The 45,509-nt window shown below is 62.9% G+C and carries 50 protein-coding genes (1 of these 50 only partly in view); 40 read left to right on the top strand and 10 right to left on the bottom strand.

The genetic code is table 11. The annotated features are described in order from the left end of the window. A partial coding sequence (locus HY896_05880) for a nucleoside triphosphate pyrophosphohydrolase (GenBank protein MBI5575876.1) occupies positions 1–341 on the bottom strand: 341 nt, incomplete at its 3' end. Positions 342–350: 9 nt separating this feature from the next. Here HY896_05880 and HY896_05875 point away from each other — a divergent pair. The 31 genes from HY896_05875 (at position 351) to HY896_05725 (ending at position 31,958) form a co-directional block, all read left to right on the top strand. Continuing rightward, complete coding sequence (locus HY896_05875; protein ID MBI5575875.1) at positions 351–2,261, top strand: tetratricopeptide repeat protein; 1,911 nt, start codon at positions 351–353, stop codon at positions 2,259–2,261. A 6-nt stretch (positions 2,262–2,267) separates the two neighbouring features. Further along, positions 2,268–3,152 carry a DUF4388 domain-containing protein gene (locus tag HY896_05870; GenBank protein ID MBI5575874.1) on the top strand — a complete coding sequence of 295 codons (885 nt, stop codon included), beginning with the start codon at positions 2,268–2,270 and terminating at the stop codon, positions 3,150–3,152. Positions 3,153–3,173: 21 nt separating this feature from the next. After that, positions 3,174–4,142, top strand: a complete 969-nt coding sequence (locus HY896_05865; GenBank protein MBI5575873.1) for a PhoH family protein — start codon at positions 3,174–3,176, stop codon at positions 4,140–4,142. After that, on the top strand, positions 4,120–5,625 hold the full coding sequence (locus HY896_05860; protein MBI5575872.1) for an HDIG domain-containing protein: 1,506 nt from the start codon (positions 4,120–4,122) through the stop codon (positions 5,623–5,625). The genes HY896_05865 and HY896_05860 overlap by 23 nt, the downstream gene beginning before the upstream one ends. Beyond that, positions 5,622–6,062 carry an rRNA maturation RNase YbeY gene (gene ybeY, locus HY896_05855; protein ID MBI5575871.1) on the top strand — a complete coding sequence of 147 codons (441 nt, stop codon included), beginning with the start codon at positions 5,622–5,624 and terminating at the stop codon, positions 6,060–6,062. The genes HY896_05860 and ybeY overlap by 4 nt, the downstream gene beginning before the upstream one ends. After that, positions 6,059–7,627, top strand: coding sequence for an apolipoprotein N-acyltransferase (gene lnt / locus HY896_05850; GenBank protein MBI5575870.1), 1,569 nt, complete (start codon positions 6,059–6,061; stop codon positions 7,625–7,627). Before ybeY ends, lnt begins: the two co-directional genes overlap by 4 nt. Further along, positions 7,587–8,718, top strand: a protein-coding gene (gene prfB, locus HY896_05845) for a peptide chain release factor 2 (protein MBI5575869.1) whose coding sequence is annotated in 2 segments (ribosomal slippage) — positions 7,587–7,658 and positions 7,660–8,718 — 1,131 coding nt in all. Because the reading frame shifts where the segments join, the coding sequence is not laid out codon by codon here. The genes lnt and prfB overlap by 41 nt, the downstream gene beginning before the upstream one ends. Then, positions 8,715–10,202, top strand: coding sequence for a lysine--tRNA ligase (lysS, locus tag HY896_05840; GenBank protein MBI5575868.1), 1,488 nt, complete (start codon positions 8,715–8,717; stop codon positions 10,200–10,202). Before prfB ends, lysS begins: the two co-directional genes overlap by 4 nt. 7 nt (positions 10,203–10,209) lie before the next feature. Beyond that, on the top strand, positions 10,210–11,445 hold the full coding sequence (locus HY896_05835) for a lipoprotein-releasing ABC transporter permease subunit (protein ID MBI5575867.1): 1,236 nt from the start codon (positions 10,210–10,212) through the stop codon (positions 11,443–11,445). After that, a complete protein-coding gene (locus HY896_05830; GenBank protein ID MBI5575866.1) occupies positions 11,438–12,118 on the top strand; it encodes an ABC transporter ATP-binding protein in 681 nt (226 codons plus the stop codon). Before HY896_05835 ends, HY896_05830 begins: the two co-directional genes overlap by 8 nt. Then, a complete protein-coding gene (bamA, locus tag HY896_05825) occupies positions 12,115–14,388 on the top strand; it encodes an outer membrane protein assembly factor BamA (GenBank protein ID MBI5575865.1) in 2,274 nt (757 codons plus the stop codon). The genes HY896_05830 and bamA overlap by 4 nt, the downstream gene beginning before the upstream one ends. Before the next feature lie 15 nt (positions 14,389–14,403). Beyond that, on the top strand, positions 14,404–14,940 hold the full coding sequence (locus HY896_05820) for an OmpH family outer membrane protein (protein MBI5575864.1): 537 nt from the start codon (positions 14,404–14,406) through the stop codon (positions 14,938–14,940). Beyond that, entirely contained in the window at positions 14,930–15,961 is a 1,032-nt protein-coding gene (lpxD, locus tag HY896_05815) for a UDP-3-O-(3-hydroxymyristoyl)glucosamine N-acyltransferase (GenBank protein MBI5575863.1), read from the top strand. Before HY896_05820 ends, lpxD begins: the two co-directional genes overlap by 11 nt. Before the next feature lies 1 nt (position 15,962). Then, the gene (fabZ, locus tag HY896_05810; GenBank protein ID MBI5575862.1) at positions 15,963–16,424 is read left to right on the top strand and encodes a 3-hydroxyacyl-ACP dehydratase FabZ; all 462 of its coding nucleotides are present in this window, start codon (positions 15,963–15,965) and stop codon (positions 16,422–16,424) included. Continuing rightward, positions 16,421–17,203 carry an acyl-ACP--UDP-N-acetylglucosamine O-acyltransferase gene (gene lpxA, locus HY896_05805; GenBank protein ID MBI5575861.1) on the top strand — a complete coding sequence of 261 codons (783 nt, stop codon included), beginning with the start codon at positions 16,421–16,423 and terminating at the stop codon, positions 17,201–17,203. The genes fabZ and lpxA overlap by 4 nt, the downstream gene beginning before the upstream one ends. 14 nt (positions 17,204–17,217) lie before the next feature. After that, the gene (locus HY896_05800) at positions 17,218–18,162 is read left to right on the top strand and encodes a Gfo/Idh/MocA family oxidoreductase (protein ID MBI5575860.1); all 945 of its coding nucleotides are present in this window, start codon (positions 17,218–17,220) and stop codon (positions 18,160–18,162) included. Further along, positions 18,159–19,313, top strand: coding sequence for a lipid-A-disaccharide synthase (gene lpxB / locus HY896_05795; protein MBI5575859.1), 1,155 nt, complete (start codon positions 18,159–18,161; stop codon positions 19,311–19,313). Before HY896_05800 ends, lpxB begins: the two co-directional genes overlap by 4 nt. Continuing rightward, positions 19,304–21,070, top strand: coding sequence for a lipid A export permease/ATP-binding protein MsbA (gene msbA / locus HY896_05790; protein ID MBI5575858.1), 1,767 nt, complete (start codon positions 19,304–19,306; stop codon positions 21,068–21,070). The genes lpxB and msbA overlap by 10 nt, the downstream gene beginning before the upstream one ends. A gap of 7 nt (positions 21,071–21,077) precedes the next feature. Further along, positions 21,078–22,412 (top strand): 3-deoxy-D-manno-octulosonic acid transferase, encoded by a 1,335-nt coding sequence (locus HY896_05785; protein MBI5575857.1) that lies wholly within the window; start codon positions 21,078–21,080, stop codon positions 22,410–22,412. After that, a complete protein-coding gene (gene lpxK, locus HY896_05780) occupies positions 22,409–23,398 on the top strand; it encodes a tetraacyldisaccharide 4'-kinase (GenBank protein ID MBI5575856.1) in 990 nt (329 codons plus the stop codon). The genes HY896_05785 and lpxK overlap by 4 nt, the downstream gene beginning before the upstream one ends. Then, positions 23,395–24,300 (top strand): lysophospholipid acyltransferase family protein, encoded by a 906-nt coding sequence (locus HY896_05775; protein ID MBI5575855.1) that lies wholly within the window; start codon positions 23,395–23,397, stop codon positions 24,298–24,300. The genes lpxK and HY896_05775 overlap by 4 nt, the downstream gene beginning before the upstream one ends. After that, positions 24,297–24,872 (top strand): HAD-IIIA family hydrolase, encoded by a 576-nt coding sequence (locus HY896_05770; GenBank protein ID MBI5575854.1) that lies wholly within the window; start codon positions 24,297–24,299, stop codon positions 24,870–24,872. The genes HY896_05775 and HY896_05770 overlap by 4 nt, the downstream gene beginning before the upstream one ends. Then, on the top strand, positions 24,845–26,008 hold the full coding sequence (locus HY896_05765) for a DUF3108 domain-containing protein (protein ID MBI5575853.1): 1,164 nt from the start codon (positions 24,845–24,847) through the stop codon (positions 26,006–26,008). The genes HY896_05770 and HY896_05765 overlap by 28 nt, the downstream gene beginning before the upstream one ends. A gap of 4 nt (positions 26,009–26,012) precedes the next feature. After that, positions 26,013–26,177 (top strand): Trm112 family protein, encoded by a 165-nt coding sequence (locus tag HY896_05760; protein ID MBI5575852.1) that lies wholly within the window; start codon positions 26,013–26,015, stop codon positions 26,175–26,177. After that, on the top strand, positions 26,170–27,171 hold the full coding sequence (gene rfaE1, locus HY896_05755) for a D-glycero-beta-D-manno-heptose-7-phosphate kinase (protein MBI5575851.1): 1,002 nt from the start codon (positions 26,170–26,172) through the stop codon (positions 27,169–27,171). The genes HY896_05760 and rfaE1 overlap by 8 nt, the downstream gene beginning before the upstream one ends. Continuing rightward, positions 27,168–27,719 carry a DUF4416 family protein gene (locus HY896_05750; protein MBI5575850.1) on the top strand — a complete coding sequence of 184 codons (552 nt, stop codon included), beginning with the start codon at positions 27,168–27,170 and terminating at the stop codon, positions 27,717–27,719. Before rfaE1 ends, HY896_05750 begins: the two co-directional genes overlap by 4 nt. Beyond that, positions 27,707–28,594 carry a YicC family protein gene (locus tag HY896_05745; GenBank protein ID MBI5575849.1) on the top strand — a complete coding sequence of 296 codons (888 nt, stop codon included), beginning with the start codon at positions 27,707–27,709 and terminating at the stop codon, positions 28,592–28,594. The genes HY896_05750 and HY896_05745 overlap by 13 nt, the downstream gene beginning before the upstream one ends. 3 nt (positions 28,595–28,597) lie before the next feature. After that, positions 28,598–29,203, top strand: coding sequence for a guanylate kinase (gmk, locus tag HY896_05740; GenBank protein ID MBI5575848.1), 606 nt, complete (start codon positions 28,598–28,600; stop codon positions 29,201–29,203). Positions 29,204–29,215: 12 nt separating this feature from the next. After that, positions 29,216–29,410 (top strand): DNA-directed RNA polymerase subunit omega, encoded by a 195-nt coding sequence (locus tag HY896_05735; protein MBI5575847.1) that lies wholly within the window; start codon positions 29,216–29,218, stop codon positions 29,408–29,410. Positions 29,411–29,424: 14 nt separating this feature from the next. Beyond that, a complete protein-coding gene (locus tag HY896_05730; GenBank protein MBI5575846.1) occupies positions 29,425–31,569 on the top strand; it encodes a bifunctional (p)ppGpp synthetase/guanosine-3',5'-bis(diphosphate) 3'-pyrophosphohydrolase in 2,145 nt (714 codons plus the stop codon). A gap of 2 nt (positions 31,570–31,571) precedes the next feature. Further along, positions 31,572–31,958, top strand: coding sequence for a RidA family protein (locus tag HY896_05725; protein MBI5575845.1), 387 nt, complete (start codon positions 31,572–31,574; stop codon positions 31,956–31,958). Positions 31,959–31,962: 4 nt separating this feature from the next. On the opposite strand, the gene HY896_05720 is transcribed toward HY896_05725, so the two are convergent. Then, on the bottom strand, positions 31,963–32,151 hold the full coding sequence (locus tag HY896_05720) for a 50S ribosomal protein L28 (protein MBI5575844.1): 189 nt from the start codon (positions 32,149–32,151) through the stop codon (positions 31,963–31,965). Positions 32,152–32,193: 42 nt separating this feature from the next. On the opposite strand from HY896_05720, the gene HY896_05715 reads away from it, so the two are divergent. Then, positions 32,194–32,805, top strand: coding sequence for a YdcF family protein (locus HY896_05715; GenBank protein ID MBI5575843.1), 612 nt, complete (start codon positions 32,194–32,196; stop codon positions 32,803–32,805). Between the two features lie 60 nt (positions 32,806–32,865). On the opposite strand, the gene HY896_05710 is transcribed toward HY896_05715, so the two are convergent. After that, positions 32,866–33,522 (bottom strand): phosphoribosylglycinamide formyltransferase, encoded by a 657-nt coding sequence (locus tag HY896_05710; protein ID MBI5575842.1) that lies wholly within the window; start codon positions 33,520–33,522, stop codon positions 32,866–32,868. After that, positions 33,522–34,562, bottom strand: coding sequence for a phosphoribosylformylglycinamidine cyclo-ligase (locus HY896_05705; protein MBI5575841.1), 1,041 nt, complete (start codon positions 34,560–34,562; stop codon positions 33,522–33,524). Before HY896_05705 ends, HY896_05710 begins: the two co-directional genes overlap by 1 nt. Before the next feature lie 140 nt (positions 34,563–34,702). On the opposite strand from HY896_05705, the gene HY896_05700 reads away from it, so the two are divergent. Continuing rightward, positions 34,703–35,455 (top strand): competence/damage-inducible protein A, encoded by a 753-nt coding sequence (locus HY896_05700; protein ID MBI5575840.1) that lies wholly within the window; start codon positions 34,703–34,705, stop codon positions 35,453–35,455. Next, entirely contained in the window at positions 35,445–36,176 is a 732-nt protein-coding gene (locus HY896_05695; protein MBI5575839.1) for a DUF3047 domain-containing protein, read from the top strand. Before HY896_05700 ends, HY896_05695 begins: the two co-directional genes overlap by 11 nt. An 8-nt stretch (positions 36,177–36,184) precedes the next feature. On the opposite strand, the gene HY896_05690 is transcribed toward HY896_05695, so the two are convergent. Genes HY896_05690 through HY896_05675 form a run of 4 tightly spaced genes read right to left on the bottom strand, consistent with a single transcriptional unit; the run spans position 36,185 to position 40,883 of the window. Further along, complete coding sequence (locus HY896_05690) at positions 36,185–37,357, bottom strand: ABC transporter permease (GenBank protein ID MBI5575838.1); 1,173 nt, start codon at positions 37,355–37,357, stop codon at positions 36,185–36,187. Between the two features lie 50 nt (positions 37,358–37,407). Further along, positions 37,408–38,091 carry an ABC transporter ATP-binding protein gene (locus tag HY896_05685; GenBank protein ID MBI5575837.1) on the bottom strand — a complete coding sequence of 228 codons (684 nt, stop codon included), beginning with the start codon at positions 38,089–38,091 and terminating at the stop codon, positions 37,408–37,410. An 18-nt stretch (positions 38,092–38,109) separates the two neighbouring features. Then, positions 38,110–39,303 (bottom strand): efflux RND transporter periplasmic adaptor subunit, encoded by a 1,194-nt coding sequence (locus HY896_05680; GenBank protein MBI5575836.1) that lies wholly within the window; start codon positions 39,301–39,303, stop codon positions 38,110–38,112. Then, positions 39,300–40,883 carry a TolC family protein gene (locus HY896_05675; GenBank protein MBI5575835.1) on the bottom strand — a complete coding sequence of 528 codons (1,584 nt, stop codon included), beginning with the start codon at positions 40,881–40,883 and terminating at the stop codon, positions 39,300–39,302. The genes HY896_05680 and HY896_05675 overlap by 4 nt, the downstream gene beginning before the upstream one ends. A gap of 116 nt (positions 40,884–40,999) precedes the next feature. Between HY896_05675 and HY896_05670 the strand changes: the two genes are divergently transcribed. From HY896_05670 to HY896_05660, 3 genes are all read left to right on the top strand, one after another. Beyond that, entirely contained in the window at positions 41,000–41,509 is a 510-nt protein-coding gene (locus tag HY896_05670) for a peptidyl-prolyl cis-trans isomerase (GenBank protein MBI5575834.1), read from the top strand. A gap of 359 nt (positions 41,510–41,868) precedes the next feature. Further along, complete coding sequence (locus HY896_05665; protein MBI5575833.1) at positions 41,869–42,324, top strand: hypothetical protein; 456 nt, start codon at positions 41,869–41,871, stop codon at positions 42,322–42,324. A 27-nt stretch (positions 42,325–42,351) separates the two neighbouring features. Next, positions 42,352–42,732 (top strand): hypothetical protein, encoded by a 381-nt coding sequence (locus HY896_05660; GenBank protein MBI5575832.1) that lies wholly within the window; start codon positions 42,352–42,354, stop codon positions 42,730–42,732. A 118-nt stretch (positions 42,733–42,850) separates the two neighbouring features. On the opposite strand, the gene HY896_05655 is transcribed toward HY896_05660, so the two are convergent. Continuing rightward, positions 42,851–43,033: a universal stress protein gene (locus tag HY896_05655; protein MBI5575831.1), complete on the bottom strand. Its 183-nt coding sequence runs from the start codon at positions 43,031–43,033 to the stop codon at positions 42,851–42,853. A gap of 183 nt (positions 43,034–43,216) precedes the next feature. Between HY896_05655 and HY896_05650 the strand changes: the two genes are divergently transcribed. Further along, the gene (locus HY896_05650; protein ID MBI5575830.1) at positions 43,217–44,161 is read left to right on the top strand and encodes an RluA family pseudouridine synthase; all 945 of its coding nucleotides are present in this window, start codon (positions 43,217–43,219) and stop codon (positions 44,159–44,161) included. Here HY896_05650 and HY896_05645 read toward each other — a convergent pair. Continuing rightward, positions 44,154–44,657: a DUF4124 domain-containing protein gene (locus HY896_05645; protein ID MBI5575829.1), complete on the bottom strand. Its 504-nt coding sequence runs from the start codon at positions 44,655–44,657 to the stop codon at positions 44,154–44,156. The two genes, HY896_05650 and HY896_05645, sit on opposite strands and share 8 nt — an antisense overlap. 149 nt (positions 44,658–44,806) lie before the next feature. On the opposite strand from HY896_05645, the gene HY896_05640 reads away from it, so the two are divergent. Beyond that, entirely contained in the window at positions 44,807–44,995 is a 189-nt protein-coding gene (locus tag HY896_05640) for a hypothetical protein (GenBank protein MBI5575828.1), read from the top strand. Position 44,996: 1 nt separating this feature from the next. Then, positions 44,997–45,509, top strand: the start of a protein-coding gene (locus tag HY896_05635; GenBank protein MBI5575827.1) for a PAS domain S-box protein. 2,553 nt of this gene lie beyond the right edge of the window; 513 of the gene's 3,066 nt are visible here — the first part of the coding sequence; it begins with the start codon at positions 44,997–44,999; its stop codon lies beyond the right edge, outside the window.

Below are 45,509 nucleotides of genomic sequence, written 5' to 3'. Positions count from 1 at the left end.
GCCTTCGCATCGGAAAAAACGTGGGGGTGCCTCCGGATCATTTTCCGGGAAATGGAGGATATGACGTCCGAGATGTCGAACTCCCCGTGCTCCCTCGCGATCTGCGCGTGGAACAGTATCTGGATCAGCAGGTCGCCAAGTTCTTCGCATAAAAGTTCCGGTTTTTTCCTGGCGATGGCGTCCAGGACCTCGTGCGCTTCTTCCAGCAGGTACTGGCGAAGGGAGGAATGTGATTGGGCGCGGTCCCATTCGCACCCGCCTTCGGCGCGAAGGCGCTCCATTATTCCTGCGAGTTTGCCGAAATCGTCCATGGCGGATTTTTCCACGAGTAATGATAACATAAGGGATTAATGACCCGTCGGTTTCTCATCTCCTGCGGCTGTCTGAGCCTGGTCACGATCTTCCTTGCGTTTCCCCTTGCGATGCCCGGTTTGTCGGCGGCGTCCGTGGGGAAGGATTTCCTTTCGGGATATCCGGCCCCCGTCCGGTCCCAGGCTGAAAGGGTGGGGGCGGTCGCGCGCGCCGGCAGGGAGGCGGAACTCGCGAAGGAAGTCCGCCTGTTGCGGGTACGGATGCACGAAACCGGCATCCTCTCCATCAACGCTTTCCCCGACCTCGTCTTCGAGCGCGCCGTGCGGGAGGGGTGGAAGAAGGATGCCGCGCCGGTTCTCCGGATACTGCGGGAGGTTTCCCCGTTTTCCGTGCCGATGTGGGCCTGGCTTGCGAAGGAGGACATTATCTCCGGGCGGTTGCAGGAGTTCCTGCAGGACCTTGAGGGGATGGCGGGCGCCACGCGCCGGTTCGGGCCCGCGCTCCTCGGTTATGCTTCCTGGCTTTTCACTTTCATGACCGCCGCCGGTTGCTGGTTCGCCTTGTGGGGGTCGTCGATACTGTTCCTTCGCGCGCGGCCGTCGCTGGAAGGGGACCTGCTGCGCGCGCTCGATATCCCCTACCGTGAAAGCGTCGCCCCGGTCCTGCTCGCGTTGATTTTCCTGCTGCCCGTTGCGGCGGGATTCGGACTGGCGGTGGCGGCCTGCATCTGGCTCCTTCTCTCGGTCGCCTACCTGCGGAGAGGGGAACTCGTTCTTTTGACGGCGGTGGTGCTTGTCCTCGTCGGTCTTGTGCTGGCAGGAGGCATTCTCCATTCCCTTCGGACATTCGGAGACGAGGCCCGCGTCGGATGGCTCGGCGGGGAGGGGAATCTGTCATTTGCGCGCAGCAACAAGGGGAGCGCAGCGGGGATGGTTTTTCTTCCGGGAGGGACGTTCTCCTGGATGCAGAGGTTCGAAAGGGCCCGTTTGGAGATGCAGTCGGGGGATCCCGCGGCGGCGGAAAAACGGTGGAATTCGCTTATCGATGACGGAAGGGATCTGCAGGAGGTGGTGAACAACCGCGGAGTCGCGCGCGCGCAGATGGGTAAGGTCAGGGAGGCCCTGGACGATTTCGAATCCGCCGCCGTGAAGCACCCCGGGGACCCGTCCGCGCTGTGGAACGCCTACCAGGCGCACCTGCAACTCTTCAACCTCGACCGGGCCCGCCTAATACAGCCGGAAGCGTGGGACCGCATCCAGAGGCTGCCGCCGTTCTTCCACAGGCCCGCCGACATGGAACAGGGAGAATGGATCGCTTCGCCGCTTCCCGTCCGCGAAATCTGGAAAGTCGTATTCCGGCTCAGGGAAGACTGGATCCGCGATGCGGGGGAAAGCGATATGTTCCTCTCGTTCTTCCGCCCGTTGTCGGCGTCGGGCGCGGTGGTGTTCCTCGCGGCCGTCCTTCTTTTCTCGAGCGCATGGAATCTGCTGTCACGCAAGCTGTGGGTCCATTCGACCTGCCGTTCGTGCGGCAGCAGGTCGCTCGTGGTGCGAAGCCGCGAAGCATCCGATCTCTGCGGGCCCTGCAGGGTGAACCTGGGGGGAGGCATCAGGATGGGAAAAGAGCGGACCAGGAGGGTCCAGGGGATAGTGCTGCACAGGAGGTACGTGCGGCTGGCCTCCCTTGCAGTGCCGGGTGCGGGCGCGCTCTGGTCGGGGAAAGAGATCCGCGTGCTGGTTTTCGGAATGATGTTTTCCACGGCTCTCGCCGCCGTCACCTGCTCGCTGGGGGGATTGCGCGCGGGCGGACCGCTGGTCGCCGATCTGCAGCGGACCGTGTCGGTCTGGGGGGTGGTCGCAACCGCCGTTCTTTGGGCGGGGGGTGCGGTGTGGGGAATCCGATCCTTCACGATACTGCAGCAGAACCGAAACGTCGCGGGAGAGCGGTGACGGGCCATGCAGGGTAAACTCGGCGATTTCAGCATTCCGGACATCTTCCAGCTGATCTCCAACCAGGGGAAAAGCGGCTCGCTCACCATCAGGGGCGGCGAGCGGGATTCGGTCTTCCTCTTCTCCGAAGGCCTGATAGTCGATGTACAGCCCGACCGCCGCGTCCCCTCCGGGATGCTGGGGACGATGCTGGTCGATGCGGGGCTGATCACCGCCCAGCAGTTGCGCAAGATCCTGATGACGCAGGAAAAGGGGGGGAAGAAGCTGGGCGAGGCCCTGGTGGAGAGGGAAATTATCTCCGGCGAGACGCTCGCCCGGTACCTTTCGCTCCAGATCAAGGAGAGCCTGTTCGACGTCCTGCGGCTGAAAGACGGGGAATACAGGTTCGAGAGCTTCGCGGTGCGTCCTCCCGCGTGGATGTCCAGCCCGGTCCGCGCCGACGTGCTGATGCTCGAGGGGATGCAGTACCTCGACGAATACCCGATCTACAGGGAGAAGTTCCCGCCCGGCGATTTCCGGGCGGCGCGGAAGGAAGGTGAAAAAGTCGACACGTCAGCCCTGTCCGAGGAGGAGCGCCGCATATGGAAAGGGCTGGAATTTTCCGCGGAGCCCCAACGTATCTTCCGCAAGGCGTGCCTGACATGGTTCGAGGGGGTAAAGGCGTTGTGGTCGCTTCTGGACCGCGGCCTGGTCGAGGTCTCGGCGCCGGAGGAGAAGAGGGACGATCCCGAACAGCTCTTCCGCGAGGAGAGGGCCCGGATCCGGAACATCGGATACCTCAGGGCCGCCGCATGGTTCGGCGTCGCCGCTTACATGGGGGCATGGGTTTACCGGCTTCTCCTCGCACCGGGCTCCACGAGCTCGTTCGCGATGTGGGTGAGGTTCTTCTAAAGGAGGTCGCGCGGTAGGAAAATGGAAGCTGTGGAACGCAGGGAGGAAACGCTCCGTTTCGACGACACCGGCACGCTCCCCGAGCTGTTCGGGCGGCACGACGACCACCTGAAGATCGTGGAGCGCGCGCTGGGGGTCGCCATACGCCCCAAGGGCAACGAAGCTTTCGTGTCAGGGGATCCGCTCCAGGTAGAGTTGGCGGCCAAGGTGCTCGACGGGCTGTACCGCGTGCTGCGAAAGGGGATACCGATCACGTCGAACGACGTCGCCTCCGCGGTGAGGATCGTCTCGTCCGACAGGAACGCGGATGTCGCCACCGTGTTCCAGGACGTCGTGTTCATGTCTTCCCGCAGCAAGATCATCACTCCCAAGAGCGTCGCGCAGAAGATGTACCTCGACGCGATCCGGGAGTCCGACATCGTCTTCGGCGTCGGCCCGGCGGGGACGGGGAAAACGTTCCTGGCGATGGCGATGGCGGTCGGATACCTCGTCCGCAAGGAGGTGAAGCGGATCATCCTCGCGCGCCCGGCCGTCGAAGCGGGCGAGAAGCTGGGCTTCCTCCCCGGCGACATGGCCGAGAAGGTCAATCCGTACCTGCGCCCCCTGCACGACGCGCTTTACACGATGCTGGAGTACGAGCAGGCGGCGAAGATGATGGAGCGCGGAACGATAGAGGTTGCGCCCCTCGCCTTCATGCGCGGCCGGACGCTGAACGACTCGTTCGTCGTGCTCGACGAGGCGCAGAACACGACCTCGGAGCAAATGAAGATGTTCCTCACGAGGATCGGTTTCGGCTCCAAGGCGGTCATAACGGGAGACATCACGCAGACCGACCTTCCCTCGGGTCGGGTCTCCGGCCTGAACGAGGCGATCGATATACTCGCGGGAGTGGACGGTATCCGGTTCTGCCGGTTCACGGAGATCGACGTCGTGCGCCATCCCATCGTGCAGGAAATCATCAAGGCCTATGAACGATACGAAAAACGGTGACAGGAACAACAGGGACCGCGAGGCCGGCGAGGCGCGGCGGGGGATTCCGTTCAGGGAGAGCGTGATCGGCCTTCTCTCCGCGGCGGTGTTCGTGGCGCTCTTCTATCTCTGGGGATCGGAGATCTTCCCCCGGTCCGCCGGGCGAATGGGAGGCCTCTTCCCCCTCGCGGGCGCGGTGGCGCTGACGCTCGCGGTCGCCCTGTTCCTTTCCGAATGGTTCGGCTTCGCGGGCAGGGAAGTGCGCAAGGTCCGGCTGGCCGCGAGGGATTTCCTCTTCCTATGCTCCCTGTCGCTGATCCTGCTGTTTCTTGCGAAGGCCGTAGTCGAGGTGCTTCCGTCGATACCCTCGTGGAGCGGCGTGGTGCCCGCGCGCCTGTACGTCTACCTGATTCCCCTGCCCGCCTTCGCCATGATCGTGCGCGTCCTCCTGAACTCCGAAGTCGCCATACTGTTCACCGTCGCGGCTTCCGTCCTTTCCGCAGCCGCGGCATCCGGGCGATGGCCCGCGCTGCTTTTCCTGCTGCTGTCGGGCACGGCGTGCGCTGCACGGTCGGGACGGATACAGGACAGGTACCGGATGCTCCTGGCGGGCATCATGGCGGCGCCGATCTGCGCGCTGGGGGCGATCGCCCTGGAATTGGCGCTCCATGGGACGTCCGGAATCTGGTGGGCGGGATTGTTCGCCGCGGTCAACGTCCTGGCCGCCGGCCCGATAACGCTGGCCCTCCTGCCGCTGGCCGAATACGCATTTGGATACGCGAGCGACATCCGGCTGATGGAGCTGGCGGGCACGGGGCATCCGCTCCTCAGGCGCCTGATGCTCGAAGCTCCGGGAACGTTCCACCACAGCGTCGTCGTGGGCACGCTCGCAGAGGCGGGCGCGACGGCCATCCACGCCAACCCGCTGCTTTGCCGGGTCGCCGCCCTGTTCCACGACGTGGGGAAGGTGGCCAAGCCGCAGTACTACTCCGAAAACCAGGCGGGCGTCGAAAACGTCCACGATATCCTGTCTACGGGCATGAGCCGGGTCGTCATTCTGTCCCACGTCAAGGAAGGCTTGCGGCTCGCGAAGGAATACCGGCTGGGAGACCGTGTCGCGGAAATCATCGCCCAGCACCACGGGACCAGCTACCTGTACTACTTCCTCGACAAGGCGCAGGCCGATATCCAGGAACGCCGCTCCTCCGAAGAGATGTTCAGGTATCCGGGGCCACGCCCGCGGAGCCGCGAGGCGGCGATCATCATGCTGGCGGATTCCGTCGAGGCGACCGCACGGAGCCTGAAGGACCCCACGAAGGCGGAGCTCGACGAGATCGTCGACCGGATCGTCGACCGCGCCTACCTTGACGGCCAGCTCAACGATTGCGATATGACGCTTCGCGATCTCCATGCAGTATGCGAGGCCTTTAAAAATGTTCTCTCGGCCGTGCTGCATGCCCGGGTCGATTACCCGGAGAGCGGCAAGGGCCCTCCCGTCGGATGACGCGGTACGGCGTCAGTATCCGGCAGCATCCGAGACCCGCGCCCTTCGATGGAGCGAAGCTGCGCGCGCTGGTGCGCAATGCGCTCGCCCTTCTCGAACCCGATGCGGCGGACCTGAGGATTCTCGTTGTGGACGACGCCGAAATGACGGAATGGAACCGCCGGTTCCTCGGCCGCCCCCGTACCACCAACGTCATCTCCTTTCCGGACGGGGATGCCCCGGGCCTTGCGGGGGACATCCTGATCTCCGCGCCGACCTGTCTCCGGCAGACGTCCGGATGGCCGGGGTCGTCCGAGGAGAGGGTCCTGTTTTTCATCATCCACGGAATCCTGCACCTGTCGGGCCACGACCATGAACTTGGCGCGACCGAAGCGAGGCGGATGCGCTCGGCGGAGATGAAGCTGTATCGTTCGGCGTTGGGAAAGGTGCGCAGTTGAAAATCCCGGCCCGGGCGGTTCCATGGGCGCACGGCGCCCTGTTCGCGGTCCTCTATGCGTCGGGCACGCCGGGATACGACGTCCCGCTGCTTCCGTTCGTCTGCTGGCTTCCGTTCTTTACGTTGATGAAGTCGGCGCGGGATTCCCGGAATGCGGCGTGGCGGGGGTTTCTCGCGGGCATCGGTACGAACCTCCTGCTGTTCTACTGGATCGCATACACGGTAGCCGTCCCCGGAAGGATCGGATGGCCCGCCGGGTGCCTGGCGGCTTTGCTGGTCGCCGCCTACATGGGGAGCTATTTTTCCGCCGCCGGATTCATCGTCTTCCGCCTGGGCAAGAGATTCGGAAGCGCCGGCTTGTTCGCGTTCCCCTGCGCCTGGACCGGCCTGGAATACGCGCGGTCGGTCCTCTTCACGGGAAGCCCCTGGATGCTGTTCGGATACAGCCTGACGCAAAGCGCGGTCCTGATGCAGGCGGCCGACCTTGCAGGCGTATTCGGACTGGGATTCCTGCTGACGCTTGCCAACGTATGCCTGTTTCGGGCCGGAGAGATATTATCCGCGGGGGAGAGGCGCCGCGCGGCGATGCACGCGGCCGGCGCGATCGCCGTCCTGGTATTTTTCCTTGCGTATGGATCCTGGCGCATCTCGGAGTGGAGCAGGCGCCCCGACGGCCCGGGCCTGCGCATCGCGATCGCGCAGGGGGGCATCGACCAGTCGGTAAAGTGGGAGACCGCCTACCAAAACAAAACGTTGGAAATCTACGGGCGGCTGACGCGCGAGGCGGCTTCGAAAGGCGCCCGGATCACGGTGTGGCCGGAGACCGCCGCCCCCTTCTTCTACTGGTGGGAGGTAGAGATGAGCCGCGAAGTCGAAAGGTCGGCTTCGGAGAACGGCGTTCCGTTGATCTTCGGCGCCCCCTGGTTCAATCCTTCCGAAGGAGGGAAATATTACAACAGCGTGTTCCTCCTCGACCGGCAGGGAGTCCTGGAAGGCAGATACGACAAGCGTCACCTGGTACCCTTCGGTGAATATATCCCGCTGAAACAGGTGTTTTTCTTCGTGCGCAAGATGACGGAAGGGGGAGAGGATTTCTCCGCGGGCACGGGCCCCGCCCTTTTCAACGTCGAAGGCGGGCCGGCGGGCGCTTCCGTGTGCTACGAAGCCGTCTTCCCGGGGATCATACGGGAAAGCGTGCTCGCGGGGGCGCGATGGCTCGTAAACGTGACGAACGACGCCTGGTTCGGGGACACGGTGGCGCCTCGGCAGCACCTTGCGATGGCGCGCATGCGGGCGGTGGAGTTCCGCAGGCCGATGGTCCGCGCCGCCAATTCGGGGATCAGCGCGCTGATCGACGCCCGCGGGGAAGCTGTGGCGACCCTTGGCCTGTTCCGCTCGGAAGTGCTGGTCGGAGAGATCTTCCCGGGGAAAGGGGACACGATATACGCGAAAACAGGTGAAATCTTCGCAATTTGCTGTACTATAATAACTTTTTTCATTCTGTGTATCCTTTTGAGAGGCGTCGATGGGGTCAGGACTGCTGGAAGAAAAGTTCGCCGTGCTTGAATCGCGCTGCAGCGCGCTTCGGGGCTATCTTTGAAGTAGACAATAAGAAAAACAGGCTGGCGGAGCTGGAGACCGCCGTGTCGCGTGAAGGGTTCTGGGGTTCCCCGGAAAGCGCCGAGCCGATACTGAAGGAACGGAAGTCGCTCGAGAACTTCCTTTCTAGGTGGTCCGCGCTGGAGAAGTCCGTCGGGGACCTGCGCGCATTCATCGACCTGTACGACGAGTCCGGGGACGAGTCCCTTTCGCCCGAGATCGATCAGCACGCTGAAAAGATGGAGCGCGCCCTCGACGAGATCGAGCTGGACCGGATGCTTTCCGGGGACGACGACGAGAGGAACGCCATCCTGACGATTCACGCGGGGGCCGGGGGCACGGAGTCCCAGGATTGGGCGGAGATGCTCCTGCGGATGTACATGCGCTACGCCGACCGGACGGGGTTCGAGGTGGAGATCCTCGAGAGGCAGGAAGGCGAGGAGGCGGGGATAAAGAGCGCCACGATCCTCTTCTCCGGCGATCACCCGTACGGATACATGAAGGCCGAAATGGGCGTCCACCGGCTCGTGCGGATCTCCCCGTTCGACGCCAACAAGCGCAGGCATACCTCCTTCGCATCGGTCTTCGTCTCCCCCGAGGTCGACGACAACGTCGAGATCCTGATAAACGAGACGGACCTGAAGATAGACACGCTTCGGTCGGGAGGCGCGGGGGGCCAGCACGTGAACAAGGTGGAGTCCGCCGTCCGTATCAGCCACATGCCTACCGGGATCACCGTCCTGTGCCAGCAGGAGCGGTCGCAGCACAAGAACAAGGCGATGGCGATGAAGATCCTGCGCTCCAAGCTGTACGAGCTGGAGATGAGGCAGCGAGCCGAGAAGGCGACGGAAGCGCACAAGGCGAAGAAGGACATCGCCTGGGGATCGCAGATCCGCTCGTACGTCCTCGCCCCGTACCGGCTCGTCAAGGACCACAGGACCGGTTACGAGGCGGGAAACGTGGACGCCGTGCTCGACGGGGACCTGAAGGAATTCATAAGGCGGTTCCTGCTTGCCGGGGGGCAGGAAGAGGCAAGCGCTAAAAGGGGGGGGGCGTGAAAGAGGAGTGGAACGAACTGGTCCGCGACCGGATACGCAAGGGGGAGGAGATCCGCGCGGCCGGAGGAAACCCCTATCCGAACGACCAGAAGGTCGGCTGGACCGCCGCCGCCGCCCGGGCCGCCGCGGAGGGGTTGAGCGTCGAGGCGCTTGCGGAGAAAGGGATCCGCGTGGACATTGCAGGCAGGGTCCTCGCGTCGCGCAATTTCGGCAAGGCCGCGTTCATCTCGATCGCGGACCGCACAGGTAACCTTCAGGCCTACCTGCGGAAGGACAAGCTGGGAGAGGAAGCCTACGGCCATTTCCGTAATACCGTCGATGTCGGGGACATCGCGTGGTGCGATGGGACGCTTTTCATCACGAAGACCGGCGAGCTCACGATAGAGGCGTCCGGTTTCCGCCTTCTCTCCAAGGCGATAAGACCGCTGCCGGAGAAGTGGCACGGGCTCGTGGACGTGGAGACGAGGTACCGCCAGAGGTACGTGGACCTGATCGTAAACGCGAAGGTCAAGGAGGTTTTCCGCAGGAGGGCCGGGATAATCGCCTACGTCCGCTCCTTCCTGGCAGCGAGGGATTTCCTCGAGGTGGAGACTCCGATGATGCAGCCGGTCGCCGGGGGCGCGGCCGCGAAACCGTTCATCACGCGGCACAACGCGCTTGACATGGACCTTTACCTGAGGATCGCGCCGGAGCTGTATCTCAAGCGGCTGCTTGTCGGCGGGTTCGAGCGCGTCTTCGAGATCAACCGTAATTTCCGGAACGAGGGAATCTCGACGCAGCACAACCCGGAGTTCACGATGGTCGAGTTCTACCAGGCCTACGCCGACTACGAGGACCTGATGCGGCTTACCGAGGAACTGGTCTCCGGCCTCGCCGTATCGCTTTTCGGGACAGCATCCGTGACATACCAGGGGGAGACGCTCGATTTCACGCCGCCGTGGGAACGCCTGACGGTGGCCGCGGCGGTCGCACGGTACGGCAACGTGCCGGAGGAACGGCTTTCCGACGAGGAGTTCCTCCGGGAGATGGCGCGCTCGCTGGGCCTGGCCGTCAAGGGCGACTGGGGACCGGGAAAGCTGCTGATCGGGATCTTCGAGGAAGTGGCGGAACGGAAGATCCGCGGGCCCGCCTTCGTGACGGAATATCCGGTCGAGGTATCCCCCCTGTCCAGGAAGAACGACCGGCGGCCGTCGATCGTGGACCGCTTCGAGCTGATCGTCCTCGGCCGCGAGATCGCCAACGCCTTCTCCGAGCTTAACGATCCCCTGGACCAGCGTAAACGGTTCGAGGAGCAGTTGAGGCAGCGTGAAGGGGGGGACGAAGAGGCGCACGCGATGGACGAGGATTTCCTTCGCGCGCTTGAGCACGGCATGCCGCCCGCGGCGGGGGAAGGGATCGGGATCGACCGGCTGGTCATGCTTTTCACCGATTCCCCGTCCATACGGGACGTGATCCTGTTCCCCCAGCTGCGGAAGGAAGGGTAGCCGCGGTTTGAAGCTTCCGGTCGAACATTACATTGCGCTGAAGTACCTCCTGGCGAAGCGGAAGCAGACCTTCATCTCGATCATCACTATCATCTCCGTCGCCGGAGTGACGGTCGGCGTCACCGCGCTGATCATCGTTCTCTCCGTCATGAGCGGGTTCGAGAAGGAACTGAAGGACCGGATCCTCGGCGCCACGGCGCACGTGCACGTCACCAGCCTGGAAGGGAGCATCGCCGACCCGTTCGCGCTGGCCGCCCGGATCAAGCAGGTGCCCGGCGTCGCCGGAGCGAGCCCGTACGTGTTTACCCAGATGATGATTTCGTCCGGGGCCGCATCGTCGGGCGGGGTCCTGCGCGGGGTCGACGTCGCCACCGTCGGCGACGTCACGCGGCTTCCGCGGGACATCCGGCACGGAAGCATCGAGTCGCTGCGCCGCAAGGGCGACGCAGGCATGCCGGGAGCGATCCTCGGACGGGAGCTTGCGGGGAACCTCGGGGTGTCCGTGGGCGACGTCGTGGAAATCCTGGTGCCCGGGGGAAACGTGACCCCTCTCGGGACATTCCCGCGCGTGCTGCGGGTCCGCGTCGGCGGGATCTTCGAATCGGGGATGTACGAGTACGACGCGACCTTCGCCTACATATCCCTGGATCAGGCGGGGCGGCTTCTCGGACTGGAAGGCAGGAGCACGGGCATCGAAGTGAAGGTGAACGACATATACGCCGCGGGGGAAACGGCCGCGAAGATCCGCTCCGGCCTCGGTTACCCTTACTGGGCGAAGGACTGGATGCAGAGCAACCGCAACCTGTTCTCGGCGCTCAAGCTGGAGAAAGTGGTGATGTTCATCATCCTCGTGCTGATCGTCATGGTCGCGGCATTCAATATAATAAGCACGCTCATCATGGTGGTCATGGAGAAGACGCGGGACATCGCTATCCTCATGACGATGGGCGCGACCCGCAGGACGATACGGAGAGTGTTCGCCCTGGAAGGCCTTTTCATCGGCATAACGGGCACCGGCCTCGGGACGGCGCTCGGCCTCCTCCTGTGCGATCTTTTGCGGCGGTATCAATTCATCCGGCTGCCGAGCGACGTCTACTACATCTCGACGCTTCCCGTGCTTCTCGATCCCGCGAACATCCTTCTGGTAAGCGGAAGCTCCGTCCTGATATGCTTCCTTGCGACCCTCTATCCGTCCATACAGGCGGCGCGCGTCGATCCGGCCGAGGCGATCCGGTATGAATAGCGGCCCCCTGATCCGCGTCGAAGGCCTGAGGAAGCACTTCCCCAGGCGCGGCGGACCGCTGGAAGTCCTCAAGGGGGTCGACCTTTCCGTCGATCGCGGAGAAACGCTCGGCGTCGTGGGGGTTTCGGGAGCGGGAAAGACCACGCTCCTCCAGATCGTGGGAACGCTGGACCGGGCGACATCGGGGTCGGTCTTCTATGAAGGCCGCGATCTGACGGCCCTGCCCGAGGAAGAGCTGGCCGGGTTCCGGAACCGGACGATCGGGTTCGTATTCCAGTTCCATCACCTCCTGCCGGAATTCGACGCAAGGGAGAACGTGATGCTCCCCTGCATGATTTCCGGGATGGACCGGGAGGACGCCGGCAGGAGGGCGGAGGCGCTTCTTTCCGAAGTGGGGCTGTCGGAGCGTATCGACCATCGAATCGGAGAGCTGTCCGGGGGGGAACAGCAGCGCGTGGCGATCTGCCGCGCGCTTGCGATGGAGCCGTCCGTGCTCCTGGCCGACGAACCGACGGGCAACCTGGACAAGGATACGGCGAGGGGGGTATTCGACCTGCTGATGGATCTCAACCGGAAACGTGGACTCACGCTGATGATGGTCACCCATAACGAGGAACTGGCCGGGCGGTTGAACCGCGTCATACGCATCGACGACGGGAGGGTCGTGGCGTGAGGTTGCGGGCGATGGCGGCGGCTTGCGCCGTCGCGGCCTGGCTGATGGCCGCGCCTCCCGCCGTAAAGGCCGGGTCGGGGGAATTTCGCGTCGTGGCCGTCGACGTGCAGGGGGCGAAACGGGCCGGCGCCGACGCCATACGCCAGGCGATGAAGACGAAGGCGGGGGGGGAATTCGACCTTGCCAGGATACGGGAGGACGTGAAGGCGGTCTACCGGATGGGGTACTTCACGGACGTCAGGTTCGACGCCGAGGAAGTTCCCGGCGGCTACAGGATCACGATCATCGTGACGGAAAAGCCGATCGTTTCTTCCGTCCGGATCGAAGGGAACAAGGAGGTGGAAGCGGCGGACATCCGGGCCGCCCTCACCGTCAAGGAGCGGAACCTCTTCAAGGAAGACCAGGCCAAGGAGTCGGCCCGGAAGGTCCTGGAGCTGTACCAGAACAAGGGATTTTTCGACACCACGGTCAACTCGAAGGTGGAGGAGGAGGCCGACGGCTCGATGAGGGTGGGGTTCCGCATCGAGGAGGGAGAAAAGCTCAAGATCGTCAAGATGCGCGTAACGGGGAACCTCTATTTCCCGGGGAAAACCATACTGAAGCAGATGGACACGAGCGAAAAGGGGTTCTGGTCCTTCCTCACCGAGTCGGGCACGTTCAAGAAGGACGTCATCGAGAACGACATCCGAAAGATCGAGGCACTCTACCAGAACAACGGCTTTCTCGATTCAAAGATATCCGATCCGATGGTGAAGCGCGGCAAGAAGGGGCTGGAGATAACCATCCACGTGTTCGAAGGCCGCCAGTATCGCGTGGGGCAGATCCGGTTCACGGGGGAAAGCGATATCCCGGAGGCGGACCTTCGCAAGGCGGTAAAGCTCAAACGGGGAGAAGTCATGAACCGGGAGGTGCTCCTGGCAGACCTCCTCGAGCTGACGACGCTTCATAACGACAAGGGGTATGCGCAGGCGATCGTTTCCCCGATCGTCGAGAAGCGCAAGGAATATCCGGTGGCCGACCTGACGATCAAGACGGACCGCGGAGGGAAATTCCGGTTCGGCAGGGTCGAGATCACGGGAAATTCGAAGACGCTCGACCGGATCATCCGCAGGGAGCTCGAGGTCGAGGACGGGCTGATCTACACCGCAACCGGGCTGAAAGAGAGCAAGGAGAACCTCGGCAGAACTTCCTATTTCAAGGACGTCAAGATCACCACGGCGCCGTCGAAAACTCCCGGCCAGATGGACGTGAAGGTCGACGTGCAGGAAGGCCCGACGGGGACGCTGTCGGGCGGAGCGGGGTACAGCTCGCTCGACAAGATCTTCGGCGTAATCCAGTTGACCGAGAACAACCTTTTCGGCCGGGGCTGGAAGGCCTCCTTGAGCTCTCAGTTCGGCGCGAGGCGGACCGTCTACCAGCTCGATTTCCGCGATCCCCACATTTTCGACACGGACTACAGCCTTCTCCTCAGCGCCTACAAGACGGACGTGAAGTACCCTGACTTCCGCCGCCGTGCGAAGGGAGGAAAGATCGGGGTGGGCTACCAGTTCACGAAATACACCGTGGCCAGCGTATCCTTCCGCATGGACGAGACTCTGATAACGGACCCGGGCTCCGCGGCCTCGACCATCCTGAAGGAAGAGTTCAGCAAGGGTACGCAGAAGACCCGCAGCATCTCCCCGAGCATCACGCGCAACACGACGGACAAGATGTTCGACCCGTCGAAAGGCTCGGTCCAGTCGGCGACGCTCGAGTACGCGGGAGGCCCCTTGGGGGGGGACAGCGATTTCGTCAAATACTTCCTCAACGCGCGGAAATATTATTCGATATTCCCCCCGACGGTCTTGAGCGCGAACATCCTCTGGGGGCACACGATCACGACGGTGGGAGGAAGGGTGCCTATCTTCGAGCGGTTTTTCCTCGGGGGGCCTTACAGCATCAGGGGATTCAAGGCGCGCACCGTTTCTCCGAAGGACCCGAATACCGGCGAGCTGATCGGGGGCAACAAGGAGCTGTTCATGAACGTGGAGTACATCTTCCCCATAGTCGGGGAATACGGCTTCAAGGGAGTCGTGTTCTTCGACGCGGGGAACGCTTACCGCCAGGGAGATTGGCCCTGGAACGGACCGGGCCTGAAGTATGCGGCCGGCACGGGGATCCGCTGGTATTCGCCGATGGGGCCCCTCAGGTTCGAATTCGGATGGAATCTGAAACCGGCCCCCGGCGAATCGAAGCGGGTGGCCGAGTTTACGATAGGGACGGTATTTTAATCCGGGAGGACGACGATGGGAAAGGGAAGGGAGTTGTGGATGGCGGCGGTCGTCGCGGCGGCGCTTCTGTTCGCCGGCGGGGCGTTCGCCGAAGGCTTGAAGGTGGCGGTGATCGACGTGAACAAGATCCTGAACGAATCCGAAGCGGGCAAGACGGCGAAGAAGAAGATCGAAAGCAGGTACGAGGAGCTCAAGAAAAAGGTGGAGGAGAAGCAGGAAGAGGCGAAGAAGATCAAGGACGAGATCGACAAGCAGAAGATCATCCTCGGCAAGGAAAAACTGAAGGAGAAGGAAGACGCGCTGAACGGCAAGATAGCCGAACTGCGCCAGCTTACCCAGGAAGCGGAGAAGGAGATGCAGTCGCGTCAGGGCGAGCTTACGCAGGAAGTGCTCAAATCGGTCAAGGCGCAGCTCGACAAGTTCGTGGGGAAGGAGAAGATCGACCTTGTCCTGGACCAGACGCAGGGCGGCGTCGTGCATTTCAGCCCGTCCCTGGACATCACGGCGAAAGTACTGGAACTGGTCAACAAGGAGAAGCTTGGTGGAAAATAAGTTCCGCCTGTCCGAAATCGCGGCGCGCATCGGGGCGGCGCTGGACGGCGAGGACGCCGTCGTGGGCGGTGTAGCCCCAATAGAGGAAGCCGGCCCCGGCGAGGTGACGTTCCTTTCGAACCCGAAGTATGCGCGGTTCGCGCGCGAGACGAAAGCGGCTGCCATCGTGGCCAGGAGCCGCGTGGAAGGCTCGCGCGCCGCGTTCCTGATTTCAGGGAACCCGTACTTCGCCTTCGCCTGCCTGGTCGAGTTGTTCCATCCTCCCGTCCGCCCGCCGGCCGGGATCTCGCCTTCCGCATCCATCCACCCGGGAGCCATCCTGGGAAAGGAAGTGAGCGCGGCGCCGTTCGCCGTCGTCGAGGATGGGGCGTCCATAGGGGACCGGACCGTGCTTTTCCCGGGCGTATTCGTCGGAAGGGGCGCTTCCGTCGGCGAGGATTGCCTGCTTTATCCCAACGTCGTCCTGTACCATGACGTCCGCGTCGGGTCCCGCGTCATCCTGCATGCGGGGTGCGTGATAGGGAGCGACGGGTTCGGATTCGCTCCCTCCCCCGAAGGGTACCGGAATTTCCCGCAGGTGGGGACGGTCGAGATCGGGGACGACGTGGAAATAGGGGCGAACACAACGGTGGACAGGGCGGCGCTCGGCGTAACGAAGATCGGCAAGGGCACGAAGATCGACAACCTCGTGCAGGTCGCGCACAATGTCGCCATCGGGTCGGACACCGTGATCGCGGCGCAGGCGGGAATCTCCGGGAGTGTAAAGATAGGCAGCAGGGTGATGATCGGCGGGCAGGCGGGCTTCGCGGGGCACCTCGAGGTGGAGGACGGCGTCATGGTCGGGGCGCAGGCGGGGATCGCGGGCACGCTGAAGGCGAAGGATTCACGGGCCTGGTCGGGCACCCCTGCCATTCCGCACCAGGCGTGGCTGCGGCTTGCGACCCTGCTTCCGAATCTGCCCGAATTGTTCAAAAGGGTGAAACGGCTGGAAGAAGGGAAAAAACAGAAAGGGGAGGGATGAGATGATCACGATCCAGGAGATCATGAACCTCCTGCCGCACCGCTACCCGTTCCTGATGGTCGACCGGATAGTAGAGATGGTGCCGGGCAAGTCCATCGTGGGACTGAAGAACGTCACGATAAACGAGCCGTTTTTCACGGGACACTTCCCCGGAATTCCAATCATGCCCGGAGTCCTGATCGTGGAGGCGCTGGCGCAGACGGGGGGGATATTCGCCTTGCTGGCGCTGGGAGGCGAGAAGAAGCTCGCATACTTCGCGGCGATCGATAACTGCCGGTTCCGCCGGCCAGTGGTGCCGGGAGACCAGCTCATCCTGAACGTGACGATAACGGCCCACAAGGGGCCGGTATGGAAGATGCACGGCGAGGCGAGGGTCGGAGACGCGCTCGTGGCGGAGGCCGACCTGACAGCCACGATCCGGGACGCATTCGCGGAAAAGGCCCAGGAAGGAGCCGCGAAATGATCCATCCCACGGCCATCGTCGATCCTGACGCTAGGCTGGGCGACGGCGTCGAGGTCGGACCCTACGCCGTGATCGGGCCGAAGGTCGAGATCGGCGACCGGTGCCGGATCGGATCGCACGCGGTGATCGAATCCCACGTCCGGATGGGGAAGGAAAACCGCGTATCCCCCTTCGCTTCCATCGGGGCTCCCCCGCAGGACCTAAAGTTCAAGGGAGAGGAAACCTGGGTGGAAATGGGCGACGGGAACACGATACGGGAATACGTGACCGTGAACCGGGGCACATCCCACGGGACGGGTGTGACGAAAGTCGGGAACGGAACGCTCCTCATGGCGTATAGCCACGTGGCCCACGACTGCCGGGTCGGGAGCCGGGTGGTGATCGCCAACGCGGCGACGCTGGCGGGCCACGTCGAGGTGGGCGACTCAGCCATCATAGGCGGCCTGGTCGGAGTCCACCAGTTCGTCCGGATAGGTGAGTTCGCGATGGTGGGAGCGCTTTCCGGGGTGCCTCAGGACGTCCCGCCGTACGTGACCGCCGTGGTCGCGCGGCCGCAGAAGGGGCCTTCGCTCTACGGTCTGAACCTCATCGGCCTCAAGCGGAACCGGTTTTCCGATGAGGCCATCGCGGCGCTGAAAGCGGCGTACAGGATCCTTTTCAGGTCGGGGACGCCCATGGGGGAAGCAACGGCGAAGGTGGAATCGGAGGTGACGCAGCTTCCGGAGGTGATACGCCTGCTCGAATTCATACGCTCCAGCAAACGCGGGGTGCTGCGATAAGGAAGGGGATGCCGATGGTGAGCGGAGCGCTCAGGGCGGGGGTGATCGGTGTCGGGTACCTCGGACGGCTCCACGCCCAGAAGATCTCGTCGTTCCAGGACCTCCGGTTCGTCGGGGTGTGCGATCTGAACCCCGACCACGGGAAGAACGTCGCAAGGGAATGCGGGACGGCGTTTTTCAAGGACCACAGGAGCCTGCTCAATGAGGTGGACGCCGTGTCCATCGCGGTTCCGACGACGGCCCACTTCGCCGTTGCGATGGACGCGATGCGCGCCGGCGTACACGTGCTGCTGGAGAAGCCGATCACCGCGAACCTGCGTCAGGCGAGGACCCTGGTGCGGGAGGCTGCGGAGCGGAATCTCGTGTTCCAGATCGGGCACGTGGAGCGGTTCAACCCCGCGGTGCGGGATGCGGCCTCCATACTGACCGAGCCGAGGTTCATCGAATGCCACCGGTTGGGGCCGTTCGGAGGACGCGGGACGGACGTAGACGTGGTGCTCGACTTGATGATCCACGACATCGACCTGATCCTTTCTTTCGTCCGCTCCCCCGTGACTCGCATTCACGCGGTCGGGGTCCCGGTCGTGTCCTCCAACATAGACATCGCCAACGCGCGGCTGACATTCGCAAGCGGCTGCGTCGCCAATGTCACGGCCAGCAGGGTATCCGCGAAGAAGCAGCGGAAAATCCGCATCTTCCAGGAAGATGCGTACGTCTCGATGGATTTCGTCGAGCACTCGATCCAGATATTCCGCAGGACATATCCGCACGGAACGAAGGATTTGCCCGAAATATCCGGGGAGCTTCTCGAGACGGAGAAGGGGGATTCCCTTCGGGACGAGATCCGGTCGTTTTTCGATTGCGTCGGCGGGGGGAAATCGCCTCTTGTATCCGGTGTGGAAGGCCTTGCCGCGCTCGACCTGGCATTCCGCATCCTGCGGAAGATGAGGAGACGTTGAACACTGGACCGAAGACCCTTTTCATCGTCTGTGGCGAGCCGTCGGGGGAAACCTATGCCGCCAGCGTCGCCAGGGCGTTTCGCCGCCGATTCCCGCGCGTCCCGATGGAAGGGATCGGCAGCTCGCGCCTCGCGGCGGAAGGGGTGCGGCTCCTTCTGGACTACGGTACGATTTCCGTCGTGGGAATCACGGAGGTGGTCCGCCATCTGCCGGCGGTGGTCTCCGCGCTCCGGCAGGCGGTGCGGAGAGCTTCAAGGCCGGATGTCGGCGCGGTGCTTCTCGTGGATTTCCCGGATTTCAACTTCAGGGTCGGGCGGAAGGCGCATGCGAGGAACGTTCCGGTGATCTACTACATCCCTCCGCAGCTTTGGGCGTGGAGAAGAGGTCGGGCCAGGGAGCTTTCATCCTTCACGGACGGGGTGGTGGTTATTTTTCCGTTCGAGGAGCCGATGCTAAGGGGCGAGGGTGTCAATGCCAGGTTCGCGGGACATCCGCTTCTGGACGAACTCGCCCCGTGGCTCGACGCTTCGCCGGATCCGGCCCGATTCGGTATTCCGCCTGGGAAGCGGCTGGTCGGCCTGCTGCCGGGGAGCAGGCCCGGCGAAATCCATGCGCACTTCCCCGTCATGGTCGAGGCCGCCGGACGGATCGCGAAGGATCATCCCGAAGTCCATTTCGCGGTGCCCCTGGCTTCACCCAGGTTCCGGGGAATCGTGGAAGGCGTCCTTCGCGGAAGCGGGCTTCCGGTGACGGTTGTCGAGCGGGACCGCCACCTTCTGTTCCGGGGAATGGCCGCGGCGGCGGCCGCATCGGGAACAGTGACGCTGGAACTGGCGCTCCTGGGGGTCCCTGCCGTGATCGTGTATCGCACGTCGGAAGTGACTTACCAGTTGGGAAAGCGGCTGGCGAAGGTGTCCTCCATCGGATTGCCGAACATCGTGGACGGCCTTCCGTTTCTGCCGGAGCTGATCCAGGCGGAATGCCGCCCGGACCGGGTCGCCGGAGAGATCCTTGGCCTGTTGGAGGATGCCGGACGGAGGGAAACCCTGGCGGCCAGGTGCCGTTCCTTGAGGGAAAAACTGACGGGCCCGGGACCTTCCGGGGCGGTCGTGGACATGCTGGCGCAGGCTGCGGGGGAATCATGGGCATGACCGTCTATCGCCGGATGCTCGAATACGTCCGGCCTTACATGCCGCGGCTCCTCATCGCGATGGTCTTCATGGTCGCGGTGTCCGCATTCCACGGATCGATCGCATTCCTCGTGAAGCCGGCGCTCGACGACATATTCATCAAGAAGGACGTCTCGAAGCTGGCTCTCATCCCGCTCCTTGTACTCGGCGTCTACCTGTCGAAGGCCGTGCTCGAGTTCTCGCAGCAATATCTTATGAGCGGAGTGGGGCAGAAGGTGATCCGGGACATCCGCGAGCACCTGTACCGGCACCTGCAGTCGCTCTCGCTGTCCTTCTACATGAGGCACCCGACCGGCGTCCTGATGTCCCGCGTCATGAACGACGTAGGGCTCATGCAGGGAGCCGTCACCGACGCCGTCACCGGGCTCATCAAGGATTTCTTCACCGGGATCTTCCTCATCGGAGTGGTGTTTTACAGGGACTGGAGGCTGGCGCTCATCGCCCTGATCGCGTTCCCGCTGGCCTTCTGGCCGATCTACCGGTTCGGCCGCAAGCTGCGGCGGACCAGCATACAGACCCAGGAAGTCACAGGAGGCCTGACCACCCATCTGCAGGAAACGATCAGCGGCGCAAAGCTGGTCAAGTCTTTCGGGGCGGAAGAGTACGAGGTGGACCGTTTCGCGGCGAAGAACGCGGACCTGTACCGGCTGAACATGAAGATCGTCAAGGTACAGGCGCTCACATCCCCCCTGTCGGAGACGTTCGCGGGGATCGGGGCCGCCGCGGTGATCTTCTACGGCGGCTACAGCGTCGTCCAGGGATACAGCTCCCCGGGGAATTTCTTCTCCTTCATGACGGCGCTCTTCATGCTGTACGAGCCGGTCAAGCGGCTTTCCCGCGTCAACAACGTCATCCAGCAGGGGATCGCCGCCGCGGAGCGCGTGTTCGAAGTGCTCGACACCCTGCCGGAGGTGGAGGAAAAGCCCGGGGCCCCGGAACTTCCGCCGGTCACACGCGGGATCGAATTCGACCATGTCGATTTCCGGTATCACGGCGAGGGGGACTACGTCCTCAAGGATATCTCCCTGGCCGTACCCTCCGGGACCATGGTGGCGATCGTGGGCTCCAGCGGCGCCGGCAAGACGACTCTCGTCGACCTCCTGCCGCGCTTCTACGATCCGCAGAACGGCGTGATCCGTATCGACGGAACGGACATCCGGGACGTATCTCTTTCGTCGCTCCGCTCGCAGATCGGCATCGTGAGCCAGCACACGATCCTGTTCAACGACACGGTGCGGGCGAACATCTCATACGGGATGCCCGGCGCGCCCGCGGAGAAGATCGAGGAAGCGGCGAGGCGTGCGAACGCGCACGGTTTCATTTCCAGGCTGCGCAACGGGTACGGCACCGAGGTCGGGGAACAGGGGCTGATGCTGTCCGGCGGCGAGCGCCAGCGGCTGGCCATAGCGCGCGCCCTGCTCAAGGACGCGCCGATCCTGATCCTCGACGAGGCGACGTCGGCTCTCGACTCGGAATCCGAGTCGGTTGTGCAGGAGGCGCTCGATACGCTGATGAAAGGCAGGACCGTCTTCGTCATCGCTCACCGTCTTTCCACCGTGAGGAACGCCGACACGATCCTCGTGGTGGAGGAAGGGCGGATCGTGGAAATGGGGACCCACGAGGAGCTCCTTTCCTCCGATACGCGGTACCGCACTTTCTATCTGAAGCAGTTCGAGGAGCGGAGGACCGGCGCCGTGACCGGAGCCGATCCCGCGTGACGGTTTCATGAAGGACTTTCGTCCCCGAAGCGGGGTGCACCTTCTCTACAATTTCCTGCTGGGAGCCGCCCTGCTGGGGCTTTCCCCCGCCTGGATTCCCTGGGCCATGCTGTCTCCCAGGCGGCGGAAGAATTTCCCGGACCGATTGGGGCGGCGGATGGAGCGCGTTCCTCCCGCGACCGGCAGGGAACGGATCTGGATCCACGCCGTGTCGGTGGGTGAAACCCTCTCCGCGGCGCCGCTCGTCCGCAGGCTGCGCGGGCGTCTTTCCGGCGTCGAGATCCTGTTCTCGACGGTGACGGTAACCGGGCAGGAGACCGCGGAGAAGGCGCTGGGAGGGGAAACGGACGCGCGATTCTACTTTCCGTTCGATCTGCCCTGCACAGCCGCCAGGTTCCTGGACCGCCTGCGTCCCGATCTCGTGGTTATCCTCGAAACGGAGATCTGGCCGAATTTCCTCGCGGAATGTTCGAAGCGGGGGATTCCGGCGATGATCGTTAACGGGAGGATCTCGGAGCGTTCCTTCCGGGGGTACGCCCGGTTCCGGTTCCTGTTCTCCCGGGTGCTGTCCTGCTTCTCGGCGATCACGGCGCAGACGGAGGAGGACGCTCGCAGATTCCTGGCGCTCGGGGCCCCGTCCGCGGCGGTATCCGTGACCGGGAACATGAAGTTCGACGTGGCGCCTCCGGCGGCGGGAATGTCGCCGCTCCACGCCCTGCTCAAGGGGAAAATGGAGGAGGAAACGCGATGGTTCGTCGCGGGATCGACCCATGAGGGGGAGGAGGAGGCCGTCCTCCACGCCTTCGAAAAGGGGAGATCCGTGGACGGCTCGCTGAAACTCCTCCTGGCTCCCCGCCACCCCGAGCGGTTCGATTCCGTCGAAGATCTTTGCCGGCGGGAAGGTTTCGTAACGGTCCGGAGGACGCTGCTGCCCCGGGATGCGGCGGAAAATCTGCCCCCGGTGATCCTGCTGGACAGCGTGGGGGAACTTTCCTCGGCCTATGCGGCGGCGGACATCGCCTTCGTCGGCGGAAGCCTCGTGCCGAAGGGAGGGCATAATATCCTGGAGCCTGCCCTCTACGGCGTTCCCACCGTGGTCGGGCCGCACATGGGGAACTTCCGGGAGATCGCGGAGATATTCACCGATGCGGGTGCGATATGCAAGGTCGGGGATGCAACCGAACTTGCCGCGCTGCTTGCGCGTTTCGCCGCGGATCCGCTTGCCGGGTTCGAAACGGGCACGCGCGCAAGAGAACTCCTGGCCGCATTCAGGGGCGCGACGGAGAGGAACGCCGCGATCGTGGAACGGCTTCTTTCGCTCCGCCGGAGGAAGAACGGGTGATCGGTCCTTTCGCAACATTGAGAAGGTCACTTTACGGAGCCGGGATCCTGCGCCAGGAATCCCTTCCCCGCCCTGTGATAAGCGTAGGGAACCTTTCGGTCGGCGGAACCGGCAAGACGCCCCACGTGCAGTTCCTCGCTTCCTGGCTCACGGAGACGGGAGTGAAAGTGGCAGTCCTGTCCAGAGGATACGGACGGAAGAGCCGCGGCGTCGTCTGGGTCTCGCGGGGCGACGGACCCGCGGTGACTGCCGAATACGGCGGCGACGAACCGGTCCTGCTCGCCGCGCTTCTGCCCGGGGTGCCCGTGCTTGCGGGCGAGTCCCGCGCCGAGGCGGGAAGGGAATGCCTTCGGTCAAGGGATGTGGATGTCTTTCTGCTGGATGACGGTTTCCAGCATCTTTCTCTCGGACGGGACGCCGACATACTTCTGGTCGATGCGACATGCGTCCTGGGAAACATGCGCACGCTGCCTTTCGGTCCCCTTCGCGAGTCGCCGGAAACGGCGCGGCGCGCAGACGCCCTTGTGATAACCAAGTGCGCCGGCCTGTCGCAGGGAGAAAAGGCCGCCGCGGCCGTTCCGTTCGAAGCGGACCGTCCCCGTGCATACACACGCATGGTGGCACGGGCGGTCGTCGACCGGTTCGGCAGGGAAACATCCCTTCCCCGGGATGGCGAGGAAGTCGTGGCTTTTTCCGGGCTGGCGCACAACGGGCAGTTCGCCGATACCCTTCGCACGTCGGGATTTGCCGTCCGTAAGTTTTTCTCCTTTCGGGACCATTACCGCTATCGCCGCGCGGACCTCGAAAGGATCGCCTCGGCGGCCGGAGGAGCGCCGGTCCTTACGACGGAAAAAGACCTCGTCCGGCTTTCCGGCACGCTTCCTTTCGATCTCAAGGCGATTCGCATCGGCGTGGAGTTCCTTTCGGGGTGGGAAGATCTCTCCCGCCTCATACTGGAAAGGCTCGGGAAGGCCGTGGAATCGTGAAAGAGGCATTGCTTCGGGCCGCCCTGAAAGTTCTGGAGGCGATCCCGCTCCCCCTGCGGGCGGCGCTTTTCGAAGCGGTCATGTTCTGCGTATGGGCGCTTGCCGCAAGGCACCGCCGTGTCGGAAGGATCAACCTGCGGATAGCCTTCCCTGAAATGGGGGACCGGGAAGCGTCGCGGATCGTTCGGTTCTGCTATGTGCGTATGGGGACGGCCGCAGCGGAATTCATCCACCTTCCGAAGATGGACGACGCGTACGTCGCGGAGCATTTCCGGATCGAGGGGGCGGAGCACATCCGCAAGGCGACGGAGGAGCGCGGGCTCGGGCCGCTGGCCATGACCGGTCATTTCGGAAACTGGGAGCTGCTTTCCTTCGTTTACGGAGCGGTCATAGCGCCGGTGTCGTTCATAGTGCGTCCGCTGAAAAACCCGTTGGCGGACCGGATCGTCACGGAGCGGAGGGAGATGAATGGAAACCGCGTTATCCGCAAGGAGGACTCCGCCAAGCTGGTCGTGCGGGAGATCCGGAAAAAAACGCTTGTCGGCATCCTGATAGACCAGAACGTGGAGCCGAGAAAAGGAATTCCGGTCGATTTCTTCACCCGCAAGGCGTACACGCCTTCAGGCATCGCCCGGCTGGCGCTCGCCCTTGGAACGACGGTGCATCCGGCGTTCATCTTCAGGGACCCGCGCCGCAAGTTCCACCACACATTGCGGTTCGGCCCCCCGATCCCGATGGACCCGGCGGCGCCGCGCGAGGAGGAAGTCCTGCGCCTTACGAGGAGATGCAACGAAGAACTGGAAAAGGCGATCCGCCGGGACCCGACGCAATGGCTCTGGTTTACGCGCAGATGGAAGGACCGTCCCCCGGGAGAGCCGGATCTTTACGGAGGAACTCGTTGAAAGGCATCGTTTTCCTGGATCGGGACGGAACGCTGATCGAGGACGTGGGATATATATCGGACCCGGCGCTCCTGAAGGAGATACCGGGCGCTGCGGAGTCCTTGAGGCGTCTTGCGGAAAACGGCTACGCCATCGCGGTGGTGTCTAACCAGGCCGGGCTCGCAAAGGGGAAAATCCGGGAGGAGCAATGGGACGCGGTCCACCGGGCTTTCGTCGAGTATTTTCGCAGGCTCGGGGTGTCGTTCGACGCCGTGGAATACTGCCCCCATCATGCGGATGGCATAGTCGAAAAGTACCGGCAGGCCTGCGGCTGCAGAAAGCCCGCTGCCGGGCTCGCGCTGAAGGTCCTGCGAAACCTGGCGCTCCCTCCTTCGTGCAGGGTCTGGGTGGTAGGTGATAAAATGTCGGATATCTCGATGGGGAAGCGCCTGCGCGCGGAGACCATACTGGTCGCGACCGGCTACGGCGAGGAAGAGCGCGTGGAAGGGGAGCGCCGCGGAGAAATCCCGGACGCGTTTCTTCCCAGCATACGGGAGGCGGCCGAGTGGATTTTGTCCCGGGAGCGATTATGAGCGGCAGGAGCAGTCGAAGTGCGGCTTTGCGCCGGAAAGGATTCTTCCTGCCCGTCGCTTTTCTCGCGGTCGCCATGGCGGGATGCCATTGGGGGCAGCCCCCGTCGAAACCGGCGTACGTGCCGCCTCCTTCGATCGAAGAGCCGGCCGGCGAAGCGCCCGCGGGGGAAATTGTCGCGGAAATCGCACCGGAATCCTCCGCCGGACCTGATGAACCTCCGCAGGCGGATGCGCCGCGTCATCCCGTTGTGGAGCCTTCGCCTTCCTCTGCGGCGGAGCCTGCCACATCCGCCGAGATGGAGCTTGCGCCGCCTGCCGCACACGGCGCAGACGTTCCACCCGCGGCCGGGGACGTGCCGGCGCCTGCGGTGCGAAAAACCGCAAGGCCGGTGACCCCCGCAACGGCGCCGTCGACGCCGACAAGGCCCAACTCGCTTGCGTCCCTCGATGAACCTTCGTGGGCGAAGGGAAGGGAAGAGCTGGTCTACCGTGTGGAATTCCTCGGGATGACGATGGGATACGCGCGCTTCAACTTCCGCGGGAAAACCATGCTGGGCAGCCGGGAAACCTATCATTTGAGCGTCCGGGCATGGACCTCCGATTTTCTTTCGGTCATCTATCCGATAAACGAAACTATCGAATATTATATGGATGTGAAGACGCTGGAGCCCCTGCGGCAGGAATCCACCGGCAGGGCGAAAAAGAAGGACGACATAATGTTCTACGACCAGAAGAAGGGGAGAATCGTTTACCGCTACAAGCATTCGGGGGAGATCCGCAAGGAGGTCGATGTCGTCCCCGGAGTCTTCGACCCGGTGACCGTCGCGTATTACTTCCGTGCCCGGGACCTTGGCGACGAGGGCCGTTCCCGCAACGTCTACGGTGGGCGTAAGCTGTACCAGATCGCATCGCGACTGCTGGGGCGGGAGAAGATCGACACGGTCCGCGGAAAGATGGATACCGTCGTAATCCAGCCTGTCATCAAGCGGGAAGGCAAGCTTGAGGACAAGGGTGACCTGAAGATGTGGATGACCGACGACGCCCGCCGCATCCCCGTGAGGATTTACGCCAAGTTCAGGAAAATCAGGATGTGGACGCTGTTCGCGGAGCTTGTTCCGCCAAGGGAAGGAGGATGAGGATATGGACGAAGAGCTTCTCGATATCCTGGCATGCCCCAAGTGCAAAGGGAGCCTTCGCCTGACGACCGACGAAAGCGAGCTTCTTTGCGAGAAGTGCCGCCTGAGCTACCGGATAGATGACGGGATACCCATCCTGCTCGTCGAGGAGGCGTCTCCAATTGAATGACGCCGGGTTCACCTCGCGCGCTTTCGATTACCTTGAAAAATTTCCCTCCTGCCGTATTTTGGTGGTGGGAGACATCATGCTTGACGAATATATCTGGGGGAACGTGAAACGCATCTCCCCCGAAGCGCCCGTCCCGGTCGTGGCGGTAACCGGGGACACGAAGGCGCTCGGCGGCGCGGGGAACGTGGCCGTGAACGTATCGGGGCTTTCCGCCAGGACCGCGCTCGCCGGCCTGATAGGCGCGGATTCCGCGGGAAGGGAGATTCTGAGGATCCTCGGCAGGCACCGCATCGGCGCCGCCGCTGTCGTCGCCGACCGGGACCGGCCGACGACGACCAAGACGCGAGTGATCGCCCATCACCAGCAGGTGGTGCGCGTGGACCGGGAGATGAAGGAATCCCCGAACGGCAGGGCGCAGGATGCTCTCCGGGCCAAGGTTCGGAAGGCGGTCCGGGAGGTCGACGGTGTCGTCCTCTCCGACTATCGGAAGGGGGCATTGAGCCGGGAGCTCGTCGAGGAGGTGACGGTTGCCGCCGCGAGGAGCGGAGCTTTCGTTGCAGTCGACCCGAAGCGGACCGATTTCTCCTTCTACAAGGGATGCACGCTGATCACACCCAACAAGGCGGAAGCGGAAGCGGCGCTGGGAGGCCGTGAGCTGCCCGGAGACCGGGAGATCCATGAAGGCGGCAAGGCGCTGCTGCGGGCCAGCGGCGCGAAGGCGGTACTGATAACCCGCGGTGAGGATGGGATGAGCCTCGTCGAGCGGGGGAGGGACGTCTCCTTCCACATCCCCGCGAAGGCCCGGCAGGTGTTCGACGTCACCGGCGCGGGAGACACGGTGATCGGGACGATAGCTGTGGCGATGGGTTCGGGGGCATCCTTGCGCGATGCGGCGCTTCTGGCCAACCTCGCCGCGAGCATCGTAGTCGGAGAGGTGGGCACCGCGCCGATCACAAGGGAAAAGCTCGCGGCGGCCCTGCGCGCCAGGCAATGAGCCGGCGAGGCTCGCCGCCGCCCGCAAGGCTCGTGGTATCCGTGATCTACAGGGAAGAGGAACGCTTCCGGAAAGCCCTCGCGGCTATCTCCGACCGGTTCGGGCAGGTGGCGGAAACGAGCGGAATATTCCCCTTCGACCGGACCGAGTATTATGCGAAGGAAATGGGAGTTCCATTGTATCGAAGGTTCGTCGTGATGGAACGGCTCGTTCCGCGCGACTCGCTTGCATGGGCCAAGCTTGCGGCGGAAGAGATGGAGGCGGCATTTTCCGATGGCGGCAAGCGCACCGTAAACGTGGATCCGGGGCTGTTGACGGAGGAGAATTATTCCCTTGCCACAGGCAAGAATTACAGCCATCGCGTGTACCTTCGCGACGGAGTGTTCGCGGACCTCACGCTGATCTACGAGAGGGGGGGGTACCGGCCTCTTCCCTGGTCGTACCCGGACCTCGCTTCCGAAAGCATACGCTCATACCTTGGGGAAGTGCGGGGAAGGCTCAGGGAAGCCAGAAAACTCGCCGCGGAGGAGCCGACATGTCGTGGATGAGCATGACGGGGTACGGCAGGGGCGAGGCCCACGGTAAGGATATCGCAATCACCGCCGACGTCCGGTCGGTGAACCACCGGTTCCTCGACATCCACGTGAGATGCCCCTCGAAGTTCTTTTCCTGGGAACCGAGGATCCGCGGAGTTGTCCGGGAAGCGTTGCGGCGCGGAAAGGTCGATGTATTACTCGCAGTCCGGGAGTGGGGAAGCACGGGAACGACGGTCAGGGTGAATCGCGAAGCCCTGAATTCCTTTCTCGTCGAGGCCCACCGGATCCGCGACGAAGCCGGTCTGCCCATAGAGCTTTCTTTCAGGGATCTGCTTGGTGTCCCGGACCTGTTCGTGTTCGCCGCCGAAGGGGCGGATCCCGCCGAGGAGCACTGGGAACTTGCCGAAAAAGCCCTTCGGAGCGCGGTCGCGATGCTGCAGGAATCGAGACGCGATGAAGGAGAGCGCCTTCGGGAGGTCGTAGCCGCCGGGGTGTCGGAGCTTGCGGTTATTTCGGATAATATCGCCGCATTATCCGTTGAAAACAAGGAATTTGCCATAGTAAAGTTCAAGGAAAGGATACAATCACTCGCGGGGGAGGCAGGCATCGATCCCGGAAGGCTTCACCAGGAAGCGGCTTTCCTGCTGGACCGGCTGGACATCACCGAGGAGTGCGACCGCCTGCGGTCCCATCTTGCCGGGCTCGGGAAACTGCTGGAGAAGCCGGGCGAGGCCGTGGGCAAAAGGTTCGATTTCCTCGTCCAGGAAGTCTTCCGCGAATTGAACACCGCTTCCAACAAGTCCGCCCGCTCGGAGATATCGGCGCTGGCCGTGACCGCAAAGACCGAAATGGAAAAGATCCGGGAACAGATCCAGAACGTGGAGTAATCCATGGCAAACGGAGACGTATTCGTCATTTCGGCCCCGTCGGGGTCGGGAAAGACCACGATCTGCAGGCTGCTGATCGAGAGGGTGGAGGGGCTCGAGCTTTCCATCTCCTACACCACGCGGCGGCGCAAGAACGGCGAGGCCGAGGGTAAGGATTATTTTTTCATTACTGAAGATAATTTTGATAAAATGATAAGTTTGAAGGAGTTCCTGGAATTCGCGAATGTTTACGGGATGCGATACGGGACCTCCCGCGAAACCGTCAGGTCCATCGTTTCCCGCGGGGTGGACGCCGTTCTCGAGATAGACGTCCAGGGCGGACGGAAGATCAAGGAAGCGCTTCCGGAGTCCGTTCTGATCGGCATTTTCCCCCCGGACGGGGAAACGCTTTCCCGGAGGCTGGCGGACCGTGGGCGCGACAGCCGTGAGGAAATGGAGGCCCGGCTGGAGGTCGCGGGGAAGGAGATGCGGGATCTCCTTCACTACGATTACCTGGTGGTAAACGACAGCCTCGAGAAAGCGGTACGGCAAGTCGAGTGGATCGTCCGCGCGCAGCGGCTCCGCAGGGAGCGCGTACGCGAGCGGCTTGAAAGGATTCTTTCCGGGTAGGAGAGGGAGAATATGGCGCGAGTAACGGTAGAAGATTGTCTTCGTCGCGTGAACAGCCACTTCGAGCTTACGGTGGTGGCGGCGAAGCGGGCCAAGCAGCTTCTGGGCGGGCAGGGCGCTTCGATCGACACGTCCCAGCGAAGGGACAAGCCCACGGTGGTGGCGCTCAGGGAAATCGCGCAGGGGACGGTGCGGGTCAAAGCCTGAACGCGGAGCGCTCCATGCTCCGACTACATGACATCGTCGAACGGGTCCAGGCGTCACGGCCGAACGGCGACATCGAACTGATCCACAAGGCCTACGTCTTCACGGCGAAGGTGCATCACGGGCAGCTCCGGCAGTCGGGCGAGCCCTATCTCATCCATCCCCTGAACGTTGCGCACATCCTCGCGGACTGGAACCTCGACGAGGAGACGGTGGCCGTCGGCCTGCTCCACGACACCGTGGAGGACACGGTGGCGACGATCGAGGAGATCCGCGATCTCTTCGGCGATACCATAGCGGCGATGGTGGACGGCGTGTCGAAGATCAGCCGCGTCGTGATTTCCGACGTCGCCGACCAGAAGGCCGAGTCCCTCCGTAAAATGATCCTGGCCATGGGGAAGGACCTGCGGGTCGTCCTCGTCAAGCTGGCGGACCGCCTCCACAACATGAGGACGATCGCCCACCTCTCCCGCGACAAGCAGGTCGCCGTCTCCCGTGAAACCCAGGACATCTACAATCCCATCGCGAGTCGCCTCGGCATGTCCCGGGTGAAGATGGAGCTGGAGGACCGATGCTTCGAGATCCTCCACCCGGAGGATTACCGCGAGCTCGTGCGTCTTGCCGACGAACGGAAGCGGGACCGGGAAAGCCACGTGCACAGCGTCGTCGAGCTGCTGGAAAAGAAGCTTGTGGAAGCGGGTCTCGAGGCGGCGGTCAGCGGGCGTTCGAAGCACATCGCAGGGTTGTTCCAGAAGATGGCGCGGCAGGGGATAGACTTCGACCACGTCTACGATTTCATCGGGTTCCGCATCATCGCGAAGTCGGTGCGCGAGTGCTACGAGGTGCTCGGGATCGTGCACAGCCTGTGGAAGCCCGTTCCCGGCCGGTTCAAGGACTACATAGCGATGCCCAAGCAGAATCTATACCAGTCCCTCCACACCACGGTGTTCGGGCCGAACGCGGAGCTTATGGAAATCCAGATCCGCACGGAGGAGATGCACGCCATCGCCGAATACGGAGTGGCGGCGCACTGGAAATACAAGGAGGGGCGGCCCGTCGTCGGGAAGGGCGACCAGATGTTCCTGTGGCTCCGGCAGATCCTCGAGCTGCAGCAGGACATGAAGGATCCGCGGGAATTCCTTAACACGGTGAAGGTGGAGCTTTTCCCCGAGGAAGTATACGTATTCACCCCCCGGGGCGACGTCAAGGAACTGCCGCAGGGAGCGACACCGGTCGACTTCGCCTACGCGATCCACACGGAGGTCGGAAACAAGTGCGTGGGCGCGAAGGTGAACGGCAAGATGGTTCCCTTGAAGACGGCGCTCAAGAACGGGGACGTCGTCGAGATCATCACCCATCCCGCCCACACTCCGAGCAAGGACTGGCTCAAGATAGCCAGGACGAACCGGGCCCTGAACAAGATCCGCGCCTTCGTCCGCCAGGAGCAGCAGGAGCGCAGCCTCGCCCTCGGGCGCCAGATTCTGGAACGGGAGCTGCGGAAATACTCCCTCTCCCTGAACAAGGTGCTCAAGGCGAAGGAATTCGAGGAGACGCTGCAGGAGAGCCGCCTTAAAACCGCGGACGACTACTGCGTAGCGTTGGGGTACGGGAAGATGTCGCTCATGCCGCTTCTGCGCCGGCTGGTGCCGCCGGAGCAGCTGCAGGAAAAGGTGAAGGACAGCCGGCTCGGCGCCCTGATCAGAAGGGTAACCGCGAGGAAGCCGAGCGCGATCATCGTGAAGGGGATGGACGACATTTTCATTCGGCTCGGGAACTGCTGCCACCCGGTGCCCGGGGATCCGATCGTGGGTTTCATCACGCGGGGGAGGGGCGTGACGATCCACGCAAAGGACTGCCCGAAAGCGCTGGAGAACGATCCGGCGCGGGCGATCGAGGTGGCCTGGGAGGCGGGAACGAAAGCGGCGCACCCGGTCAAATTGAAGGTCGTCTGCGCCGACAAGCCGGGACTCCTCGCAGACATTTCGCGCACGATCACCGCAAGCGACGTGGACATACGGCGGGCGGTCGTCATGACGACGCGGGACAAGCGCGCGATCTGCAACTTCGAAGTTTCGGTCAACGACGCGCAGCACCTCGCGACCCTGATCAAGTCCGTCGAGAAGCTTAAAAACGTATTCTCCGTGGAGAGAGGAAAGGGATAGAGATGAGGGAGATAATCGGGACCGCCGCGGCGCCCGCGGCGATCGGACCGTATTCGCAGGCGGTCCGCGCGGGGGGGCTTTTGTTCTGCTCGGGACAGATACCGCTCGACCCGGCGACCGGGAAGATGGTCGATGGAGGTATCGGGGCGCAGACGGAGCGGGTGCTTGCAAACCTTGAAGCGGTGCTTTCCGCGGGGGGCGCTTCGTTCGCCTCGGTGGTCAAGACGACCGTGTACCTCGCCGACCTTGCGGATTTCCCCGCGATGAACACCGTGTACGGAAGGTTTTTCCCGAAGGACCCGCCGGCGAGGGCCACCATACAGGCGGCGCGTCTTCCGGCGGGGGCGCTTGTGGAGATCGACGCGGTGGCGTCGACGCCGGAACGGTAACGGGCTATACGGCCTTGACGACCCGGCCGGACTTGATGCAGTTCGTGCAGACGGAAATGTGGCGGACCGTGCCGCCGCTCACCGTCTTGACGCGCTGGATGTTCGGCTTCCATATCTTCCGGGTCCGGTTGTTCGCGTGGGATACGTTGTGCCCGAAATTCGGGCCCTTCCCGCAGATTGCGCACTTTGCCATGACGTCCTCCGTAAATTTAACCTAAGGAAATTACCACATTTAATGAATCTCAGGCAAGATCAAAATCTCCTTTCCTCCCGGCGCAAGAAAGGGGTATTTCTCCCCGCGGCCTTCTTCCTGCTTTTGGCGGCCGGTGGGGGCGCGGCGGTGCCGCACATCGCAGCGCGACGCCTTCCGGGCCCTCCCGCGGCGACGCAGTCGGATGCGATATTCGTCCTTGCCGGGGGAGAGAACCGGATCGCCGAGGGATTCCGGGCATGGAAGGAGGGCAAGGGCAAGGAACTTTTCATACTCGGCGCCAGGGGCGGAACGCGCATCGAAAGGATCCTGCCCGGACGCCGGGAGATCCCCCCCGAGGACATGGGACGCCTGCATGTCGAGGGATGGTCCGAGAACACCATGGAGAACGCGTTTTCGGCCAAGGGGCTGTCCGAGGACAGGAAATTCCGGCAGGTGATCCTGGTCACTTCCGACTATCACGTGCCGCGCGCCTACTTCGCTCTTCGTTCGGTCATACAGCCCGGGGTAGGGATTTACGTGATCGCGGTGCGCTCGGAGTGGCGGGACCGGAACGCCTTGCCGCGTACGCTGCGGCTGTTCTTCGTGGAAGGGTGGAAGTACTGGGGCTACCGCCTCTTCCTCTGGACCGTGTGACGAACGGGCTCGCACGACTCGCGGGTACGCATCGGGGCCGGGTCCCGGCCGGGGGGGTCCCTAAGCGTCGGGGTTGCGGTGGAAGAACTCGGGGATGCGGGGGAGGCCGTCGGCGAAGACGCGCCGCCCTTCGATCCGCAGCCTTCCCTGGAAGAAGAGCCGGATCGCCATCGGGTAGATCTTGTGCTCCTGGACCAGTATCCGCGCTGCGAGCGTATCCTCGGTGTCGTCGTCGTACACCGGAACGACTCCCTGCACGATGATCGGCCCCGTGTCGACCCCTTCGTCGAGGAAATGTACGGTGCATCCGGAAAACCGGACGCCGTAGTTCAGCGCCTGCCGGGGGCCGTGCGTGCCCGGGAATGAGGGTAGCAGCGCCGGGTGTATGTTCAATATCCGGCTGGGAAAGGCGCCGACGAACACCGGGGTGAGCACCCTCATGAATCCGGCCAGGCAGACCAGCTCGGCCCTGCTCTTGCGTATGGTTTCCACAAGCCGCCCGTCGAACTCTTCGCGCGTGCGATAATCCTTGTGGCTTACGACCTCCGTGGGGATGCCGTGCTTCCCGGCCCGGACGAGGCCGTAGGCGTCCGCCTTGTTGCTGATGACGATCCCGACCCGGCAGGGGATCTCCCCCCGCTCGGAGGCGTCGATGATCGCCTGAAGGTTCGAGCCGCTTCCCGAAACGAGCACGGCGATGGCGGGCCTGTCGCTCATTATCTTCCTCCGGCGAGAAGGACCTGCGGGGCGCCCTTCCGGCCTTTCCTTATTTCGCCCACGACGTATGCGGATTCACCGGCGCGGCGCAAAATACGAAGCGCCGTTCCGGCGTCGGCGGCGCGGACGGCCACTACCATTCCGATCCCCATGTTGAAGGTGCGGTACGCCTCTTCTTCCGGGAGCCGCGCCTCGCGCGCTATCGTTTCGAATACCGGGAGGACCGGCCAGCTCCCTTTCTCGATCACAGCCGTCACGCCGTCCGGCAGCGTCCGCGGCACATTTCCGGGTATCCCTCCGCCGGTGATGTGCGCCATTGCGCGGATCGGGACCTTGCGCAAGAGGGAAAGCACCGGCCGCACGTAGATCCTGGTGGGCTTCAACAATTCCCCGGCGGCTGTCGTGCCCCATTCGGGGACCGGCGAGTCCGCCTTTTTTCTCATTCGCTCGAAGACGACCTTCCGCGCCAGCGAATACCCGTTGCTGTGCAGCCCCGAGGAGGCAAGCCCGAGGAGGACGTCGCCCGGCCGGACCGTGCGGCCGTCGATGATTTTCCCCCGTTCGACGATTCCCACCGCGAATCCCGCAAGGTCGAACTCCCCCGGAGCGTACACGGAAGGCATCTCGGCGGTCTCCCCCCCGAGAAGCGCGCATCCGGCCTGGCGGCACCCTTCCGCGATCCCGGAGACCACGGCGGCGCCGTCAGCGGCGGACAGTTTCCCCGTGGCGTAGTAGTCGAGGAAGAACAGGGGCTCCGCCCCGTGGACCAGGATGTCGTTGACGCACATCGCCACGAGGTCGATTCCGACCGTGTCCAGCTTTCCGGCCATCGAGGCGACCTTTACTTTCGTTCCCACACCGTCGGTCCCGGAGACAAGCACCGGGTTCCGGTACCTTTTCGACGGGAAACGGAAGAATCCGGCGAACGAACCGATGTCCCCAAGCACTTCCTTGCGGTAAGTCGTCCGGACCATCGGCCGGATAAGGGAAACCAGCCGCTCCCCCTCGTCGATGCTCACGCCGGCGGCGGCGTAGGTCATTGGTTTTTTCAAGGCGTTCTCTCCGTCGGAATGACGATCCATGTAAGTTTTAACTTATCTGCGCGCGGTAAAGCCAATGATTTTTCCTCCCGCATCCGTTAAGATAATCCGATTGCGGAACGGGGGTAAAGACAGGGCGTATGGCGACAAGGGTGGGGGTCGTGATCCTGGGGGATGAAGTCCTGAAGGCAGAAGTCAGTGAAGCGAACCTGGGGTATATCCTTCACCGGCTCAACGAGTGGGGAGCCGAAGTGACGCTGTGCGCCATCCTTCCGGACGACATCGAAACGGTTGCCAGGCATCTTCGCGCTTACCTGGGGGAAGCCGATCTCCTGGTTCTCACAGGGGGGATCGGGCCGACCCCGGACGACATCACGCGGGAAGCGGTGGCGCGCGTGGCCGGCGTGCCGCTGATAGTCCATCCCGACGCGAAGGAGGAGCTTGAACGATATTACGGCGACCGCATCAACACCTACAGGATGCTGATGGCGCAGGTGCCGGAAGGCGCGTCGCTGATCCCGAATCCGGTCAGCGCGGCGCCGGGGTTCTTCGTCTCCCGGATGGCCGCGTTTCCCGGGGTTCCCATGCTGCTTCAGAGGATGTTCGATTGGATCCGCCCGCACATCGAGGGGAAACGCAAAAGCCGCGTGATCCTGTTCGGGAAGGTTCCCGAGTCCGGCTACGCCGGGATCATGAAAGATGCGATGGCCGACTTCCCGGACGTGAGCGTGGGCTCGTACCCGATGATGGAGGCGGGGTACAGCGTCCGTGTGGTTTTTCGCGCGAACGAGTTTGCGCGTGCCGCAGCCTGCGCCGATTCCTTCACGGAAAAGCTGAGGGGGGCGGGATGGGAGTTGTCGCGGCGCGAGGAGGAGCGGGGAGATGAAGGTTAGGGTTAAGGGAATGACTCTCCGCACGGCCCGGTTGGCGGCGATTCTTTCGCTCCCGATGATGCTGCTATCAGTCGCTGTTGCAGTCGGAGCGGATCCTTCACCTTCACTTTCGGCGGCGGGGTGGGAGGAACGGACCTCGGGATACTGGAGCAGCGTGCCGCGCATTAAAGCCGAAGCGAACGGCAATCGCCTCTCGGCGGAGTTCGCTCTTCCCCCCGGATCGGGGGTGTCCTGGTCGAAGAAAGTGGCATTGGATAACGCGGCGGGCGGCATTCTGGCCTTCGAATTTTCGTCCGACGGGACGAATTCCTCCTCCCGCGACTACAAGGAATTCCGGACGCGCTTCCCTGTTTCCGTGACCGTCGTCTTCGGGAAGGATTCCCAGGAACTCGGCTGGCGGACGCGATTCCTGTATTTCTTCAGGAAGATCCGGCACGGGTTCCCTCCCGGCGGGATCCGTCTCGTCTACGCGTGGGGGAACCAGGTCCCGGTGGGATCGATGTACCGAACCGGCGAAGAGGAAACGGTTTTTATCCTGGCCGGGGAAGAGGATAAGGGGAAGACGGTCCGCGAGCGCAGGAATTTAAGGGAGGATTTCATGGCCGCCTACGGCCGCTACCCGAGCGGCCCCGTGACCTCCATCATCGTCGGCGCCGCGCGCCCTTCCGGGGAGAAGGAGCAGCTCATGGGCCGCGTCGTCCTCACCCTGCCCGGGCCATAACCCGGCGGTCACTCGTATCTGAGCGCCTCGATCGGGTCCATCCGCGACGCCTTGCGCGCCGGATAGAATCCGAAGAAGACCCCCACCGCCGCGGAGAACCCGAACGCCAGCAGGATCGCCCCGCCCGAAATCAGGGTGGACCAACCCGCGAATCTCGAGATCAACGACGACCCGGTGATCCCCAGCAGGATGCCGATCGTCCCGCCGGTGACTGCAAGGACGAGCGCCTCGATCAGGAACTGGAGAAGGATGTCCCGCTCCCTTGCGCCGACGGCCATCCTGATCCCGATCTCCCGCGTCCTCTCTGTCACGGAGACGAGCATGATGTTCATGATCCCGATCCCCCCCACCAGCAGTGAAACCGAGGCGATTGCGCCGAGCAGCAGGCTCATGACGCGGGTGGAGGCTTCCGCCACTGCCAGCATCTCGGAAAGGTTGCGAATGGAAAAATCGGGATCCTGGGCCGGACCGATCCGGTGCCGCTGCCGCAGGAGGTCAGAAACCTGTTTTTCGGCTTCCTTCACCGAGTCCGGGCCGGCCGCCTGCACGAGTATGACACCGACCATCCCGATGTGGGTGGTGCCGAACAACTTCTTCTGTGAGGTGGTAATGGGAACGGCGACGACGTCGTCCTGGTCCTGACCCTGGGGGGATTGTCCCTTCCTCTCCAGGATTCCCACCACGGTGAACGGGATGCGCTTGATGCGGACGATCTTCCCGATCGGGTTTTCCTCTCCGAAGAGGTTCACCGCGACGGTCTGGCCCAGCACCGCGACCTTGGAGGCCGATTCCACCTCCGCCTCCGTAAAGAATCTGCCGTTCTCCGCCATCCACTCGCGGATCTGGAAGTATTCGGGCGTGACGCCCTGGATGATCGTGCTCCAGTTCTGGTTGCCGTAAACGACGGGGGCGGTGTTCCGGATCGTCGGCCCCGCCCGCGCCACGGCGGGGAGCTCCTTGCCGATGGCCTTCGCATCCGCCATCGTAAGTGTGGGGACGCCGCCGAAGCCGGATCGCAATCCTCCGGATGTGGTGCTGCCCGGGAGGATCATGATCAGGTTCGAGCCGATGGATGCGATCTGTGCGGAAATCCTCTCGTTCGCGCCCGCGCCGATAGCCACCATTGCGATGACGGCCGCGACGCCGATGATCATCCCCAACATCGTGAGGACCGAGCGCATCTTGTTCGCCCTCAGGGAACGGTAGGCGACCTTGGAAGCGGAGTAGAGGTTCACGGCGCACCCACCGGTTTGTCCGAAACGATCCGGCCGTCGCGGAACCGCACGATGCGCTTCGAATATCCGGCGATGTCCTCTTCGTGCGTCACCAGCACAAGCGTGATCCCCCGTTCGTCCGCCAGCCCCCGGAAGGCCTTCATGATTTCGAAACTGGTCGCGGTGTCCAGGTTGCCGGTGGGCTCGTCGGCAAGCAGAAGGGAGGGAGTGTTCACGATGGCGCGCGCTATGGCGACCCGCTGCTGCTGGCCCCCCGACATCTGCGTGGGGTTATGGTGCTCCCGGTCCAGTATGCCCACGGCTCGAAGCGCCTCGCGGGCACGCTCACGGCGGACAGCGGACGGGGTGCTGTCGTAGATCATCGGCAGCTCCACGTTCTCGAGCGCCGTCATCCGTGCGAGCAGGTTGAATCCCTGGAATACGAAGCCGATCTTCTTTCTGCGTATTCCCGCGAGCGCATCCCGTGAAAGCGTCCCGACGTCCTCGCCGTCGAGCCTGTAGGAACCGGCGGTGGGGCGGTCGAGGCATCCCAGTATGTTCATGAGCGTGGATTTTCCGGATCCCGAAGCGCCCATGACCGCGAGGAATTCCCCCCGCTCGATATCGAGCGTGACGTCCCTCAACGCCTCCACGCTCACTTCGCCGAGGCGGTAGGTTTTGCAGAGGCCGCGTATTTCGATCGCGGGAGTTCCCACGGATTAACGGAAGCCCCCCATGCCGGGCGGACCCGCACCGGTCGTGCTCCCCTGGTTCTTGCGTGTCTCGGCCACGATAAGTTCGTCTCCCGGCTTCAGGCCGCCCTCGAGAAGGACGGTGAACGTCCCGTCGCTTACGCCCGTCTTTACGGGGACCGCGGCGGGTTTTCCGTCCTTGCCGATCGTGAAGACGTGCGATCCATGGGTGTCCTTGTCCTTTCCGCTTTCCGGCTTTTTCTTCTCGGCAGCCGCCGGGCGGTACCGCAGGGCGGCGTTCGGGATCTTCACCACGTCCTTGAAGTCGCGAATGCGGATCGACACGTTTGCGGTCATCCCGGGCTTGAGGCCCAGGTCCTTGTTGTCTACCTGGATGACGACGTCGTAGGTCACGACGTTCTGGGTCACGATCGGCGAGTTGCGCACCTGGATGACCTTTCCGGAAAACGTTTTCCCCGGCCAGGCGTCCACGGTGAAAGCGGCTTCCTGTCCGGGGCCGGTCCTGCCGATATCGGACTCGTCCACATTGGTGTCGATCTGCATTTTCGTGAGGTCCTGCGCGATGGTGAAAAGGGTGGGGGTCTGGAAACTTGCAGCCACCGTCTGCCCCACGTCCACGTTACGGGATATGACGATTCCGTCCACGGGGGACTTGATCGTCGTGTAGCGAAGGTTCGTCTCGGCGACGGAGAGCGCCCCCCTGGCCTGTTCGAGCTGCGCCTCCGCTCCCTTCTGCGTCGACTCCGCGGAATCGTAGGCCGTCTGTGCTGCATCCACGTCGGCCTGCGCCACGTAGCCGTTCTTTATGAGCTCCTTGTTGCGGCGCAGGGTCCGCAAGGCGTCCGCCGTCACTATCTTCGCCTTCTCCACCGCGGCGGATGCGCTCGTAACGTTCCCCCTCGCCTGCGTTACGGACGCCTCGAAGAGCTGAGGGTCGATCTTCGCGATCACCTGCCCCTTCTTCACGCGCGAATTGAAATCGACGTAGATGTGCTGGATGGTCCCGGAGACCTGGCTCCCCACCTGAACGGTGGTCACGGGATTTATGTTCCCCGTGGCGGAAACGGTATCGAAGAGATCCCCCTTTTCCACTTTGGCCGTACGGAATTCGGGTGCCTTGCCGTTGCTGCGGGCATAGAAGTAGTAACCCGACGCGCCGAGCAGGCAGACCGCGGCTGCGGCGGCGATCGCTCGCTTCATTGGAGTCCTTTCCAGGCTATGTTTTCTATTTCACGGTCCTCGATCCGTATTCCGTGCCTCTCGAGGAGCTCACCGGTGCTGGTCCAGAACCGGGTGACGCCGACCTGGTAATCGGCGAGCGCCGCGGTGAGGGATTCCCGGGCGGCGGTCAGGTCCGATTCCACCTGGAAAATGTCCTTGGTCGTGGCCAGCCCTACCTTGCCGCGCTTGACGTAGGAGTCGAACCGGGCCTCCGCGAGCTCCACGCTGCGCCGGGCGACCGCGATCTGCTTCTCCAGTGTTTCCAGGTTGCGGATCGCCTGGCGGACCTCGAGACCCGCCGTTTCTTCCAGTGACCGGATCTGTACCCTGGACTGGCCGGCAAGGAGCCGGTTCTTCGCCAGGTCGGCCTCCGCCGCATCGTTCCCCAACGGGTAGGAGAATTCGAGCCCTACCGCCCAGGAGGGGTATTTTCCGCTCCTCATGTCGTCGAACGCGCTTCCGTAGTCCTGCGCCAGTCCGGAGACTCCCGCGCTCCCCTTGAGCGCAAGGGAAGGCAGGAGGAGGTTCCTTCCGATCTTCGAACTGAACTCCTGGCTCCGCAGGTTGATTTTTGCCTGAAGGATGTCGGGTCGCATCGCGAACGCCTTTTTAAGGGCGCCTTCCTCGGACCGGTCGACCGCGGCCGCCGAAAATTCCGGCTGGGCAAGTTCCAGGGCGGTGTTCGGAGGCATGTTCATGAGGACGAGCAGTGTATCGGCTTCGTCGAGCGCCGTCTTTTCCGCAGCCAGCAGGTCCTTTTCACGTTGCGCGACCCCGAGGCGGGAATCCAGCAGTTCGACCGCCGCCAGTACCCCCGCGCGGACGCGGCCTTCGTTGCTCGCGTGTATTTCGTTGGCGAGAGCCAGGGATGCCTTTCGCGTCTGGAGGTTTTCGCGGGCCTTTATGACGGAAAAATACCGGTCGCGCGTGATTCCGGAAACGGTCAGCGCCTGCGAGCGCCATCCGGCAATCGACGATTCCGTCGCGAATTCCGCCACGGTGATCCCCCGTTCCGTGACTTCCTTGCCGAGCCCCTGGAGGATCGGCTGCGAGAGGGACAGGGAAAAGTCTGGTTGCGCGAAACGCGAGAACGAAGTTCCAAGGTTGTCCTTCCGCCAGGGATTGGCGAATGACGCCGAAGCCGTGGCGCCAGTGGACAGCAGCATGTCGGCCGAGAAATTCGCGTCGACGGACCGGCTCCTTTCCACGAAAAAGGAATCCGGGGCAGCCTGGGAGTTCGATCCACTGTGATCGAGGGCGGCAGTGAAACGTGGGTTGTAGACCGCCCGGGCGCGCCGGATATCCGTGGCCGATACCGCCGGGGTGAAAGTCGCCGCGCGGAGAGACAGGTTGTTCCCGACAGCCGTCCTTACGGCTTGGTCGAGGGAGACGACAGCGCCGCGGGCATGAACGACGGATGTCCCGAGGAAAATGAGCGCAAGGCATGCGCACGCCGCAGTTCTGATGAGAACCTCCCATGCCGCCTGGGGATCGTACCTGATTATAATGCCTGCATCCGCTTTATATAAACACGGACATGGAATAGAATGTTCCTTCAAATATAACGTTTCGCGCGGAGGAAACCTTGCGAAAACTCGCCGTATCGGTACTCGTTCTTGCGATTTCCTGCGGCGCGGCGTATGCCGCCGACGCGCCGAAAAAAGGGGGGAAACCGGTGGTTCTACTGGAAACCAGCATGGGAAACATCAAGGTCGAGCTGTATCCCGACAAGGCGCCGATCACCGTCGCCAACTTTCTTTCGTACGTGAAGGAAGGACATTACGACGGGCTGATCTTTCACCGTGTCATACGTGATTTCATGATCCAGGGGGGAGGGTTCTCGCAAGACATGAGGGAACGGCGCCCCTCCAGGCCGCCCATAAAGAACGAGGCCGGAAACGGGCTCAAAAACGACCGCGGGACGATCGCCATGGCGCGTACGATGGTAGTGGACTCCGCCACCGCCCAATTCTTCATTAACGTGGTGAACAACGATTTCCTCAACCACTCGAATGAAACTCCACAGGGGTTCGGATATGCGGTGTTCGGAAAGGTGATCGAAGGGATGGATGTCGTGGACAAGATCCGGAATGTCCCCATAGGCAGGTCCGGAATGTTCGAGCACCTGCCGGGAAAAACCGTTTCGATCAATAAGGCCGCGGTGGTCCAAGCGGACTCCAAATAACAGTCGCCCGGACTGATCCCCCGGAAAATAAGGGAGGCGCGCATCGGCAAGTAACTTTTGCCGCGTGCATGTCTCCCTTTTTCATTTGAGTCAGCAAGGCACCCGTCTCCCCCTTATGATCCGTCCGCCTTCCGTGTAATTCGGTTTTGAAAATATTTATTACGATATCGCAATAATTCTATTACCGGCCGCCGGACCGGTAATCCGGTGTGAAGGTGAAGTGGAGATTATACCTTTAATAATCGATATGTTATATGTGCGTCAAAAAATTGATGTCCGTCTGTTTCCATTGGCACGCGCCATGAAATACCCCTGTTCGGCAAGCGGTGAGGCGAACCCGCCAAGGCAGGGGAAGCAGGATGAAACGAGCCGGCAAATTCACGAAGACAGCCTTGGCGGTTACGATTGCCATTCTTCTCATAGGATGCGGCGGTGGGGGAGGAGGAGGCGAAAGCGGGCAGGGAACGACTTCCCCGGGGTCTTCCGCCCCTTCGCTGGCGTGGGATCCGCCTACGACATTTTCCGACAATTCGGTCATGGATCCGTACGCGGATCTGGACTACTACGAACTTTATCTGCGTAGCGATGAACAATTTTCCGACAGCGACGTAGCGGTCGCACAGGTTTCGGCGGTTACGAACGTTCTCGGGCCAGACGGACGAACGTATCTCCCTTCCCTTACGAACGCATTCAACCTCAACAACCTGGCCCCGTTCACGCAGAGCGGAACGGTCTATTTCCTCAGCATCAAGTCGGTCGGCGTCGACGGTCTCAGATCCGGCTTTTCGACACCTGTGATGTGGAGTCGCACGTGAGAAGGGGAGAGCGGTAAGGAGGATTCCGTGAAAGCGAAACACGTCATCGCGTCATTGGTTCTCGTAACGGGCATCCTGATATGCGCCTCCGGCGCGCGTGCGGAAACGCTGTCCTGGGACGCGGTAACCACCTACACCGACGGATCCGCCGTTGGGTCCGCAACGGTAACATACACGACTGTCTGGTCGACCAGTTCCAGCCTCGCCTCGCCGAACACCCTGGCGACGGGGGCGTCGTCGACCTCTGTGACTTTCAACGTGAGCACCGCCGGCATGCCCCGGGGAAGCACGATTTATTTCGGTGTCAGGGCCACGGTCGGCGGCGTGAATTCCTCTTATTCGGCCCCCCTGTCCTGGGCAGTCCCCGCGTTTACCCCGTCGTCACCCGTCAACCTGAGGATCCAGTAAACCAACGAAAACGCCCGGCAGGCGGTCAGGGCCTGCCGGGCGCTAAAGCGCGCGGTTGATTGTGGGGGTGGCTCTCCGGCAGGGCCGGAGGAGGGGGGGACCCCCGCCTGTTGCGGCGTCAGTGCGCGCTTGTAAAAACCTCCCCTTCATCGACGTGGTGCGCCACGGGGAACTTTTCGGGCTTCACCAGCATGACGGGCCGTTTTGTCGTCAGCATCACCTGTTCCGCGACGCTTCCCATGAGTACCTTGGAAAAGCCCGTGCGGCCGTGCGTGCTCATGACCAGAATGTCCACGTCCATATCATGGGCATACCCCAGGCGGGACGAGGATCTTCGTGTACATATCCCTTCCTCCTTCTGCGGTTACGTACGCCGGTTGCGAATTCGGGTTGAAGGATGGTCGACTGTATACAGTATACAAAACGTCCGGAGGGTGTCAATGGGAAACATGGCCATCGCCGGGCAGTGCCTTGCGGCGGTACAATGTGCCGCATATCCTCCGGAAACGGCAGGGGTTTCAAGGTGCGTGAAAGACTGATACGGAAGGTTCCGGACGAGATGGACGGATCCAGGCTGGACCGGCTCCTCCGCCGTGTGTTCCCGGATCTGCCGGCGAAAAGCATCCGCTTCGCCATCGAAGGCGGGGATGTTGCGGTAGGCGGAAAGGCCGAGGCGAAGGGCCGGATACTGAGGGCGGGGGAGGTAGTGTCCGTCCGGCGCATCGCGGATCGGGACGACTGGCTGCCTGTGGCGGGGGACCTGCCCGGCGCCGCCATCCTTCACGAGGACGGCGGGGCGGCCGTTCTGCTGAAGCCGGCAAACGTCCACACGGAGCCTCAGAGGCCGCTGGAAGGAGGGACGCTCGCGGGATACCTGCGCTGGAAACATCCGGAAGTCATGGAGATATCGAGGGAACCGGGGCTTACCCTCCTTACGCGGCTCGATTACGCGACGAGCGGAGCGGTGCCGGCCGCGCTATCCGGCGAGGCATTCGAATTCCTGCGGCGCGAGCGCGAAAAAGGGCGGATCGTCAAAACGTATATATGTCTCGTCAGCGGCCGCATGGATAAGGAGATGTCGCTTTCCTTCCTTCTCGACCCGTCGGGAGGGGATAAGGTGAGGGTACGGACGGACCGGTTCGAGGAGGACCCGTTATACTGGACCTATGTGCGGCCGATTCGTATCTCGGCGGACCGCACTCTCGTCCGCGCCGTGATATCGAAGGGTAAACGGCACCAGATCCGGGCGCACCTTGCGGCCGCGGGGTACCCTATCGTGGGCGACCGCCGGTACGGCACGGTTCCCGCCGAGGGACCCGGAAAGCTCCGCCTGATGCTGCATGCCGGGGAAGTGCGGTTTACACACCCTTCGCGCAAGGAGCCGGTTTCCGTGTCCGCGCCGCTCCCGGAGGAATTCGGGGTTATCTGAACGACTGGAGGCGATTCTCGAGTTCCTGCAGCCTTTCACGGTCCTGTGGCAGCTCCGCCTTGTATTTTTCGTACAGGTCGAGGTCCGCCGGATCAACGACGCGTGCGCGTAAGGGATTAAGCGCCAGGTTCCGCCGGTCGTCCACAGTCTTGACAAGCGTTTCCTTCGCGTTGATTTTCGCCTTCATCTGCTCCACTTCCGACGCGAGCGCATCACGCTCCCGGGCCGCTTCAAGTTCGGCATCTTCTTGCGACGCGGGCGTGTTGTGCGGCGCAGGAGGCTGGAATGCCGGCTCGGGACGAGGAGCCGGAGAGGTTTCCGGCGGGGCTTCCTTGATGATGGTCTTCGCCTTCCCGCGGTAGGGAGCGGGAATGTTCGAAACATCGTCGGTGAAATGGGCTGTGCCGCTTTCGTCGACCCAACGGTATATGTCGGCTCCGGCCGCGGAAGGAGACAGAAGCAGAAACGCGGCCAGTACGATCGGGAACCGGCTCACTTGTACATGTACACCGTAAGGATGACGGCTATGGAGCCAGCCAGAAGGAGGGCAAGTGGGATCAGTACGAACGCATCCATGACGATTCTGATAGTACAATAGGGCATCCGGGGAAATCAACGAAGGGACGGCGGACGAAGGGACGGCGGATGGGCGGCGAAGGTTTCGCCAAGGCGCTTTGCTTCATTTTCCTGTGCGTGTTCTGCTGGCCGTTTATAGGCGCGGCGGACCGAGCCATGTCCATCCTCGGGATCCCATCCATCTTCATTTACCTGTTCCTCGGATGGGCGGTTCTCGTCGTTTTCCTGGCGGTCGCAAGCCGGAAGCTGGAGGACTGACGTGCCTCCCCCCCTGTTTTCCGGCACGGCGGTGCTTGCGCTCATATCGGCGTACCTGCTGCTCCTTTTCGGCGTCGGCTACCTTGGCGAGCGCTGGTTTCCGGCTATCCGGGAGCGCGGGCTTGACCGGTACATCTACGTCTTCGCCGCCTGCGTGTACTGCACATCCTGGACGTTCTACGGCTGCATCGGGAACGCGGCGGAGTACGGGGGATCATTCCTCGGGTTGTTCATCGGCCCATCGGTCTTCGCCCTTTGCTGGTGGTTTTTCCTAAGGAAGATGGTGCGTGTCTGCCGGGCGCACAACATCACGTCGGTGCCGGATTTCCTGAGCGTGCGGTACGGCGGGCATGCCTGGATCGGTCCGCTCGCGACGTTGCTCCTCGTAGTCGGCAGCGTCCCCTACATATCGCTGCAGCTGCGCGCGGTCTCCATCTCGTTCGACCTGATCGCCGGGTCCGCAGGGGGAAGGTCAGGATACGCGGAGCCGATGCTCCTGGTGTTCCTGTTCCTC

This window comes from Deltaproteobacteria bacterium (assembly GCA_016218975.1).
Classification (GTDB): domain Bacteria; phylum Desulfobacterota; class Deferrimicrobia; order Deferrimicrobiales; family Deferrimicrobiaceae; genus JAENIX01.
Note: the sequence above shows the minus strand (reverse complement) of the source record. Positions and strands in the feature narration are given on the sequence as shown.

Coding starts and splice junctions, on each gene's coding strand:
- HY896_05875 (MBI5575875.1), top strand. CDS start 351: ATGACCCGTCGGTTTCTCATCTCCTGCGGCTGTCTGAGCCTGGTCACG.
- HY896_05870 (MBI5575874.1), top strand. CDS start 2,268: ATGCAGGGTAAACTCGGCGATTTCAGCATTCCGGACATCTTCCAGCTG.
- HY896_05865 (MBI5575873.1), top strand. CDS start 3,174: ATGGAAGCTGTGGAACGCAGGGAGGAAACGCTCCGTTTCGACGACACC.
- HY896_05860 (MBI5575872.1), top strand. CDS start 4,120: ATGAACGATACGAAAAACGGTGACAGGAACAACAGGGACCGCGAGGCC.
- ybeY (MBI5575871.1), top strand. CDS start 5,622: ATGACGCGGTACGGCGTCAGTATCCGGCAGCATCCGAGACCCGCGCCC.
- HY896_05830 (MBI5575866.1), top strand. CDS start 11,438: ATGAATAGCGGCCCCCTGATCCGCGTCGAAGGCCTGAGGAAGCACTTC.
- HY896_05820 (MBI5575864.1), top strand. CDS start 14,404: ATGGGAAAGGGAAGGGAGTTGTGGATGGCGGCGGTCGTCGCGGCGGCG.
- fabZ (MBI5575862.1), top strand. CDS start 15,963: ATGATCACGATCCAGGAGATCATGAACCTCCTGCCGCACCGCTACCCG.
- lpxA (MBI5575861.1), top strand. CDS start 16,421: ATGATCCATCCCACGGCCATCGTCGATCCTGACGCTAGGCTGGGCGAC.
- HY896_05800 (MBI5575860.1), top strand. CDS start 17,218: ATGGTGAGCGGAGCGCTCAGGGCGGGGGTGATCGGTGTCGGGTACCTC.
- msbA (MBI5575858.1), top strand. CDS start 19,304: ATGGGCATGACCGTCTATCGCCGGATGCTCGAATACGTCCGGCCTTAC.
- HY896_05785 (MBI5575857.1), top strand. CDS start 21,078: ATGAAGGACTTTCGTCCCCGAAGCGGGGTGCACCTTCTCTACAATTTC.
- HY896_05760 (MBI5575852.1), top strand. CDS start 26,013: ATGGACGAAGAGCTTCTCGATATCCTGGCATGCCCCAAGTGCAAAGGG.
- HY896_05750 (MBI5575850.1), top strand. CDS start 27,168: ATGAGCCGGCGAGGCTCGCCGCCGCCCGCAAGGCTCGTGGTATCCGTG.
- HY896_05745 (MBI5575849.1), top strand. CDS start 27,707: ATGTCGTGGATGAGCATGACGGGGTACGGCAGGGGCGAGGCCCACGGT.
- gmk (MBI5575848.1), top strand. CDS start 28,598: ATGGCAAACGGAGACGTATTCGTCATTTCGGCCCCGTCGGGGTCGGGA.
- HY896_05735 (MBI5575847.1), top strand. CDS start 29,216: ATGGCGCGAGTAACGGTAGAAGATTGTCTTCGTCGCGTGAACAGCCAC.
- HY896_05730 (MBI5575846.1), top strand. CDS start 29,425: ATGCTCCGACTACATGACATCGTCGAACGGGTCCAGGCGTCACGGCCG.
- HY896_05725 (MBI5575845.1), top strand. CDS start 31,572: ATGAGGGAGATAATCGGGACCGCCGCGGCGCCCGCGGCGATCGGACCG.
- HY896_05720 (MBI5575844.1), bottom strand. CDS start 32,151: ATGGCAAAGTGCGCAATCTGCGGGAAGGGCCCGAATTTCGGGCACAAC.
- HY896_05715 (MBI5575843.1), top strand. CDS start 32,194: ATGAATCTCAGGCAAGATCAAAATCTCCTTTCCTCCCGGCGCAAGAAA.
- HY896_05710 (MBI5575842.1), bottom strand. CDS start 33,522: ATGAGCGACAGGCCCGCCATCGCCGTGCTCGTTTCGGGAAGCGGCTCG.
- HY896_05705 (MBI5575841.1), bottom strand. CDS start 34,562: ATGACCTACGCCGCCGCCGGCGTGAGCATCGACGAGGGGGAGCGGCTG.
- HY896_05700 (MBI5575840.1), top strand. CDS start 34,703: ATGGCGACAAGGGTGGGGGTCGTGATCCTGGGGGATGAAGTCCTGAAG.
- HY896_05695 (MBI5575839.1), top strand. CDS start 35,445: ATGAAGGTTAGGGTTAAGGGAATGACTCTCCGCACGGCCCGGTTGGCG.
- HY896_05690 (MBI5575838.1), bottom strand. CDS start 37,357: ATGCGCTCGGTCCTCACGATGTTGGGGATGATCATCGGCGTCGCGGCC.
- HY896_05680 (MBI5575836.1), bottom strand. CDS start 39,303: ATGAAGCGAGCGATCGCCGCCGCAGCCGCGGTCTGCCTGCTCGGCGCG.
- HY896_05665 (MBI5575833.1), top strand. CDS start 41,869: ATGAAACGAGCCGGCAAATTCACGAAGACAGCCTTGGCGGTTACGATT.
- HY896_05655 (MBI5575831.1), bottom strand. CDS start 43,033: ATGGACGTGGACATTCTGGTCATGAGCACGCACGGCCGCACGGGCTTT.
- HY896_05650 (MBI5575830.1), top strand. CDS start 43,217: ATGTGCCGCATATCCTCCGGAAACGGCAGGGGTTTCAAGGTGCGTGAA.
- HY896_05640 (MBI5575828.1), top strand. CDS start 44,807: ATGGGCGGCGAAGGTTTCGCCAAGGCGCTTTGCTTCATTTTCCTGTGC.